General features: G+C 70.1%; 55 protein-coding genes (1 of these 55 cut by a window edge). 25 read left to right on the top strand and 30 right to left on the bottom strand.

Annotated elements, in window-relative coordinates; translation table 11 throughout:
* From Q9S36_RS24685 to Q9S36_RS24675, 3 genes are all read left to right on the top strand, one after another.
* On the top strand, positions 1-1,694 hold the 3' portion of the coding sequence (locus tag Q9S36_RS24685) for a DUF4012 domain-containing protein (RefSeq protein ID WP_311287475.1). Its footprint begins 190 nt before the window's first position; the window shows 1,694 of its 1,884 coding nt (coding positions 191-1,884); the start codon falls outside the window, past its left edge; its stop codon occupies positions 1,692-1,694.
* 25 nt (positions 1,695-1,719) lie between these two features.
* A complete protein-coding gene (gene rfbB / locus Q9S36_RS24680) occupies positions 1,720-2,718 on the top strand; it encodes a dTDP-glucose 4,6-dehydratase (protein ID WP_311287474.1) in 999 nt (332 codons plus the stop codon).
* A gap of 84 nt (positions 2,719-2,802) precedes the next feature.
* The gene (locus Q9S36_RS24675; protein ID WP_311287473.1) at positions 2,803-4,221 is read left to right on the top strand and encodes a bifunctional dTDP-4-dehydrorhamnose 3,5-epimerase family protein/NAD(P)-dependent oxidoreductase; all 1,419 of its coding nucleotides are present in this window, start codon (positions 2,803-2,805) and stop codon (positions 4,219-4,221) included.
* A gap of 18 nt (positions 4,222-4,239) precedes the next feature.
* Here Q9S36_RS24675 and Q9S36_RS24670 read toward each other — a convergent pair whose 3' ends face one another.
* From Q9S36_RS24670 to Q9S36_RS24660, 3 genes are all read right to left on the bottom strand, one after another.
* Positions 4,240-4,533 carry a DUF2516 family protein gene (locus Q9S36_RS24670; RefSeq protein WP_311287472.1) on the bottom strand — a complete coding sequence of 98 codons (294 nt, stop codon included), beginning with the start codon at positions 4,531-4,533 and terminating at the stop codon, positions 4,240-4,242.
* Positions 4,534-4,631: 98 nt separating this feature from the next.
* A complete protein-coding gene (locus Q9S36_RS24665; RefSeq protein WP_311287471.1) occupies positions 4,632-5,387 on the bottom strand; it encodes a hypothetical protein in 756 nt (251 codons plus the stop codon).
* 33 nt (positions 5,388-5,420) lie between these two features.
* Positions 5,421-5,819: a helix-turn-helix transcriptional regulator gene (locus tag Q9S36_RS24660; protein ID WP_311287470.1), complete on the bottom strand. Its 399-nt coding sequence runs from the start codon at positions 5,817-5,819 to the stop codon at positions 5,421-5,423.
* A gap of 128 nt (positions 5,820-5,947) precedes the next feature.
* Here Q9S36_RS24660 and Q9S36_RS24655 point away from each other — a divergent pair, with 128 nt between their 5' ends.
* Positions 5,948-6,400: a VanZ family protein gene (locus Q9S36_RS24655; RefSeq protein WP_311287469.1), complete on the top strand. Its 453-nt coding sequence runs from the start codon at positions 5,948-5,950 to the stop codon at positions 6,398-6,400.
* On the opposite strand, the gene Q9S36_RS24650 is transcribed toward Q9S36_RS24655, so the two are convergent.
* Entirely contained in the window at positions 6,397-7,371 is a 975-nt protein-coding gene (locus Q9S36_RS24650; protein ID WP_311287468.1) for an asparaginase, read from the bottom strand. The genes Q9S36_RS24655 and Q9S36_RS24650 overlap by 4 nt on opposite strands.
* A 40-nt stretch (positions 7,372-7,411) precedes the next feature.
* Here Q9S36_RS24650 and cysC point away from each other — a divergent pair, with 40 nt between their 5' ends.
* The 4 genes from cysC to Q9S36_RS24630 all read left to right on the top strand — a co-directional run bounded on the left by cysC (position 7,412) and on the right by Q9S36_RS24630 (position 11,127).
* A complete protein-coding gene (gene cysC, locus Q9S36_RS24645; protein ID WP_311287467.1) occupies positions 7,412-8,599 on the top strand; it encodes an adenylyl-sulfate kinase in 1,188 nt (395 codons plus the stop codon).
* Positions 8,596-9,141 carry a low molecular weight phosphatase family protein gene (locus Q9S36_RS24640; RefSeq protein WP_311287466.1) on the top strand — a complete coding sequence of 182 codons (546 nt, stop codon included), beginning with the start codon at positions 8,596-8,598 and terminating at the stop codon, positions 9,139-9,141. Before cysC ends, Q9S36_RS24640 begins: the two co-directional genes overlap by 4 nt.
* Entirely contained in the window at positions 9,141-10,148 is a 1,008-nt protein-coding gene (locus Q9S36_RS24635; protein WP_311287465.1) for a sulfite exporter TauE/SafE family protein, read from the top strand. Before Q9S36_RS24640 ends, Q9S36_RS24635 begins: the two co-directional genes overlap by 1 nt.
* 139 nt (positions 10,149-10,287) lie before the next feature.
* Positions 10,288-11,127 (top strand): DUF559 domain-containing protein, encoded by an 840-nt coding sequence (locus Q9S36_RS24630; protein ID WP_311287464.1) that lies wholly within the window; start codon positions 10,288-10,290, stop codon positions 11,125-11,127.
* A gap of 93 nt (positions 11,128-11,220) precedes the next feature.
* Here the strand turns inward: Q9S36_RS24630 and Q9S36_RS24625 are convergent, their stop codons facing one another.
* Entirely contained in the window at positions 11,221-12,045 is an 825-nt protein-coding gene (locus tag Q9S36_RS24625; protein ID WP_311287463.1) for a 3-keto-5-aminohexanoate cleavage protein, read from the bottom strand.
* A gap of 17 nt (positions 12,046-12,062) precedes the next feature.
* Between Q9S36_RS24625 and dtd the strand changes: the two genes are divergently transcribed.
* Positions 12,063-12,491 carry a D-aminoacyl-tRNA deacylase gene (gene dtd, locus Q9S36_RS24620; protein ID WP_311287462.1) on the top strand — a complete coding sequence of 143 codons (429 nt, stop codon included), beginning with the start codon at positions 12,063-12,065 and terminating at the stop codon, positions 12,489-12,491.
* Here dtd and Q9S36_RS24615 read toward each other — a convergent pair.
* Positions 12,488-13,660 carry a glycoside hydrolase family 16 protein gene (locus tag Q9S36_RS24615; RefSeq protein WP_311287461.1) on the bottom strand — a complete coding sequence of 391 codons (1,173 nt, stop codon included), beginning with the start codon at positions 13,658-13,660 and terminating at the stop codon, positions 12,488-12,490. The two genes, dtd and Q9S36_RS24615, sit on opposite strands and share 4 nt — an antisense overlap.
* A gap of 103 nt (positions 13,661-13,763) precedes the next feature.
* Between Q9S36_RS24615 and cysD the strand changes: the two genes are divergently transcribed.
* Positions 13,764-14,678, top strand: coding sequence for a sulfate adenylyltransferase subunit CysD (gene cysD / locus Q9S36_RS24610; protein ID WP_311287460.1), 915 nt, complete (start codon positions 13,764-13,766; stop codon positions 14,676-14,678).
* Complete coding sequence (locus Q9S36_RS24605) at positions 14,678-15,949, top strand: GTP-binding protein (RefSeq protein ID WP_311287459.1); 1,272 nt, start codon at positions 14,678-14,680, stop codon at positions 15,947-15,949. The genes cysD and Q9S36_RS24605 overlap by 1 nt, the downstream gene beginning before the upstream one ends.
* A 92-nt stretch (positions 15,950-16,041) precedes the next feature.
* Here the strand turns inward: Q9S36_RS24605 and Q9S36_RS24600 are convergent, their stop codons facing one another.
* Positions 16,042-17,823, bottom strand: coding sequence for a hypothetical protein (locus tag Q9S36_RS24600; protein ID WP_311287458.1), 1,782 nt, complete (start codon positions 17,821-17,823; stop codon positions 16,042-16,044).
* Between the two features lie 190 nt (positions 17,824-18,013).
* Between Q9S36_RS24600 and rffA the strand changes: the two genes are divergently transcribed.
* Positions 18,014-19,207: a dTDP-4-amino-4,6-dideoxygalactose transaminase gene (gene rffA / locus Q9S36_RS24595; protein ID WP_311287457.1), complete on the top strand. Its 1,194-nt coding sequence runs from the start codon at positions 18,014-18,016 to the stop codon at positions 19,205-19,207.
* 6 nt (positions 19,208-19,213) lie between these two features.
* Here the strand turns inward: rffA and Q9S36_RS24590 are convergent, their stop codons facing one another.
* Positions 19,214-20,407 carry a hypothetical protein gene (locus tag Q9S36_RS24590; RefSeq protein ID WP_311287456.1) on the bottom strand — a complete coding sequence of 398 codons (1,194 nt, stop codon included), beginning with the start codon at positions 20,405-20,407 and terminating at the stop codon, positions 19,214-19,216.
* A 248-nt stretch (positions 20,408-20,655) separates the two neighbouring features.
* On the opposite strand from Q9S36_RS24590, the gene Q9S36_RS24585 reads away from it, so the two are divergent.
* Genes Q9S36_RS24585 through Q9S36_RS24565 form a run of 5 tightly spaced genes read left to right on the top strand, consistent with a single transcriptional unit; the run spans position 20,656 to position 25,574 of the window.
* Positions 20,656-21,645 (top strand): glycosyltransferase family 2 protein, encoded by a 990-nt coding sequence (locus tag Q9S36_RS24585; protein ID WP_311287455.1) that lies wholly within the window; start codon positions 20,656-20,658, stop codon positions 21,643-21,645.
* Complete coding sequence (locus Q9S36_RS24580) at positions 21,642-22,739, top strand: Gfo/Idh/MocA family oxidoreductase (protein WP_311287453.1); 1,098 nt, start codon at positions 21,642-21,644, stop codon at positions 22,737-22,739. Before Q9S36_RS24585 ends, Q9S36_RS24580 begins: the two co-directional genes overlap by 4 nt.
* Entirely contained in the window at positions 22,732-23,190 is a 459-nt protein-coding gene (locus Q9S36_RS24575) for an acyltransferase (RefSeq protein ID WP_311287451.1), read from the top strand. The genes Q9S36_RS24580 and Q9S36_RS24575 overlap by 8 nt, the downstream gene beginning before the upstream one ends.
* Positions 23,187-24,299 carry a DegT/DnrJ/EryC1/StrS family aminotransferase gene (locus tag Q9S36_RS24570; protein WP_311287450.1) on the top strand — a complete coding sequence of 371 codons (1,113 nt, stop codon included), beginning with the start codon at positions 23,187-23,189 and terminating at the stop codon, positions 24,297-24,299. Before Q9S36_RS24575 ends, Q9S36_RS24570 begins: the two co-directional genes overlap by 4 nt.
* A gap of 3 nt (positions 24,300-24,302) precedes the next feature.
* Positions 24,303-25,574 (top strand): oligosaccharide flippase family protein, encoded by a 1,272-nt coding sequence (locus tag Q9S36_RS24565; protein WP_311287449.1) that lies wholly within the window; start codon positions 24,303-24,305, stop codon positions 25,572-25,574.
* An 80-nt stretch (positions 25,575-25,654) separates the two neighbouring features.
* Here Q9S36_RS24565 and Q9S36_RS24560 read toward each other — a convergent pair whose 3' ends face one another.
* From Q9S36_RS24560 to Q9S36_RS24520, 9 genes are all read right to left on the bottom strand, one after another.
* Entirely contained in the window at positions 25,655-27,001 is a 1,347-nt protein-coding gene (locus Q9S36_RS24560) for an O-antigen polymerase (protein ID WP_311287448.1), read from the bottom strand.
* Positions 26,998-28,125 carry a non-hydrolyzing UDP-N-acetylglucosamine 2-epimerase gene (wecB, locus tag Q9S36_RS24555; RefSeq protein WP_311287447.1) on the bottom strand — a complete coding sequence of 376 codons (1,128 nt, stop codon included), beginning with the start codon at positions 28,123-28,125 and terminating at the stop codon, positions 26,998-27,000. The genes Q9S36_RS24560 and wecB overlap by 4 nt, the downstream gene beginning before the upstream one ends.
* A complete protein-coding gene (locus Q9S36_RS24550) occupies positions 28,122-29,234 on the bottom strand; it encodes an NAD-dependent epimerase/dehydratase family protein (RefSeq protein WP_311287446.1) in 1,113 nt (370 codons plus the stop codon). The genes wecB and Q9S36_RS24550 overlap by 4 nt, the downstream gene beginning before the upstream one ends.
* Before the next feature lie 5 nt (positions 29,235-29,239).
* Entirely contained in the window at positions 29,240-30,163 is a 924-nt protein-coding gene (locus tag Q9S36_RS24545) for an NAD-dependent epimerase/dehydratase family protein (RefSeq protein WP_311287445.1), read from the bottom strand.
* On the bottom strand, positions 30,160-31,380 hold the full coding sequence (locus Q9S36_RS24540) for a glycosyltransferase family 4 protein (protein ID WP_311287444.1): 1,221 nt from the start codon (positions 31,378-31,380) through the stop codon (positions 30,160-30,162). Before Q9S36_RS24540 ends, Q9S36_RS24545 begins: the two co-directional genes overlap by 4 nt.
* An 8-nt stretch (positions 31,381-31,388) precedes the next feature.
* Positions 31,389-32,351, bottom strand: coding sequence for a glycosyltransferase family 4 protein (locus Q9S36_RS24535; RefSeq protein ID WP_311287622.1), 963 nt, complete (start codon positions 32,349-32,351; stop codon positions 31,389-31,391).
* Positions 32,351-33,379, bottom strand: coding sequence for a polysaccharide biosynthesis protein (locus Q9S36_RS24530; protein ID WP_311287443.1), 1,029 nt, complete (start codon positions 33,377-33,379; stop codon positions 32,351-32,353). Before Q9S36_RS24530 ends, Q9S36_RS24535 begins: the two co-directional genes overlap by 1 nt.
* A gap of 37 nt (positions 33,380-33,416) precedes the next feature.
* Positions 33,417-35,237, bottom strand: coding sequence for a nucleoside-diphosphate sugar epimerase/dehydratase (locus Q9S36_RS24525; protein WP_311287442.1), 1,821 nt, complete (start codon positions 35,235-35,237; stop codon positions 33,417-33,419).
* Positions 35,238-35,531: 294 nt separating this feature from the next.
* Positions 35,532-37,013: an ATP-binding protein gene (locus Q9S36_RS24520; RefSeq protein ID WP_311287441.1), complete on the bottom strand. Its 1,482-nt coding sequence runs from the start codon at positions 37,011-37,013 to the stop codon at positions 35,532-35,534.
* 172 nt (positions 37,014-37,185) lie between these two features.
* Between Q9S36_RS24520 and Q9S36_RS24515 the strand changes: the two genes are divergently transcribed.
* The gene (locus Q9S36_RS24515; RefSeq protein WP_311287440.1) at positions 37,186-38,442 is read left to right on the top strand and encodes a hypothetical protein; all 1,257 of its coding nucleotides are present in this window, start codon (positions 37,186-37,188) and stop codon (positions 38,440-38,442) included.
* A gap of 66 nt (positions 38,443-38,508) precedes the next feature.
* Here the strand turns inward: Q9S36_RS24515 and Q9S36_RS24510 are convergent, their stop codons facing one another.
* The 5 genes from Q9S36_RS24510 to Q9S36_RS24490 all read right to left on the bottom strand — a co-directional run bounded on the left by Q9S36_RS24510 (position 38,509) and on the right by Q9S36_RS24490 (position 41,284).
* Positions 38,509-38,823, bottom strand: a complete 315-nt coding sequence (locus Q9S36_RS24510; protein ID WP_056905909.1) for a DUF1416 domain-containing protein — start codon at positions 38,821-38,823, stop codon at positions 38,509-38,511.
* A gap of 1 nt (position 38,824) precedes the next feature.
* A complete protein-coding gene (locus Q9S36_RS24505) occupies positions 38,825-39,673 on the bottom strand; it encodes a sulfurtransferase (protein WP_311287439.1) in 849 nt (282 codons plus the stop codon).
* A gap of 37 nt (positions 39,674-39,710) precedes the next feature.
* Positions 39,711-40,202: a DUF4395 domain-containing protein gene (locus Q9S36_RS24500; RefSeq protein WP_311287438.1), complete on the bottom strand. Its 492-nt coding sequence runs from the start codon at positions 40,200-40,202 to the stop codon at positions 39,711-39,713.
* Positions 40,203-40,483: 281 nt separating this feature from the next.
* On the bottom strand, positions 40,484-40,963 hold the full coding sequence (locus Q9S36_RS24495; RefSeq protein ID WP_311287436.1) for a thioredoxin family protein: 480 nt from the start codon (positions 40,961-40,963) through the stop codon (positions 40,484-40,486).
* 39 nt (positions 40,964-41,002) lie between these two features.
* Positions 41,003-41,284, bottom strand: coding sequence for a MerR family transcriptional regulator (locus Q9S36_RS24490; protein ID WP_311287435.1), 282 nt, complete (start codon positions 41,282-41,284; stop codon positions 41,003-41,005).
* 152 nt (positions 41,285-41,436) lie between these two features.
* Here Q9S36_RS24490 and Q9S36_RS24485 point away from each other — a divergent pair, with 152 nt between their 5' ends.
* On the top strand, positions 41,437-41,862 hold the full coding sequence (locus Q9S36_RS24485; RefSeq protein ID WP_311287434.1) for an Hsp20 family protein: 426 nt from the start codon (positions 41,437-41,439) through the stop codon (positions 41,860-41,862).
* Positions 41,863-41,965: 103 nt separating this feature from the next.
* Here Q9S36_RS24485 and Q9S36_RS24480 read toward each other — a convergent pair whose 3' ends face one another.
* A complete protein-coding gene (locus tag Q9S36_RS24480; RefSeq protein ID WP_311287433.1) occupies positions 41,966-44,077 on the bottom strand; it encodes a hypothetical protein in 2,112 nt (703 codons plus the stop codon).
* A gap of 236 nt (positions 44,078-44,313) precedes the next feature.
* Positions 44,314-44,610, bottom strand: coding sequence for a MoaD/ThiS family protein (locus tag Q9S36_RS24475; protein WP_311287432.1), 297 nt, complete (start codon positions 44,608-44,610; stop codon positions 44,314-44,316).
* Positions 44,611-44,652: 42 nt separating this feature from the next.
* Between Q9S36_RS24475 and Q9S36_RS24470 the strand changes: the two genes are divergently transcribed.
* Both Q9S36_RS24470 and mshD read left to right on the top strand, forming a co-directional pair.
* Positions 44,653-45,381, top strand: a complete 729-nt coding sequence (locus Q9S36_RS24470; protein WP_311287431.1) for a response regulator transcription factor — start codon at positions 44,653-44,655, stop codon at positions 45,379-45,381.
* Positions 45,382-45,391: 10 nt separating this feature from the next.
* Positions 45,392-46,210, top strand: coding sequence for a mycothiol synthase (mshD, locus tag Q9S36_RS24465; protein WP_311287430.1), 819 nt, complete (start codon positions 45,392-45,394; stop codon positions 46,208-46,210).
* Positions 46,211-46,302: 92 nt separating this feature from the next.
* Here the strand turns inward: mshD and Q9S36_RS24460 are convergent, their stop codons facing one another.
* From Q9S36_RS24460 to Q9S36_RS24440, 5 genes are all read right to left on the bottom strand, one after another.
* On the bottom strand, positions 46,303-47,238 hold the full coding sequence (locus tag Q9S36_RS24460; RefSeq protein WP_311287429.1) for a folate-binding protein: 936 nt from the start codon (positions 47,236-47,238) through the stop codon (positions 46,303-46,305).
* 10 nt (positions 47,239-47,248) lie between these two features.
* Positions 47,249-48,517, bottom strand: a complete 1,269-nt coding sequence (locus Q9S36_RS24455; protein WP_311287428.1) for an MFS transporter — start codon at positions 48,515-48,517, stop codon at positions 47,249-47,251.
* The gene (locus Q9S36_RS24450) at positions 48,514-49,080 is read right to left on the bottom strand and encodes a helix-turn-helix domain-containing protein (RefSeq protein ID WP_311287427.1); all 567 of its coding nucleotides are present in this window, start codon (positions 49,078-49,080) and stop codon (positions 48,514-48,516) included. Before Q9S36_RS24450 ends, Q9S36_RS24455 begins: the two co-directional genes overlap by 4 nt.
* Positions 49,081-49,156: 76 nt before the next feature.
* The gene (locus Q9S36_RS24445; RefSeq protein ID WP_311287426.1) at positions 49,157-49,570 is read right to left on the bottom strand and encodes a Fur family transcriptional regulator; all 414 of its coding nucleotides are present in this window, start codon (positions 49,568-49,570) and stop codon (positions 49,157-49,159) included.
* A 7-nt stretch (positions 49,571-49,577) separates the two neighbouring features.
* A complete protein-coding gene (locus Q9S36_RS24440; RefSeq protein ID WP_311287425.1) occupies positions 49,578-50,072 on the bottom strand; it encodes an FABP family protein in 495 nt (164 codons plus the stop codon).
* Positions 50,073-50,094: 22 nt separating this feature from the next.
* On the opposite strand from Q9S36_RS24440, the gene Q9S36_RS24435 reads away from it, so the two are divergent.
* The 4 genes from Q9S36_RS24435 to Q9S36_RS24420 all read left to right on the top strand — a co-directional run bounded on the left by Q9S36_RS24435 (position 50,095) and on the right by Q9S36_RS24420 (position 54,460).
* Complete coding sequence (locus Q9S36_RS24435; protein ID WP_311287424.1) at positions 50,095-50,457, top strand: DsrE family protein; 363 nt, start codon at positions 50,095-50,097, stop codon at positions 50,455-50,457.
* A gap of 46 nt (positions 50,458-50,503) precedes the next feature.
* A complete protein-coding gene (locus Q9S36_RS24430; protein WP_311287423.1) occupies positions 50,504-52,681 on the top strand; it encodes an RNA degradosome polyphosphate kinase in 2,178 nt (725 codons plus the stop codon).
* A gap of 161 nt (positions 52,682-52,842) precedes the next feature.
* The gene (locus Q9S36_RS24425) at positions 52,843-53,460 is read left to right on the top strand and encodes a DUF47 family protein (RefSeq protein WP_311287422.1); all 618 of its coding nucleotides are present in this window, start codon (positions 52,843-52,845) and stop codon (positions 53,458-53,460) included.
* Positions 53,461-53,464: 4 nt separating this feature from the next.
* Positions 53,465-54,460 carry an inorganic phosphate transporter gene (locus tag Q9S36_RS24420; RefSeq protein ID WP_311287421.1) on the top strand — a complete coding sequence of 332 codons (996 nt, stop codon included), beginning with the start codon at positions 53,465-53,467 and terminating at the stop codon, positions 54,458-54,460.
* Positions 54,461-54,720: 260 nt separating this feature from the next.
* Here the strand turns inward: Q9S36_RS24420 and Q9S36_RS24415 are convergent, their stop codons facing one another.
* Positions 54,721-55,686 (bottom strand): hypothetical protein, encoded by a 966-nt coding sequence (locus Q9S36_RS24415; protein WP_311287420.1) that lies wholly within the window; start codon positions 55,684-55,686, stop codon positions 54,721-54,723.
* Between the last annotated feature and the right edge of the window lie 106 nt (positions 55,687-55,792).

The raw sequence follows: 55,792 nt of genomic DNA, 5'->3' as shown, positions 1-55,792 counted from the left end.
AGGCCGAGGAGCACGTCGCGAGCGCCCGGCGCCACGCCGACGAGGTGCAGGACGCCGTGCAGGGGATCGGCGGCGACGTGTGGAGCCTGATCCCGTTCGTGGGGCGTCCCGTCGCCGACGTGCGACACATGGGCAACGCGCTCGACGAGCTGACCTCGGTCGCCGAGGTCGGGGTCGAGACGTGGCCGATGGTGGACGGCAAGAAGGCCACCCTGTTCCGCGACGGGGCCGTCGACGTCCCCACCCTGACGAAGGTCGTGAGCGCCGTCTCCGACGCCAGCGCCAGTCTCGACACCGCCCAGCAGGAGCTCAACGAGGTCCACGACTCCGCGCTGTTGGTCGGCACCCAGGTCGCCGACGCGCGCGACGACGCGGCCGCGATCGTCGACCCGCTCGCCTCCAACGCCCGGCGGTTCGAGCCACTGGCCGACGCGATGCCCGACCTGTTCGCCGCGGGCGGCGAGAAGTCCTACCTGCTCGCCCTGCTCAACCCGTCGGAGCAGCGCTTCTCCGGCGGGGCGCCGCTGACGCTGGCCGTCATCGACGTCGCCGACGGCAAGGTGAACGTCGGCGAGGCCCAGGACGCCACCGACCGTGACCTCTACCGCGTCGGCCGGTGGGAGAGGGTGGAGGGCAACCCGTTCCACACCGGCAAGCTGCGCCTCTCCGGCGCGACCTTCGCCCCCGACTGGTCGGTCTCGGGTGAGGAGCTTCTCCGCGGCTGGCAGCGCAAGCGCGACCAGGACCTCGACGGCCTGATCGCCGTCGACGTGGTCGCCCTCGGCAACCTGCTCGACATCACCGGCCCGGTGGAGGTGCCCTACTACGGCACGCTCGACGGCGAGGGCTTCACCGAGAAGCTCATCGGAGACTACGACTCCTTCTCCTCCAACGAGGAGCGCAAGGAGCTCAACCGCGCGATGATCCCGATCTTCACCGACCGCATCCTCGCGCCCGGCAACGGTCTCGAGAAGGTGCAGTCGCTGCGCGACGCGGCTCGCGGGCGCCACTTCGCCATCTGGATGCGCGACCCCGACGTCCAGGCTCCGCTGGCCGACATCGGGCTCGCCGGCGAGCTGTCCGACACCGAGCACGACTACGTCGCGGTCTTCAACCAGAACACCAACGTCAGCAAGTCCGACTACTGGCAGAAGCGCTCGGTCACCAGCGACGTCCGGCTGCGCGAGGACGGCTCGGCCAGGGTCCGCATGACGATCCGGGTGCACAACGACTCCCCGCCCTACCTCCAGCCCTTCGGCGACCCCCGCGGCGGGACGTACTTCACCCGCTGGAACGGCATGACCGTCGGCGTCTTCCTGCCCCAGGGCACCAAGATCCGCAGCGCCACCACCGCGGGCAAGGCGCTCGGCACCGAGACGTTCGACTACTACGGCCGCCCCTACAAGCTGCTGCGCATGGTGCTGCCGCCGGGCGAGACCCGCGAGGGCGTGCTGGAGTACGACGTCCCTGCCGCCGCGGTGGCCGAGGGCGACACGCTCACCTACCACCTCGACGCGACGCCGCAGGGCATGGTCGTCCCGCAGTCGCTTCAGGTGACCGTGCACTGGCCGAAGGGCTACGACGTGGGCGAGCTGCCCGAGGGCTGGACCCGCACGGCCGCCGGCGTCGCGACGTACGACGAGCCGGCCCTGGAGACGCAGCCGAGCTTCAGCGTCACCGGCTCGGCCCGCTGAGCCCTCGGCCCCTAGACTCCCCGCCATGGAACGCCTTCTTGTGACCGGAGGCGCGGGGTTCATCGGGTCGAACTTCGTGCACCACCTCATGCAGCACACCGACCTCAAGGTGACGGTGCTCGACAAGCTGACCTACGCCGCCAGCAAGGAGGCCCTGGCCGGGCTGCCGGAGGACCGGGTCCAGCTGGTGGTCGGCGACATCGCCGACGAGGACGTCGTCGACCCGCTGGTCGCGGCGCACGACGCCGTCGTCCACTACGCGGCCGAGTCGCACAACGACAACTCGCTCAACGACCCGAGCCCCTTCATCAAGACCAACATCCTGGGGACCTACCAGATCCTCGAGGCGGTCCGGAAGCACGACAAGCGCCTGCACCACGTGTCGACGGACGAGGTCTACGGCGACCTCGAGCTCGACGACCCCAAGCGCTTCACCGAGGACACCCCCTACAACCCGTCCTCCCCCTACTCCGCCTCCAAGGCCGGCTCCGACCACCTCGTCCGCGCCTGGGTCCGCAGCTTCGGCGTCCGCGCGACGGTGTCGAACTGTTCCAACAACTACGGCCCGTGGCAGCACATCGAGAAGTTCATCCCGCGGCAGATCACCAACGTCATCGACGGCATCCGTCCCAAGCTCTACGGCTCCGGCGAGAACGTCCGTGACTGGATCCACGCCGACGACCACTCCTCGGCGGTGCTCACCATCCTGGAGAAGGGTCGCATCGGCGAGACCTACCTCATCGGCGCCGACGGCGAGAAGAACAACCTCGAGGTGGTCCGCCTGATCCTCAAGCTGATGGGCCAGCCCGAGGACGCCTTCGACCACGTCACCGACCGCGCCGGCCACGACCTGCGCTACGCCATCGAGTCGGGCAAGCTGCGCCACGAGCTCGGCTGGCAGCCGAAGTTCCAGGACTTCGAGTCCGGCCTGGCCGACACCATCCGGTGGTACCAGGAGCACGAGGACTGGTGGCGCCCCCACAAGGACGCGACCGAGGCGAAGTACGCCGAGAAGGGCCAGTAGCCTCCGCTGGTTGAGCAGCGAAGGCCAGTAGCCTCCGCCGGTTGAGCAGCGAGCGCAGCGAGCGTGTCGAAACCAAGGACCCACATGACTGAATTGACCGTCGAGACCACCCCGATCCCGGGCCTGCTGGTCGTGCGGATGCCCGTGCACGGCGACGCCCGCGGGTGGTTCAAGGAGAACTGGCAGCGGGAGAAGATGGTCGCCCTCGGGCTGCCCGACTTCGGCCCCGTCCAGAACAACATCTCCTTCAACGCCTCCCGCGGCGCGACCCGGGGCATCCACACCGAGCCCTGGGACAAGTACATCTCGCTGGCCACCGGCCGGATCTTCGGCGCCTGGGTCGACATGCGCGAGGGCGAGAGCTTCGGCACGACCTTCCACATCGAGGTGGACCCGTCGATCGCGGTCTTCGTGCCGCGCGGTGTCGGCAACTCCTACCAGGCGCTTGAGGACGGCACGGCCTACACCTACCTCGTCAACGCCCACTGGCGCCCCGGCGTCAGCTACCCGGCGCTGCACCTCGCCGACGAGACGGCCGGCATCCCGTGGCCGATCCCGCTCGACGAGGCCGAGATCTCCGAGAAGGACCACAACAACCCGCGCCTGGGCGACGTCGTGCCGATGCAGCCCAAGAAGACGCTGATCGTCGGCGCCCTCGGCCAGCTCGGCCGGGCGCTGCACGCCGCCCACCCCGAGGCCGACCGCGTCGACCTCTTCGAGGGCGACGGGGTGACCTCGCTCGACCTGACGGACTCCGACGCCGTGGCCGCCTGGCCGTGGCACGAGTACGCCGTCGTGCTCAACGCAGCGGCGTACACCGCCGTCGACGCCGCCGAGACCACCGAGGGCCGGGTCACCGCCTGGGCCGCGAACGCCTCCGGCCCCGCGACGCTGGCCGGCCTGGCGCGCGAGCACGGGTTCACCCTCGTGCACGTCTCCTCCGAGTACGTCTTCGACGGCACCGCCCCGCTCGACCCGGGCCACACCGAGGACGAGCCGCTGTCGCCGCTCGGCGTCTACGCCCAGTCCAAGGCCGCCGGCGACCTGGCGGTCGGGCTCGCGCCGCGCCACTACCTCCTGCGCACCAGCTGGGTGATCGGCGAGGGCAAGAACTTCGTGCGCACGATGCAGTCGCTCGCCGAGAAGGGCGTCTCGCCCAGCGTCGTCGACGACCAGGTCGGGCGCCTCACCTTCACCGACGAGCTGGTCCGCGCGATCCGCCACCTGCTGGAGACCGGCGCCCCCTACGGCACCTACAACCTCTCCAACGGCGGCCCAGCAATGTCGTGGCGCGAGATCGCCCAGGCGGTGTTCGAGCGCTCCGGCCGCAGCGCCGACGACGTCTCCGGCACCACCACGGCGGCGTACGCCGAGGGGGTGCTGGCGCAGGGCAACCCGTTCGCTCCGCGCCCGCTCAACTCCGCGATGTCGCTGGAGAAGATCCGGGCCACCGGCTTCGAGCCCGAGGACGCCCTGACCGCGCTGGACCGCTACCTGTCCTGAGGGGCTCGCTCCGCACCGCTACCTGCGGTAGGAGGTCACTTCCCGGAGTGCGGGCCGCACGTCGGCGAGGTAGACGAGCGCAGCGATCGTGAAGACGAGGCTGATCAGGTTGAGCGGCGAGCCGCTGAGGATCAGCTGGGCGGCGAAGCCGAGGCCGGTGATCGCGCACCACGCGGTCTTGGTCAGCTTGCCGGCCGCCTCGTAGGCCTCGCTGGAGTACATGAGCGAGTTGACGAACGCGAATCCCTTGATCGCGAGCATGGCCACGAGCACGACGAGGTAGAACGTGCCCTGGAGCTCGTAGATGTTCACGAGGAAAGAGTAGGCGAAAGCCGGAAGGGCCCCCGTCGGATCGACGGGGGCCCTTCGTGATCAGCACTTGCTCAGAACAGCGCGAGCTGCTCGTCTCTTCAGTCGCCGACCTTCTCGGCAGCGTCGACGACGGCCTCGACGGCGCTGGACGCGGTCTTCTTGGCCGCGGTCGCGGTGGCCTTGGCGCTGCTCTGGGCGGCCGTGGTCTTCTTGGCCGCCGTCTTGCGGGCGGTCGTGGCGGAGGCCTTCTTCGCGGCCGCCTTCCGGGTGGCCTTCTTCGCGGTCGGCTTCGGCGTGGGCGCGACCTTGGTGGCCGCGGTCTTGTCGGCAGCCTCGACCTGGGCCTCGGCAGCCTTCCTGGCCTGCGTGGCGGTGGTCTTCGCCTTGGCGACCGTGGTGCTGGCGGAGGTCACGGTGGCCTTGGTCGACTCCTGGCGGCGGATGCGGCCGACGAGGGACTCGCCCCGCTTGACCAGGTCGGCGTAGGCGGCGTTCGCCGCGGCGACGTTCTCGTCCACGAGGGTCGTGACGCGGGCGGGGTACGCCTTGGCCTCGGCCTGGAGCTCGGCCACGCGGGACTCGATCGCGGCACGGCGGGCCTGGGCGTCCTTGGCGAGGGCGTCGACCCGCGCCGAGACGACCGTGACGGCCTGCTCGCGCAGCGCCTTCGGGTCGCCGGCGGTCTTCTGCACATCGGACACGCGGGCGGTCGCGGTCTTCTGCACGGCGGCGACGCGCTTCTGCACGTCGGCGACGGCCTCGCGGACGACCTCGACGGCGAGGTCGGTGACACCCACGCTGGCCAGCACGGGCTTGAGGGCTTCGGTCTTGATGTCGAACTTGGCGGTCGCCATGTCGATCTCCTTCTCTCGGGGCTTCTCGGGGGATTACTCGGGTTGGCCCGGGTGCTGTTCCGGGTGGTTGTTGAGCGCCAGGAACGAGGCGTAGACGTCGAGCAGCGACTGCTTCTGCCGCTCGGTCAGCCCCGCGTCAGCGAGGACGGCCAGCTCGACCGAGCCCGCCTGGTCGGAGTCCGGGTGGACCATGCCGGCCCGGACGTAGAGCTGCTCGGCCGAGACCCGCAACGCGCGGGCGAGCTGTTGGAGCACTTCGGCGGAGGGCTTGCGCAGACCACGCTCGATCTGGCTGAGGTAGGGGTTGCTCACGCCGACCTGGTCGGCGAGCTGGCGCAGCGAGAGCCGCGCCGCGAGGCGCTGCTCCTTGAGGTAGTCCCCCAGCGAGTTGACGACGGACTTGCCGCCTTTGTCACTCTTGTCCTTGCCCATGTCTCCAGTGTGCTAACTGTGTTAGCAAATTGCAAACAAGTCAGCGGTGAGTGACCTCACACGTCAATGCACAAGCGCACATTCGCGCTAACAAGGTCATTCACGACCGTGACCTCTACGATCGTGCGATGCCGAGACGAAGGCTCCATCCCTCCGCGCGCGCCCTGGTGGCCGGGCTGCTGACCGCCTGGCTCGGAGTGCTCGCCGTCGCCCTCCTGGCGCCCTCTCCGGCAGGCCCGGCCTGGCTGGTGGAGACCGTGTCCCGCATCGGCACGGAGCAGGGCCTGCCGGCCTCGCTCACGGCACTCTCGCGCGTCGAGTTCGTGCTCAACGTGGTGGCGTTCGCCCCGGTCCCCTTCCTGGGGGCCATGCTCTGGGACCGGCTCACGTGGCGCGACTGGACGGCAGGCGGCTTCGTCGCGTCGTTCCTGGTCGAGGTGGTCCAGGCAGTGGCGTTCCCCGAGCGCTCGGCCACGCACGCCGACATCGTGGCCAACACCCTCGGCGCCCTGCTCGGCGCCTTCGCCGGCGCGGTCGTCGTACGACTGCTGGGCGGCAGCGAGCGTCCGCGGACCTCCTAGAAGGCCGCGCGGATCTCCCCGACCGGCTTCCCGCCGCCGAGCAGCTCGTGCCGACCGGTCTCCTCGACCGCCGCGGCGTCCACGCCCTCCTCGGCGAGCACCCCGGAGCGGCGCAGCGCCTCGGCCATCAGCACCGGGCGCACCCGGGCGGCGCCGTCGTCGGTCTTCAGCGCCCACGCCCGGCCGTCGGGCAGCGCGATCGCGTAGCAGGACTCCGCGCCGGCCTTGCCGATCAGCCCGGGGACGGCACGGTGCAGGCGGAGCTCGTCGCGCGTGGTGCCGCTGACGTGCTCGGGGTGCCGGCGGATCGCCTCGGCGACCCGCCGCTCGGGTCCGTCCGTCGCGGTGGCCAGCGCCGCGAACGCCCGCGCCAGACCGGTGAGCGACGTGGACAGGAGGGGTGCGCCGCACCCGTCGACGGCGACGGCGGCCACCGGCTCGCCGGTCAGGCGCGCGAAGGTTGTGGCGATGGCCTGCTGGAGCGGGTGGTCGGGCTCGAGGTAGGTCGCGGTGTCCCACCCCTTCAGGACGCAGGTCGCGAGCATCGCGGCGTGCTTGCCCGAGCAGTTCATCAGGATCGGCGACCGCGCCCCGCCGCCGCGGACGACCGCCTCGCGCGCGGCGTCGTCGAGGGGGTAGTCGGGCGGGGTCTGCAGCGCGGACTCGTCGAGGCCCGCGGAGGCCAGGATGCGGCGTACGCCGTCGAGGTGGAACGGCTCGCCCGAGTGCGACGCACACGCCAGCGCCACCAGGTCCGGCGGGAGGTCCAGCCCGAGCTCCAGCATGGCCAGCGCCTGGACCGGCTTGTTGCTCGATCGCGGCAGCACCGGGACGTCGACCTCGCCGACCGACCAGTCCACGGACCCGTCGGCGGCCAGCGCGACGATCGATCCGTAGTGGTGGCCCTCCACGAATCCGGAGCGGACGATCTCGGCGACGACGGGCAGACCAGCAGACAGACCAGCAGACATGCGCGCAGGCTACCGACCACAGGTCTGAGAGGATGCGCGGGTGATCCAGCACTGCCCGACGCCGACCGAGCTCGACGACCTGGAGCTCCTCGTCTCCGGCGCCTACGCGCCCGTCACCCGCTTCAACGAGCCCGGCTCGCCGGTGACGCTCACCCTCCCCGACGGCGTCACCGAGGCCGAGCTGGTCGACCCCGAGGGCCTCCCGCTCGCGCGGGTCTCGGCTGACGGCTCGCTGGAACCGCTCACGCACGCCCAGTACGGCCCCTTCCGCCGGCTGCACCTCACCCCGGACCAGGCTCGCGAGCAGCACGCCCGCGCGACGTTCGTCCCGGTCGTCGACGCCCTCACCGAGGCCGACCTCGACGACCTGCGCGGCCTCGGCCGCGTCGTGCTGGTGGCCCTGATGGGCACGGGCACCCCGTCCCTCTCCCCCGTCGCCCTGGTCCGCGCGACCCTGGCCGCCGCCGACCTGCTCGACGACGCCTCGGTGGTCGCCGTACCCCTGCCCTCGCACGGCGACGCCGCGACCGACCACGACCTCGGTGCGCAGGTGGTCGCGACCTACGCCGGGCCCGACCCGGTCCACGCGCTCACCGACCGCGACGCCCCCTACCCCGAGACGATCGCCGCCATCGTCGAGGAGGACCGGCCGGAGCCCGAGGAGCAGGGCCTCGTCCTGTTCTTCACCGGCCTCTCCGGCAGCGGCAAGTCCACGCTGGCCCGCGCGCTGATGGACCTCCTCCTGGAGCAGGGCGGTCGCACGGTCACCAGCCTCGACGGCGACGTCGTACGCCGCCACCTGTCCGCGGGCCTGACCTTCTCCAAGGCCGACCGCGAGACCAACATCCGCCGCATCGGCTGGGTAGCGGCGGAAATCGCCCGTCACGGTGGGGTCGCGGTGTGCTCGCCGATCGCGCCGTTCGCCGAGACCCGCGAGCAGGTGCAGCAGATGGTCGAGGCCGCCGGCGGTGCCTTCTTCCTCGTCCACGTCGCCACCCCGCTGGAGGAGTGCGAGCGGCGCGACCGCAAGGGCCTCTACGCCAAGGCGCGCGCCGGCGAGATCCCCGAGTTCACCGGCATCTCGTCGCCCTACGAGGAGCCCGAGGACCCGGCCGTGCGGGTCGACACGACCGGGCGCACCATCGAGGACGCCCTCCACGACGTGCTGGTCGCGCTCGACGAGGCCGGCTACCTCCACCTCACCGGCGCCGCGGAGGGCCGCGCATGAGCGAGCCCCTCTCGGTGCTCTTCGTCTGCACGGCCAACATCTGCCGCTCGCCCGTGATGGAGCTGCTCGCCCGCGAGATGGCCGGGGAGGGCGCGACCGTGACGTTCGCCAGCGCGGGCACCCACGGCTACGACGACCACCCGATCAACGACGACATGGCCGTCACGCTCACCCCGGGCCTCGGGGGCGAGTTCCGGAGTCGCCGGCTCACGTCGGAGATCCTCGACGGCGCGGACCTGGTCCTGACGGCGGAGAACGCGCACCGCACCCACATCCTCGAGGACCACCCGCAGCTGCACCGCAAGGTGTTCACCCTCGGCCAGTTCGCGGCGACCATCGCACAGATTCCGGACCTCACGGGACGCGAGCTCGTCGCCGAGGCCGGATCCCGGCGCACCCCGCCCCGCCCGGCCGACGACGTGGCCGACCCCTACCGGCGCGGGGCAGCGGCGTCCGAGCGGGCGACCGGCACAATCACTGCCATGCTGGGCGAGATCGTGCCCCGGCTGGCCGACCGGGCCGCACCTGAGCAGGAGAGCTGATGGACTGGATCACCGCCACCTTCTTCTCGATCCTCGTCGCCGGCTTCGTCGTCGGCATCGTGGTCGGGCTGACGGGCATGGGCGGCGGCGCGCTGATGACGCCTGCCCTGATCTTCCTCGGCGTCGGCGAGGCCGCCACCGTCGTCACCGCCGACCTCACCGCCGCCGCGGTCTACAAGACCGGCGGCGCGATCGTGCACAAGCGCGAGGGCTCGCCCAACATGCAGCTCGCGAAGTGGCTGATGATCGGGTCCATCCCGATGGCGCTCCTCGGGCCCCACCTCGTCTCGTGGGTGGTGTCACCGGAGGACATCGACGACACGCTCAAGCTCTGCATCGGTTTCGCGCTGCTCCTCGCGGCGGCGACGTACGCCCTGCGCCTCTACCTCAACCTGCTGCGGGTCCGCGGGGGCGAGCACCCCGACGACAACCCCACGATCCGTCCGGTGCCCACGCTCCTCGTCGGCGCCCTCGGCGGCCTGCTAGTCGGCATCACCAGCGTCGGATCGGGCTCGGTCATCATGATCGCGCTGCTGATGCTCTACCCCGGCCTGTCGGCGGTGAAGCTCGTCGGCACGGACCTGGTCCAGGCGGTGCCGCTGGTGCTGGCCGCGGCGATCTCCAACATCGTGCTGCACGGCCTCGACTGGGGCATCCTGATCCCCCTCGTCCTGGGCTCGGTCCCCGGCACGCTCATCGGCTCCGCGATCGCCCCGCGCGTGCCGCAGTCGTTCATCCGCCGCGGCATCGTGGTCGTGCTGACGATGAGCGGCGTGGCGCTGCTCGACAAGGCCGGCTGGGCGCCGCTCGGCGCCGGCGAGGACGAGACGCACCCGATGCTCATCGCCGGGGTGGGCCTCTTCGTCCTCATCGTGCTGCCGATCGTGTGGGGCTTCCTCCGCAAGCAGCAGGGCCTGCCGATGTTCGGCTCACCGACGATCGCCCAGCTCGAGGACCCCAGCTATCGACCCGGGTTGGTCGGCATGAAGAAGGTCGACGACTCCTAGGGCCCTTCACCGCGGGTGGGCCGTCCGACTCGCGGCGTGTCGGGGACGACGTACGGCGTGTCGGCGGGGTCGCCGGTGATCAGCGGCCCCTGTGGAGATCCGTTCGCGCCATGCGCGGGCCCGCACCACACTGGCGGCCATGGACGCCGTCGCCGCCCTGACCCGGCTCGGCGGGATCGGGTCGACGGCCGACCTCCTCCGCCTGACGACCCGCAAGCGCCTGCGACGTGCCGTCGAGTCGCGGTTGGTCGTACGAGTCTCGCGCGGGCGCTACGCACTGCCGACGGCCGACCAGGCTCGCGATGTCGCGGTGCAGGTGGGTGGTCACCTGCGCCTGCTCTCGGCCGCCGCGCACTGGGGCTGGGAGACGCAGTGGCCCGCGCGCTACCCACAGGTCGTGGCACCGGCCCGGCCCGCCCACCCGGTCGACGGCGAGCTGGTCTGCGAGACCCTGCCGCGGTCCGACCTCGACGGATGGGCGACCTCCCGCCTGCGCACCGTCCTCGACTGCGCTGCCGAGCTCCCCTTCGGCGAGGCGCTGGCGGTCGCCGACTCCGCGTTGCGCCATGGCGACCTCAGCCACGACAACCTGATGGCGGCCCTGGGCTCGCGCACTCCGCCACGCGTCCGTCGTGTCCTCGAGCACGCCACCCACCTGGCCGCCAACCCGTTCGAGTCGGTGCTGCGCGCCATCCTCGTCGAGGCGGGCATCGACGTCGTTCCGCAATGGGCGACGACGGTCGGTGGCGTGACCTACCACCCCGATCTGGCCGAGCCGTTCCGGGCGCTCGCCATCGAGGCGAACTCCTGGGGCTTCCACGCCGGAAAGACCGAGCACGACGCCGACTGCGTGCGCTACAACGCCCTGGTCGTCGCCGGCTGGACGGTCCTGCGCTTCACGTGGGAGCAGGTGATGTTCTCGCCCGAGGTGGTCGTGCGGACGGTGCGTGCCGCCATGGCGCTGCCGGTGGCGGCCTGACAGGGCCCATCCCGGTCCGTTCTCCCGGCAAGCGGCGGCGTGGCGCACTCGGCGTACGGCGTGTCGGCGGGCAGGTGCGGCGGCGAACGGCCCTCAGGCCAGGCCGAGCAGGTCCCGGCAGCCAGCCGGAGTCATCGTCGTACGCTGCGCGACCCGGCCGAGCTCGGCGGCGCGGGCGACGAGCTGCGCGTTGGACTCGACCGGCACGCCGCGGCTGATGGTGAGCACGTCCTCCATGCCGACGCGGAGGTGCCCGCCCATGGAGAGCGAGGCCATCGCCACGGACAGGGTCGAGCGCCCGATGCCGGTCGCCGACCACGAGGTGACCTCCGGCGGCAGCGCGGCGACGCCGGCGACGAGGGCCGGCGCGGTGCCGGGCATCCCGCCGGGCACGCCCATGACGAAGTCGACGTGGACCTTGCCGCCGGCGGGGGTGCCGTACTCCCGGATCAGCCGGCCGAGGGCGTGCACCTGACCGAGGTCGAAGAGCTCGAACTCCGGGGCGACGCCGCGCTCGAGCGCGAGCTGGTAGAGGTCCTTGACGAAGGGCCAGGGGTTGAGGAAGACGTCGTCGCCGAAGTTCGTGGTGCCCATGGTGAGCGAGCAGGAGTCCGGCTCGGCGTCGAGCACCTCCAGGCGCTTGTCGAGCGGGTCGTGGACCGAGCCGCCGGTCGAGAGCTGCACCACCAGCGACGACGACTCGCGCACGGCCGCGACCCACTCGCGCAGCAGCGGCTGCTCGAGGGTGGGGGCGTGCTCGCCGTCGCGGACGTGGATGTGGATCATCGCCGCGCCGGCCGCCTCGCACTCCGCGGCGGTGCGCGCGATCTCCTCCGGGGTGGTGGGGAGCTGTGGGCAGTCGGCCTTGGCGGTCTCGGCCCCGGTGGGGGCGACCGTGATCAGCAACGCATCAGACATGGCGGCATCCTTGCACCATGCGTGCGGTCATCCAGCGGGTCCTCTCCGCGAGCGTCCGGGTCGACGGCGAGGTGGTCGGCGAGCTCGACCGCCCGGGCCTCCTGGTCTACCTCGGCGTCACCCACGACGACGGGCCGGCCGAGGTCGCCTGGACCGCGCGCAAGGTCTGGGACCTGCGGCTCCTGCGCGAGGAGCAGAGCGCCAGCGACATCGGCGCCCCGGTGCTGGTGGTCAGCCAGTTCACGTTGTACGGCGACGCGCGCAAGGGCCGCCGGCCCACGTGGCAGGCCGCCGCGCCGGGGCCGGTCAGCGAGCCGGTCTACGACGCGGTGTGCGCCGAGCTGGAGCGACTGGGCGCTCACGTCGAGCGTGGGCGCTTCGGCGCCGACATGCGGGTGGAGAGCGTGAACGACGGCCCGATCACCCTCGTGCTCGACTCGCCCTAGGACTTCGGGCCGGTCTCCCAGACCCGCGCCCAGTCGACCTGCATGTGCTCGGGCAGCTCGCCGTTGAAGCGCGGCAGCTCGTAGTCGGAGGAGAGCAGGCTGAGGATGAGGAACTCCTCGCGCCCGGACGTCTCCCCCTCGATGCGGTGGGTGACCTGCCCGTCGATGCGGAAGACGTACTCCTTCGGCGTCCACTCGACCGAGAAGACGTGGTACTGGTCGGCCCAGCCCTCGCCGTACTGGTCGAGGTCGGACACCCAACCGCCCTTGGTCTGCTTCTTGCCCTTGGCGTCGAGGTAGTAGGTGAAGCTGGTGAGGCCGCCCTCGGGGTGGTCGTCGCCGAAGTACTCCATGATGTCGATCTCGGCGCCGCCCTTCTTCGGGCCACCGGCGGTCTGGCCGCCGGCCGCCTGCATCCAGAAGGCGGCGTGCTGACCGCGGGCCGACTGGGCCTTGATCCGCGCGGCCGCGAAGCCGTAGGTGAAGCCGTACAGGTTCTCGGTGCCGACGTGGCCGTTGAGGCGGTAGGGGAACTTCTTGCGCTTGCCGTTGGGCTGGCAGAGGTCCTTGTCGGGGTCCTCGAGCACGCTCAGCACCAGCACGCCGTCCTCGACCTCGGCGCCCTCCTCGGAGGCCTGCGAGCAGGTGCGTACGCCGACGTGCCCCTGGCTGCGGGTGATCCAGTTGCCGTCGGTGCCCTCGTCGACCGTGTCCTTGTCGAAGTCGTCGGTGAAGGACGGCTGCGGCGCCTCGTCGGTGGAGACCTCGGCGCCGATGGCGTCGTCACCGTCACCGACCACCACCTGCAGGTCGCCGGAGGTGCGGGAGGTCAGCGCGACCCGGCCCTCGTCGTCCGTCTCCTCCTCCGAGACCGACTCCCACCCGCCGTCCTCGGTCGTGGCCCACAGCGCGACGGCGGTGCCCTCCTCAGCGTCCGCGACCGTGGCGTCGACGACCCAGGCGGCGTCGTCCGCGGACTCCGTGTCCTCCCCCGTCGCGGCGAGCTGCGGCAGGACGCGCACCTCCAGGCGATCGCTCTCGGAGTACGACGGCGGGGCGTCGTCGCCGGACGAGGAGCAACTCGCGGTGACGAAGGCCACGGCCAGCAGGCCGCACAGCAGGCGGCGGGGCCGCGCGGAGCGGAGCGCGGGACGGGGGGTACGCCTCATTCGGCCGAGTCTGGCCGACCACGCCCAGCGACGCGAATTCACCGGGGCGACCGGCGTGGCTACGATGATGGCTGCTGTCCCCAAGAGAGGTCCTTGCTACGCCATGACCAACACCCATGTCGACTACCAGCTGAGTCAGCTCGACCAGCTCGAGGCGGAGTCGATCCACATCTTCCGCGAGGTCGCTGCCGAGTTCGAGAAGCCGGTCCTGATGTTCTCCGGCGGCAAGGACTCCATCGTGATGCTCCGCCTGGCGGAGAAGGCCTTCTACCCGGCGAAGATCCCGTTCCCGATCATGCAGGTCGACACGGGCCTGGACTTCCCCGAAGTGATGGAGACCCGCGACCGCTGGGTCAGCCGGCTGGGCGTGCGCCTGGTCGTCGCCTCGATCGACGACGCCATCGCCAACGGCGTGCTCGTCGACGACGGCAAGACCAGCCGCAACCGCATGCAGACCGCCACGCTGCTCAACGCCATCGAGGAGAACGGCTTCACCGCCGCCTTCGGTGGCGGTCGCCGCGACGAGGAGAAGGCCCGCGCCAAGGAGCGCGTCTACTCCCACCGCGACGAGTTCGGCCAGTGGGACCCGAAGAACCAGCGCCCCGAGCTGTGGAGCCTCTACAACGGCCGCCTGCACGCCGGCGAGCACATGCGGATCTTCCCGATCTCGAACTGGACCGAGCTCGACATCTGGGACTACATCGGCCGCGAGGGCATCGAGATCCCCTCGATCTACTTCAGCCACCAGCGGCGCGTCTTCGAGCGCGACGGCATGCTGATGACCGAGACCCCGCTCAACCCGATGCGCGACGGCGAGGTCGCCGAGGAGCGCACGGTGCGCTTCCGCACCTGCGGCGACATCACCCTCACCGGGTGCGTGGAGTCCACGGCCAGCACCATTGACGAGATCATCGACGAGGTCGCGGCTGCCCGGGTCACCGAGCGCGGCGCGACCCGCGGTGACGACCGATTCTCCGAGGCGGCCATGGAAGACCGCAAGAAGGAAGGCTACTTCTGATGGGCGCCACCGATGGCCAGATGGACCTGCTCCGATTCGCGACCGCGGGCTCGGTGGACGACGGCAAGTCGACCCTGATCGGCCGCCTCCTCTTCGACTCCAAGTCGATCTTCGCCGACCAGCTCGAGGCCGTGGAGAAGACCTCCACCGACAAGGGCCACGGCTACGTCGACCTCTCGCTGCTCACCGACGGCCTGCGCTCCGAGCGCGAGCAGGGCATCACGATCGACGTCGCCTACCGCTACTTCGCCACGCCCAACCGCAAGTTCATCATCGCGGACACCCCGGGCCACGTGCAGTACACCCGCAACATGGTCACCGGCGCCTCGACCGCCGACCTCGGCCTGGTGCTCGTCGACGCCCGTCAGGGCCTCACCGAGCAGTCGCGCCGCCACGCCGTGCTGCTCTCGCTGCTCCGCGTCCCGCACCTCGTGCTCTGCATCAACAAGATGGATCTCGTCGACTGGTCCGAGGAGACCTACGAGAAGATCCACGCCGAGTTCACCCAGTTCGCGACGAAGCTCAACATCCCCGACCTCGAGGTCATCCCGATCTCGGCGCTCAAGGGCGACAACGTCGTGGACCGCTCGGAGAACACGCCCTGGTACCACGGCCCGACGCTCATGCACCACCTCGAGCACGTGCACGTCGCCTCCGACCGCGACCTCGTCGACACGCGCTTCCCGGTGCAGTACGTCGTACGTCCCAAATCCGACGAGCACCACGACTACCGTGGCTACGCCGGCCAGATCGCGGGCGGCGTGCTCAAGAAGGGCGACGAGGTCATCGTGCTGCCGAGCGGCATGACCTCGAAGATCGAGGCCATCGACCTCTTCGACCGCGAGGTCGACGAGGCGTTCCCGCCGATGTCGGTCACCGTGCGGCTCGAGGACGACGTCGACGTGTCGCGCGGCGACATGATCGCCCGCGTCAAGAACGCGCCGAAGCCCAGCCAGGACATCGACGCGATGATCTGCTGGATGACCAACGAGCCGCTGCGCCCGCGGCAGAAGCTCGCCATCAAGCACACGACCCGCACGGGCCGCGCGATGGTCAAGGACATCCAGTACCGCCTCGACGTGAACTCGCTCCACCGCGACCAGGAGGCCGGCGAGCTCGGCCTCAACGAGATCGGCCGCGTCCAGCTGCGCACCACGGTGCCGCTGCTGTGCGACCCGTACTCGAAGAACCGCACCACGGGCTCGTTCATCCTGATCGACGAGGCGACCGGCGTGACCGTCGGCGCCGGCATGATCAACAGCGGCAGCTGACCCGCACCCGCCGCACGCGAGAGGCCCCGACCGGACACGGTCGGGGCCTCTTCGGCGTCGCGGGGCATGTGCCCAGCGCTGCGGCTCGTTGCTTAGCCCCTGGCGGCTTCGCACTCCGCCAACCGGTCCTCGGGGGAGCTGGTCGGCCGGAGCAGGGTGACCGACCGCTCCGTGCCGGGAATGGTGGTGAACGTCTGGGACGTCACGGGGGTCCAGTCGTCGAGGGACGCACCGAGCTCCGAGAGCACCGCCGGGTCGATCTGCCGCGTACCGGCCGGCTCCTGGATCAGCCACGCCTCGGCGAGGGTGGAGCACGACGTGCGTGACACCGTACGTCGCGCCACGTCGTCGCTGCCCGGGTAGCCGCCAATGATCCACGGCGCCCCCGCCGCACGTCCCTCGATGGCGAAGACGAGACCCGGCATCTGCCCGGTCAGGTCGAGGACCGGTGTGCCCGCGGTGAAGCCGGCGCCGTAGGCGGCCTCGCGGAAGCCGTCGATCGCCCGGGCGAAGTCGGGTGCCAGCCTGAGGGTGGCGGACGGACCGACACGGGTGGCGGTCTCCTGGTCGAACGTCGGAACCACCTGGCGGTAGGGGTTCGTCACCACGGAGGCGATCACGGCCGCGGTGAGCAGGAGCATCGGAACGGTCGTACCGATCGCCGGTGCGGCCGGGTCCGCTCCGCGCTGGCCCCGCAGGAGCACGACGCCGGCGGCGAACCACAGGACGTACAGCAGGGACCCGCCGTGCCAGTAGTCGTTGTTGCTCCCGAAGGCCCAGGCATGGGGCAGCAGGCAGAGCGTCACAGCGAGGACCGAGCTCGGCAGATCGGGGCGGCGCCCCGTGGTCAGCCCAGCAAGGATCACGCCGACCGAAGCGCTCAGGATGACGAGAGCCCGCGTCGGCGTGGCATAGCTCAGCGCCTCCACCTGCCCGATGAACGAGTACGCGACGTACGCCGTCGCAGCCGCGCTGACGAGCAGCCACGCGGCCTTGCGCCGTCCGGAGGAGAGCCATCCCCGGCTCCACGTGAAGGTGGCCGTCGCGAGCACCAGTGACACCAGGAGCGCCCAGGAGGACGTCGCCGGCATGCCGAACTGCGACAGCGCCGATCCCAGGTCGTGCCCGGCCTCCATCCCGCGTGCGTCGGCGACCGCCCGCTGCAGCCGTTCCACCAGCCCGATGGGCGAGCCCGTCAACACCCACGAGGTGAGGACCAGCCCGATCCCAGCGACGGCTGCGGCCATGACTGCCACGCGTCGCCCCACCGGGCCGACGACCAGGAGACCAAGACCGGCAACCACGGCCACGGCCATGGCTGCGCTCGGCTTGCCGAGCAACGTCGCGAGGCCTCCCAGACCGACGAGCAGGGCGGCGGCACGGGTGCGGCCACGCGTCGACTCGCGATCGGCCGACAGCACGAGCCCGCTACCGACCACCAGCACGCCGATCGCAGCGAGCGAGTTGTAGCTGGGAGACAACAGACCGGTGCCGAAGAAGCCGAGGGTCGAGGCCGCGACGGCGAGCACGGCAGCCGACCGGCCCCTCGCAGCCTCCCCGCCGCGCGACATAAGCGCCCATCCGAGCACCGACCCGGCGAGGAGCACGACCAGGATGTTGAACCACCTCACAGCCACCACGTCAGCGCCCAGCGCGGCGTTCACTGGCCGGAAGACCTGGCCGAAGGAGGACACGTGCGTCGAGCCCTCGGAGTCCCGGCCGATGGAGTTGAGGTAGAAGCCCTCGTCGGTGAAGTCGAACCCGTGTCTGGCAGCGAGGAGGAGGACTCCCGCCTCACCGACGGCGATCAGCGAGCACAGGACTGCCCAGACCGTGGTCTCGCGAGCGAGCCAGCCTCGGGGGCTGAAGCGCATGGTGGTCCTCTCGGGTGCGTCCTGGTGCGGCGAGGCGTGGACGCCCCACGGGATTACATCAGTTGTTCGCAGCAGCCCGGTCATCCCCGACCGTCCCGTTTGCGCGCCGGACAGGGACAGACCGTAGGGTCGAGTGCTCGTGCCGGCCGTCGCTTGCTGGTGGCGACCGGACGACAGAAGGGCACTGCCGATGGACGCGAACGCGCGCACGCGTGAGGACGAGCTCGACGACCAGCTCCCGGACATCCCGTTCAACGTCGTCGCGGTCGAAGGACGCGAGCTGGACTACGTCCAGCAGGCCATCCAGAGCGGACACCCCGCGTCGGGCGGGGAGTTCACCCGCCGTGCGGCAGACCTCCTCGCTGCCCACACCGCGTCGCACGAGGCGCTGATGACGACGTCGTGCACCTCGGCCCTCGAGCTGTCCGCGATGCTGCTCGACCTGCAGCCCGGGGACACCGTGATCGTGCCGTCCTTCACCTTCACCAGCACCGCCCTCGCCTTCGCCCGGCAGGGCGCCGGACTGGTGTTCTGCGACATCGAGCCGCGCACATTGGGCATCGACCCGGAGCACCTCGCGAGCCTGCTCGACGACAGCGTGCGGGCCGTCGTCGTGGTGCACTACGCAGGTGTGGCCTGCGACATCGAGGGGATCCGGAACGTGCTCGCGGCGTGGCCCGACGTCCGGCTCATCGAGGACAACGCGCACGGCCTGTTCGGCTCGTGGCGCGGCGAGCCGCTTGGCAGCATCGGGCGTTACGCCGCACTCAGCTTCCACGAGACCAAGAACTTCGTCTGCGGTGAGGGCGGCGCGCTCCTGCTCAACGACGCCGAGGACGTCGACCGGGCGCGTGTGCTGTACGACAAGGGCACGAACCGCCGTGCCTTCATGCTCGGCCAGGTCGACAAGTACACCTGGAAGGACACCGGTTCGTCGTTCGGCCTCTCGGACGTGCTGGCCGCCTACCTCCTCGCCCAGCTCGAGCAGCGAGACGTCATCCAGGGCAAGCGTCGGCTGCTGCACAAGCACTACGACGCGGCCCTGTCACCACGTGCTGAAGAGCTCGGCTTCGAGCTGATGCAGGTGCCGGATGACCGTGACTCGTCCTTCCACATGTTCTACGTGCTCCTGCCCGATCGGGCTCGCCGCAACGACGTGCTCCAGTCGATGCGCGGGGCAGGCGTGAACGCGACGTTCCACTACCTGCCGTTGCACGCCTCCGACGCCGGGCGCGCCTTCGCCGTCCGCGACACGGAGTGCCCGGTTGCGGAGGACATCAGCGGCCGACTGCTCCGGCTGCCGTTCTACAACGACCTCGCCGGCCGCGACCTCGAGCGCGTGACGGAGACGTTCCTGGCCGCGGTGGCGACGCACGCCCGGTGAGTCGGTCTAACGCCCCGACGCGACCATGATGGGGCGGGACGTCACGCGGACCGTCGTACGGCCGCCGCGGTCGTCCACCGCACCGTTCTGGTTCTCGACCCTGACCGTCGACCGGGGGGTCGTGACCGTGGCGCTGCCGGAGCGCTTCCAGTAGATGGTGCGCACCTCGTCGCCCTTCTTCGCCGTGCACACCCACATGCCGCGCTTCGTCGTGCAGCCCTTGAAGTTGGTCGCGTCGAGCCACGACCTCACGACGGCGTACGACTTGCCCGGGCCCAGCGCACGTCCGGTGCTGTCGGCCATGTTGATCGCCATGATCGGGCTGGTGAACCAGCCCAACCAGTAGGTGCGCTGCATCCTGGCGGCGGCACTCAGGACGTACGTCCGGATCACGTAGGAGCGCTGCTTGGCGACGGAGTACCTGGTCGTGGTGGTCGCACCGCCACCCGGGACCCCGTAGTTGATCTCGTTGTTCCAGATGGGCTTGCGGACGCCGATCCCGGCCAGCGATCGCCGAATGCCCTTCATGATCACGTAGGAGTCCTCGGGCGAACCCTTCTGCTCGGGGAACGGGTCGATGGCGATCGCGTCGATGTAGCGGTGGACCCGCACGCCACCGACGCTCTGCTTGAAGTACTCCAGCGTCCACTTCCGCTGGCTGGCGAGGCGCAGCGCCACCGCAGGGGAGACCACCTTCGCCTTCTTGCCTGCGGCCTTGCGGATCGCCTTGCTGGCGATCGCGGTGAGCTGCGCCATCTGACGCGGGGTGCCCTTCCAGTTCTGGACGATGTTGGGCTCGGGCCAGATCTGGTAGTCGATCCGTGCGCCGTACCGCGTGGCCACCTTGGTGACGTAGCGCTTCCACGCGGAGACCTTGGGCATGAAGTCGTCGTACTCCTTCGACCCCGGTCGGGCGGAGTGGAAGCGCGGCGTCTGCCCCAGCAGGACCATCGGCTGTGCGCCGATGCTCTCGGCTGCCGCGACCTGTGCGTCGAGCCGGTCCCAGTCGAATCGACCCTTGCGTGTCTCGACGCTCCGCCAGTACGTCCCGGAGGTCGTGAGGTTGGCAGCTCCGACTGCGACGGACGGCGCCGTGGTCCAGTCGCCGTCGTGCATCCCCCAGAAGTCCGGCTTGATCCGCTGCGCCTGAGCCGGTGCCGGGACCACCGTGGTGGTCAGTGCCACGAGCAGTGCGGCCAACAGGAGGGACCGGAAGCTTCGGGCTGGAAGAACTGGAGGCACCGTCATCAGACACTCGCAATCGTCGGGACGACTGGGCGTTCGTCCGCCCATCGGGCGGCCGACGGTAGCAGCGGCGTGGACGTGGATTCTCCCTTGGGTTCCAGCATCGTTACGATGGCCACTGCTGCCCCAACGGGAGGCTTCGCCCGTGCCACGCCCATGCCCAGCCCTGCAACCAGCTGCGGGCGCATGCACGACGAGTTGCCATGGGCTTGCGCCGGCACGATCGGCGCGGGCGGGGGCCATCCACTTCTGTAGAGAGCAGGCTGATCATTCTGCAACACCCCAGCAATGGCGGTAAGCCTGTCGTATCGATCCTCTCGTCCGTCTTCAACGAGTCGGTCCACCTGAAAGAGATGATCGACAGTGTCATCGCTCAGGACCTGACGGAGTGGGAGCTTCTGCTCGTCGACGACGCGTCGACGGACGACACCGTGGACATCATTCGTCGCGCAAGCGACGCAGACCCCCGCGTGCGGTTGGTGTCCACCGGAGTCAAGCTCGGCAAGGTGGCAGCGTTCAACCTGGCCTTCAGCCAGTCGCGAGGTGACCTCATCGTGCTGATGGGTGGTGACGACACCATGCCGCCTGACTCACTGAGCGGACGCGCCGCAGCCATCCCGGAGAGCAAGCGGTCGATCAAGGTGGCCGGGTATTTCAAGCTGCTCTCCATGTCTGACAGCCCGAGGTTCGACAAGATGCTGCTTCCGCGGGGCACCGCCGGATCGCGTTCAGGCCCGAGCATCACGATGACGCGACCTCTCGCGGAGATGTGCTTCCCCGTGCCTGAAGAGCTGCCGTCCGAGGACACGTGGCTGGGCGAGCTGACCCATCTGCTGGCCGACGAGGTGGTCAACTCTCCTCACGTCGTGGTCAACTACAGGATCCACGCCGCCAACTCGAATCCGCGTCACAAGGACTTCGGGACGATGAGTGAGTCGATGCACAGGCGCGCGAAGGCCATCGACCTGATCCTGGAGAACCCCGCGTTCGACTTGTCCCCCGCGTCACGGGCGCACCTGCGGTCCCACGTCGCAGTGGAGGAGCTCAGGTATCGCGGCAAGACCTTCAAGCTGCTGTCACAGCGCGGCATGCCACTCGTTGACCGGCTCGCGAACGCTTCGATGTCGTCGCCAGCCCTCTTTTCTGTTCGCACACGCTTCTACAGGTACTTCTCTGGTTGGAGGGGACGATGACCACGACAAACACAGCCCAGACCGAGCATCCGTTGCGCTTCGCGCTTGTGGGATGCGGCCGGATCGCCGTGCGCCACTCGGAGCTGCTGTCCTCGGGCGCCATCCCCGGGGCCACGCTCGTGGGCGTCTGCGACATCGTGGAGAGCAAGGCAGAGGCGCTGGGCGAGAAGGTCTCCGTCCCGTGGTTCACCGACATGCACGAGATGGCCGACGCCGTACAGCCTGACGTGTTCGTCGTGTTGACCGAGAGCGGCAACCACGCCACCCACGTCATCGAGCTGGCGCGCCACCGGAAGCACATCGTGGTCGAGAAGCCCATGGCGCTGCGCCTCAGCGACGCCGACGCCATGATCAGGGCCTGTGACGAGGTCGGGGTCCGACTCTTCGTCGTCAAGCAGAACCGCTTCAACGTGCCGGTCGCCAAGGCGCGAGAGGCCTTGGAGGCTGGTCGGTTCGGGAAGCTCGTGATGGGCACCGTTCGCGTTCGCTGGTGTCGCCCTCAGGCCTACTACGACCAGGACTCGTGGCGAGGCACCTGGGAGCTGGACGGCGGAGTCCTCACGAATCAGGCGAGCCACCACGTCGACCTGCTCGAGTGGATGATGGGCGACGTCGAGAAGGTCTACGCCATGAGCCGGACCGCCCTGGTGGACATCGAGGCTGAGGACACGGCCGTGGTGAGCCTGCAGTTCTCCAACGGAGCGCTGGGCGTCATCGAGGCGACGACAGCGACGAGGCCCCGCGACCTCGAAGGATCGCTCTCGATCCTCGGCGAAGGAGGATCGGTGGAGATCGGCGGCTTCGCAGTGAACGAGATGAAGACCTGGAACTTCGTCGACGCCCAGGAGGGCGACGACACCGTGCTCGACGAGTACTCGGTCAACCCGCCGGACGTGTACGGGTTCGGGCACCGCGCGTACTACGAGCACATCGTGGACGCCATCACGAATGACACCCCCCACCTCGTGGATGGACTCGAGGGCCGTCGAAGCCTCGAGCTGATCTCTGCGATCTACGAGTCCATCGAGACGGGCCGAGAAGTCTCCCTGAGGTTCAGTCCGAGCAAGTGCAGGCTCGGGGTGCCTCGTGGGTGAACCGAGGATCATCGAGTGCACCGTCCGGGACGTCGTGTTCGGTTCAGACGTGACGGTGCTGCAGCCCGCGAACCTGTACGAGTGCGAGGTGGGCGACGGCAGCTTCATCGGCCCCTTCACCGAGATCCAGAAGGGTGTCACCATCGGTGCGCGGGCCAAGATCCAGTCCCACTCGTTCGTGTGTGAACTGGTCACGATCGGTGACGACGTGTTCGTGGGTCACGGAGTGATGTTCATCAACGACACCTTCTCGACCGGGGGTCCGGCCCGTGGCGACCGCGAGCTCTGGAAGTCCACCCGGATCGGAGACCGTGTCTCGATCGGGTCGAACGCCACCATCCTGCCCGTCGAGGTCTGTGACGACGTGGTCATCGGCGCGGGCGCGGTGGTGACTCGCAGCATCCACGAGCCCGGTACCTACGTCGGGAACCCTGCAAGGAGAGTCAAGTGATCAAGTTCCTGGACCTGCAAGCGCAGTATGCGTCGATCAAGCCCGAGATCGACGAGGCGATCCAGTCCGTTCTCAATGAGTCCAGCTTCATCGGCGGCCCGCACGTGGCCACGTTCGAGGCGGCGTTCGCCGAGTTCCAAGGAGCAGAGCACTGCGTCGGCGTCGGTAACGGGACGGATGCGATCGAGATCGCGCTCGAGGCACTTGGCCTCCCGGCTGGTAGCGAGGTCATCGTCCAGGCAAACTCGTTCATCGCCAGCAGCGAAGCGATCACTCGTGCAGGACACCGAGTCGTGTTCGCGGACGTGGATCCCGACACGTACCTCCTCGATCTGGAGGATGTCGCAGCACGCATCACGAGCAAGACCGCGGCGATCGTCGTGGTTCACCTCTACGGCCGGCCCGCGAACATGGCCGAGGTGAAGGCGCTCGCCTCGGCGCACAACCTCAGGATCATCGAGGACAGCGCTCAGGCTCACGGCGCCGAGCACCAGGGCCAACGTGTCGGCGCGATCGGCGACATCGGCACCTTCAGCTTCTACCCGGGAAAGAACCTGGGCGCCTACGGCGACGGTGGCGCGATCGTCACCAATGACGCCGACCTCGCTCGCCGCTGCCGGATGATCGCGAATCACGGTCGGACCGACAAGTACCTGCACGAGTTCGAAGGTCGCAACAGCCGGTTGGACGGCCTGCAGGCTGCCATCCTCACCGTCAAGCTGCCCCACCTCGACCGATGGATCGACCGGCGGAACGACATCGCATCGACCTACCGCACGGAACTGGCGGACATCGACGGGCTCACGCTCCCGAACGATGTGCCTGAAGGTGATCGCCACGCTTACCACCTCTTCGTCCTCCGGACGAGTCGCCGCGATGAGCTGGTCGAGCACCTCTCGAACCTCGGGATCCCCACAGGCAAGCACTATCCCGTGGCACTGACGGCGCAGCCTGCGTACTCCCAGAACGAGTCTGCGCGCAGCGACTTCGTCGCGAATGCCCACGGCGCTCAGCTCGTGAGCCTCCCCATCGGCGAGCACCTCACCGTCGACCAGGCGCACGAGGTAGCGGCACACGTTCGAGCGTTCTTCACTGACGCCACTGCGTGACACGTGAAGGGCCCGAGTGGCGCTGGACGCGCCGTCCTTGCGATCATTTCCTGGACCGCGCTCGGCCATCTGATAGCGCTCGGAGTCACCCCGTTCCTGACCCGTCTGTACGAGCCCGCAGAGTACGGGACATTCGCGTTCCTCGTAGCGGTGGCTGCGGTGCTCGGCACCATCCCTGCACTGCGTTACGAGTTCGCCGTGCCGCTGCCTCCCGAGGACGACGATGCACGAGCACTCGTCTACGGCGGGTTCGTACTGACTGCCGTGTTTCTCCTGGTCGCGATTCCGATCGCCGGCTTCGTGGCTGCCAACGGATGGATCGGCGGTCACGTGGGAGCCGGCGATCTGCTCCCGTTCGTGCCAGTTCTGGCCGCCGTGTACGCGTTGTTTCGGCTGCTGAACCAGTGGGCGATACGGCAACGGCAGTACAGCCGATCAGGGCGTCGCAACTTCCTTCAGTCAGGCGCCACCGCTGTTGCCCAGCTCGGTAGCGGTATCGGCGGAGCCAGCACGCCCGGTCTGTGGTGGGGAACGGTGGCCGGACAGTCACTGGGAGTTCTGTCCCTCATGCACAAGTCAGGGTTGGGGGGCCCTCCCCGCCCTGCCGACGTGCTTCGCAACCTGCGGCGCTACTTGCGTTTCTCGCTCGTCCTGGCGCCGTCGGGCCTGATCAACGCCCTGGGAATCTATGTTCCCGTGATCATGCTGACGACGCTCTTCAGCGTTTCGGACGCAGGCACGTTCGGGCTTGCGCAGCAGCTTCTCGCGGTACCGCTCGCGCTCGTGGGACAGGCAATCGCGCAGGTCTACCTCGGAGAGCTGTCGCGGCGGACTCGTGCGAATGCGTCCGACCTCTTGCCGCTGTTTCGATCGGTCAGCCGCCGGCTGACGCTGATCGCCACCCTTCTGCTGCTCGTTCTCCTGACACTGACCCCGACCGCGTTCTCACTCGTCCTGGGTGATGAGTGGAGGACCTCCGGATACATGGCGCAGGCGCTGGGCATCAGTGTCAGTGCACAGTTCGTCGCTTCTCCCCTGTCACAGACGCTGATCGTCACCGAACAGTCGGTCGTGCAGCTCGCGTGGGATGTCGCTCGCCTTGTCGTCACCGTCACGGCCTTCCTCGTCGGCCACGAGCTCGAGTGGTCGGCACTGGAGTGTGTGTGGGCCTACTCCACGGTCTCAGCCGGCATGTACGCCGTGTCCTGGCTCCTCAGTCGGCGATCTCTCCTGCACCTGCGCAGAGGTGAGCCGGGGGTCGAGTCCAGCCAGTAGGCGGCCACGGCCTGGAGCCACGCAAGGCGGCTCGGCGTAGCCATCGAACGGGACAGCCCGCGCCGGCCATGTACCGGCAGTTAGGACCTGCGCCAGCCGCGCCTGATGGTCGAGAGCACGGCGAGAGGCGATTCGCCCACCCGGAGCCGCGCACCCACCCACCACAGCACAGCAAAGGCAACGAGGCCGTTGTTCACCATCTGGTCGGGCGCTCCCGCGACCCACGTGCCCAGGACGATGGTCACGCCAGCCATCCCGACAGACTCCAGCGCGGAGGTCGAGGGCGTTCGCTCAATCCGTCGCACCAACCAAGCCGTCGCAAGTGCGAGGAGGATGGGCACGAGGACGACTCCCCACCACCAGAAGTTGTAGTACACGGAGCCCCACAGCGTGATGGGTGAGGTGCCCCTGTCGGAACCGTAGAGGTGCTCGAACACCTGCTTAGCCAGCGGCGAGCCCGAGCTCCACGGGGTCAGCCCGGCGATTCCCTGCAGCCACTCCTGTCCCCACACCGTCGAACGGTCCTGGATGAAGATGACGGCGTCGTAGCCGGATCGCTGGTTCACGATGAAGAAACGCTCGAGCAGCTCCTGCCCGATGGTTGCCACCGCGCCGAACCGAGATCCACCCTCCTCGATGTCCGCCTGACTCCGTCCCAACAGGAGAGTTGCGAAGAAGAGAGCCGGTACCGCGACCAGCGCGCCGATCAGCAGCGGGCGTCCGAAGCGCAACGCGATTGCCCACCGAAGGAAGACGATCGTGACCAGCAGGAAGAGGACGAACGCTCCTCGTTGCCCTGTGCCCATCAAGGACACGAGGCTCGCCGCGCCGAAGAAGGCAGCCAGTACGTGCCGAAGGCGATGGCGATCCCGATAGGCGTTCCAGGCCAGAGCCAGGGCGGTGGCCGGCAGCAGCACGTTCCGGAACTGGTTCACGTAGCCCGGAAAGAGGTACCGACTCGGCGCGTACGACTCCAGGCGCAGGGTCGTGTAGTCGAAGGTCTCACCTGTGAACAGGCCGCGGATCCCAAGCAGGAACACGTTGTAGCCCACGGCTACGAAGTAGGCGATCGTGATCACCGCGCTCACGAGGAAGATGCCCCAGGCCCAGCGCATCTCCACCCCCGTCATGGGCAGGACCCGGCCGCCTCGCGGGTGCGTCTCCCGTTCGCCGTCCGTCCTCGTTGATCTCCAGAAGAGGACGAAAGAGGTCAAGCAGTAGATGGCAAGCGGCAGGATCGACAAGACGAGGAACCGTGCGGCGAGCGGCTCATCCAGGTCGACCACCAGCACGGCGCCGACGGCCATGGTCCACTGGAACCACACGAAGATGGCGTCGACGTTGAACAGGCCACGATGCCTCTGGACGAACCAGGCGTGCGCGACAGGCGGAAGTGTCGCGAGGATCATGAGCAGAGCTGTCGTCATTTGCTGAGGTTCCTGATTCCAGCCCAGGCGTGGTGCCGCGAGGCGGTCGATGCGATGAACCGGACGACGCGGTTGCTCGTGTCCGCGATCTCGTAGCCAGCCGGCATCGACGACGTGATGGCGCCGTCCTCCATGGCGATCCGGACCGCACGCTCGACGTCGTCCGCCTCCAGACCGGTCATGATGATCGAGCCGGTGTCGAGCGCCTCGGGTCGCTCGATGGAGTCCCGGAGGGTGATGGCCGGGAAGCCGAGGATCGAGGCCTCCTCGGAGATCGTGCCGGAGTCCGAGAGGACGCAGGCGGCCTCGAGCTGCAGCTTGTTGTAGTCGTGGAAGCCGAAGGGCTCCAGCCAGCGGATGTCCCCGTCGACCTCGCGGCCCAGGGCCTCCATCCGCTTGCGCGTGCGTGGGTGGGTGCTGACGACCACCGGGAGGTTCCACTCACCCGCGACGCGCTCGAGGCAGTCGATGAGCATCTCGAGCCGGTCGGGCGAGTCCACGTTCTCCTCGCGGTGCGCGCTGACCAGGAAGTAGCGACCCGACTCGAGCCCGAGCTCCGACAGGACGTCGGACGCCTCGATCTGGTCGCGGAAGTGCTCCAGCACCTCGCGCATGGGCGAGCCCGTGACCAGGACGCGGCGCGGGTGCAGGCCCTCGGCGAGGAGGTTGCGACGGGCGTGCTCGGTGTAGGCCAGGTTGAAGTCGGCGACGTGGTCGACCAGGCGCCGGTTGGTCTCCTCGGGCACGTTCTCGTCGAAGCAGCGGTTGCCTGCCTCCATGTGGTAAGTCGGGATCCGCATCCGCTTGGCCATCACGGTGGCGATGCACGAGTTCGTGTCACCCAGCACCAGCAGCGCGTCGGGTCGCTCCTCGAGCAGGACCTTCTCGGTCCCGACGAGCACGCCGCCGAGCACCGCGCCCAGGCTGCTGGTGTCGACGCCCAGGTAGTGGTCGGGGGCACGAAGGCCGAGGTCGTCGAAGAAGACCTGGTTGAGCGAGTGGTCGTAGTTCTGCCCCGTGTGCACCAGCACGTGCTCGATGCCCTTGGTGGCGTCGAGACGGTCGATCACCCGCGCGAGCCGGATGATCTCCGGGCGGGTGCCCACAACGGTCATGACCTTCATGCGCGTGCCTCCTGCGCGATCGTCTCGGGGAACTGGTCCGGATTCTGCGGGTCGAGCAGCTGGTCGGCCCAGAAGACCGTCAGCAGGTCGTCGTCGCCGACGTTGCGGATGTTGTGGACCCACAGCGTCGGCATGTCGACGAACACCGGGCGGTCGCCGCTGACCTCCAGGGTCACGACGTCGTCGTGGAGGAGGCGGCGCAGCTGGATCTCGGCTCGGCCCTTGACCACGACAAAACGCTCGATCTTGTGCAGGTGGTAGTGCTCGCCGCGCTTCTGGCCGGGCCTCGTCGTCGAGGCGTACGCCATGCCGGTGCCTCCGTGGGAGCGCACCGTCTCGAAGAGGTCACCGCGGTTGTCGGAGTGCACCTGCGGAGCGGCTGCGGGTGCACCGGCGAAGGCCGCAGCCCGGTAGGTGTTGAAGAGGTTCAGCCGCATGCGGGTCGACACGTCGGGGATCTCACCGCGCTCGGCGTAGAGCTCGTGGAACTCCTGGAACAGGCCGAGCACGGAACCGATCGTGATGGCCTCGCCGCTCACCACGGTCCGCACGTCCTGCCCGGCCGCGTCGATGAGCGCGGCGGCGGCGTCCTGGGCGTGCAGGAGGTCGATCTCCCGGTCGCCCGTCACCGTGGGGGTGCGCCCGCCGGCGACCTCGTGGGCGAAGGTCGCCACGAACGAGTTGTAGCCGGGTCGCCCGTGCTCGCCGAAGAGGTTGGGGAGCAGCAGGTCGGCGAAGTGGCCGCCCGTCCCGGTGCAGGCGTCTGCCAGGACGCTGGCCGCCTGCGCCTTGCCCCGGCCATAGGGGTTGTCGAGCTCGGCCTGCACGGAGTTCGCGTAGACGACGTCGATCGCCCGGCCCGAGGCGCGGATCGCGTCGGCCAGCGCCCGAGCAGCCTGCACGTTGCCCGCCTCGACCTCGGTGTCGGTGTCTGCGCGGTTGACGCCGGCGACGTGCAGGACCGTGTCGACGCCCTCCAGCGAGGACGCGAGTCGCTGCGGGTCGACCAGGTCCTCACGTCCCAGACGCACCGGCTCGACGCCGTGGAGGGCACGGAGCCGACACGCCGTGTGCCAGCCCAGGAAGCCGTAGCCCCCGGTGATCGCCACCTCCTTCACATCATGTCCTTCCACTGCTGCCGGCCCACGGGAGCCGACCAGTCCGTTCCGGTCAGCCAGCCGGCGACCTGCGATTGCCCGAACCACAGCATCTCGAGCCGTCTCGCCACGCCTGCCGCCGCAGGGACGGCGACTCCGATCATGCCGAGCAACCGGACGAGCAGGCGCGCCACCCACGGCCACACGTGCCTGGGCTCCCGCCCGCCGAGGTCACGCACGAGGCCCGCGACGGTGAGACCCTCGGACGGCTGCAGCACGACGGGCGGAGGCTGCTGCGCCGCCAGCGCGACGTACGCGATGGCGTCCGCGACGTTCTCGACCAGCACCTGAGGCGTGGGCCCGTCCCCGCGGCCGGCCACCGACGCCAGGGGTGAGGAGACGACGCGGTGCAGGCTGCGGGTCACCCCGCGGTTGGGTCCGTGGACCGAGGTGGGGCGGAAGCAGACGGCTCCGGCGCGCGCGCCGACCATCTCCTCGCCGAGTGCCTTCGACGCCGAGTACGGGCTGAACGGGGCGCGCAGGGAGGTCTCGTCGAGCGGGGACATGCGTCCCTGGACGGCAGCGGAGCTCACGTGCACCAGCCGGGCACCGTCCGGTGCGGCGTCCGTCACCACGGCGGGCAGCAGCGCGTTGGCACCGAAGAGCTCGTCGCCCGTGCCCGTGGCGTCCGCCACGCCGGCGGCGTTCACCACGGCCACCACGTCGGACAGCTCCGCACGCAGTCGCTCCGCCTCCGCCCGTACGTCGGGACGCACGCGGTCCACCTCGAGCTCCGCCGCGGTCCTGGCCGAGGTGGTCAGGCGGGGGGCGCGTACGGACCTGACGTCGGCGCCGCGCGCGACCAGCGCGGCCACCACGTGCGAGCCGACGAACCCGCTCGCACCGATGACCGCGACGACTCCTGGACGGCCGCCGCTCATCGGCGTCTCCCGGCCGCGCTCAGCAGCAGCTGCTCGAGGCGTTCGGTGCCGGCGGCGGCCGAGTAGGTCTCGACGTAGGCCCGGCGACCGGCGTCACCCATCCGGCGGCGGTCGTCCGACCCCATGTCGGCCATCGCGACGAACCCCTCGGCCAGCGAGACCTCGTCCTCGGGCGCGACGACGATGCCACAGCCCGCCCTCGTCACCACGTCGGCGGCTTCGCCCGCGACGGCGCACACGATGGGACTCCCGCACGCCATGGCCGCCTGGACCTTGCTGGGGATCGTCCCCCGGAACAAGGGCAGGTCCTTGAGCGAGACCAGCTGGGCCGCTGCCTCGGCCATCAGCCCGGGCATGTCCGTCATGGGCCGCGACCCGAGGAAGAGGACCCTGTCGGTGACACCGAGCTCGGCCGACAACCTCTCGAGTCGCTCGCGCGCCACCCCGTCGCCGACGAACGCCAGCCCGATGTCCGGACGCGCGGAGAGGCGAGCCAGGGCACGGACCCCGTGGTCGAGCGCCTGCACGTCGCCCATGCCACCGGCGTACATCATCCAGGTACGGCCCTCCGGCAGCGCGCGGGCTGCGGGAGGAGCGGCGGGGGCGAAGATCTCCTCGTCCACCCAGTTCGGGATGGACACCGGCTCGACGACAGTGCCCCTCTCCCCGATCGTCCTGGCCATCGTCGGGCTCAGTGCGGCCGTGCCTGCTGCACGACGGTAGAGCCGCTTCAGGCCCCGATGGATGACGGTCTCCGCGGCGTCGTTGAGCCGATCGCCCGGCAGGAACCCGCTCGCGGTGATCGTCTCCGGCCAGAGGTCCTGGACGTAGAGCACGTAGGGCACGCCACGCAGTCGCTCGAGGGTCATCGCAGCGAGGCCGACAGTGGCCGGCGACAGGTAGGTGAGGACGACGTCGGCGTCGCGGAGCCAGCCGACCTGCGCCGTGGCCGACACAGCGAACGACGTCAGGGTGAGCGCGCGGCGGAGGGCGTTCTGGTCGTGGCTCGGCACGTCCGGCACCCGCAGGAGCTCGATGCCGTCCCTCGTCTCGTGGGCGCGGAGCCGCATCCGGTAGCCGTCGTACGTCCTGCCCTGGGGATAGCTCGGGAAGCCTGTCAGCACGCGGACCTGGTGCCCGCGCGCCTGAAGCCCGCGTGCGATCGCCGTCGGATGGGCGGCGGAGCCGGTCTCGGGCTCGTACCACTGGCTGATCATGCCGATCCTCATGCGACCACCCCGGATCGCAGGGCGCGCGGTGAGGCGAGGTAGGCGAGGCACACCACGGCCATCACGGGCACGGACACCGCGAGGGGAGCCGTCGCGGCGACGAGGCAGACCAGGACGCTCGTGCCGGCGCACAGCAGGGCGGACGCCGTGTGCGACCAGCCCTGGTCGACGAGCTGCTGGTAGACGTGCTCGCGATGGGCCTGCATGAGCGGGCGTCCGCCGACCGCGCGCTTGACCAGCACCCAGCCGGTGTCGGCGAGGTAGACGACCAGGGGGGCCACGCAGAGGACGGCCGGGACACCGTTGGCCCACGCCCATGCCGCTCCGACGACGACGAGGAACCCGATGCCGTAGCTGCCCACGTCGCCGAGGAAGATCCGGGCGCGGGGGGCGTTCCAGGGCAGGAAGCCCAGCATGGCTCCCGCGAGGCTCGCGCCGATGACCGTCAGGCCCTCGACGTCGTGCTCGGCGCCCACCCAGCACCACCAGGCACCGGCGACGGCAGCGGTCAGGGCTGAGATCCCGTTGATGCCGTCCATGAAGTTGAAGGCGTTGACGTAGCCCGCGACCACGACGACCACGACGAGCGCGAAGAGGGCGACGGCGACCGACGGCGAGGCCGCCGCCCATGCCCACGCTGCGACCACGGCGCCCGCCACCAGCTGGAGCACCAGCCGGACGGGGCCGGGCAGCGACCTCCGGTCGTCCACGAGTCCCACGGCTGCGAGGCCGATGGACACGACGAGGGGGACCCAGAGCACCTCGGCCCCCGCGAGCGCGGCAACGAGCGTCGCGAGCGCAACGGCAGCCATCACCGCCAGCCCGCCACCGCGCGGGACGGGCGCGCTGTGCGACGAGCGCTCGTTGGGTACGTCGAGCAGCTGGGCGCGTCGCAGGACCGGCACGATCAGCCCGGTCAGCGCGAGACCAGCGGCCAGTGCCACCCAGAAGGCGACCATCACGCTCCGGATTCGATCCGCCGGCGGAACGCCGGCAGCCCGTCGAGGAGGTCGACCACGCCGTCGACGTCGAGCCGCTCGGTGTTGTGGGAGTGGTAGTCGTCGATCTCCGACTCGTGGCGGTCGCCCTCGTCGAAGTACTCGCCGTAGTTGAGGTCTCGGGCATCCACCGCGACCCGGAAGTAGTCACCCTGGTCCGTGGCCCGGGCCAGCTCCTCCCGCGTGGCGAGGGTCTCGTAGAGCTTCTCCCCGTGCCGGGTGCCGATCACCTTGATGTCGGGCTCGGTGCCCATCGCCTTGCCGACGGCGAGGGCGAGGTCCTCGATCGTGGAGGCGGGGGCCTTGCGGATGAAGAGGTCGCCGGGCTGCGCGTGGGCGAAGGCGTGCTCGACCAGCAGCACGGCCTCGTCGAGCGACATCAGGAAGCGCGTCATCTGCGGGTCGGTGACCGTCACGGGCTCCCCTGCCCGGATCTGGTCCATGAACAGCGGGATCACCGAGCCGCGCGACATCATCACGTTGCCGTAGCGCACCGTGGACACGACGGTGTGGGCCGTGGGGTTGTTGCGCGCGAAGGCCTGGGCGACCTTCTCCATCATCGCCTTGGACATGCCCATGGCGTTGACGGGGTAGGCCGCCTTGTCGGTGCCCAGGCACACGACGGACCGCACGCCGTTGGCGTTGCTGGCCTCGATGACGTTGGCGCTGCCGAGGACGTTGGTGCGCACCGCCTCGAGCGGGAAGAACTCGCAGCTGGGCACCTGCTTGAGCGCGGCCGCGTGGAAGACGTAGTCGACCCCGCGTGTCGCGCGGTCGACGCTGTCGTAGTCGCGGACGTCGCCGATGTAGAACCGCACCCGGTCGTCGTTCAGCGCGAGGCGCATGTCGTGCTGCTTGAGCTCGTCGCGGCTGAGCACGCGGACCTCGCCCACGCCCGAGTCGAGGAGTCGACGGACCATGGTGTGGCCGAACGAGCCGGTGCCACCGGTCACGAGCACGGTGGACTGGGGATCGACGGGGGTCGACACGGGGATCTCGCTTTCGAGCTGGAGAAGGGTGGAGCGCTCAGCGATGGGTGGCGGCCGGGTCGGGCAGGTGCACCCAGTCCTCGAAGGCCTCGAGGACGTCCGAGTCCGACGCCCCCAGGTCGAAGGCGTGCACGACGTTAGTCGAGAGCGGGCTCACGGCCGAATGCGAGACCAGCGGGTGCTTCGAGGGCTCGTCGCTCTCCGCGCCGCCGAAGAGCCGCTCGTGGAGCTTCTCGCCCTCCCTCAGGCCGGTGTAGACGATGTCCACGTTCTTGCCGGACATCGCGATCAGCTGGCGCGCGACGTCGACGATCTTCACCGGCTCGCCCATGTCGAGGATCATCACCTCGCCGTCCTCGCCGATGGCACCGGCCTGGATGACCAGCTGCACGGCCTCCTCGACGGTCATGAAGTAGCGGGTCACCTCGGGGTGCACGACCGTGACCGGGCCGCCGGAGGCGATCTGCGCCGTGAAGGTGTGCAGCACGGAGCCGCGGGAGCCCAGCACGTTGCCGAACCGGACGCTGATGTAGGCGCCGTCGGCCTCCTTCGCCGTCGCCGCCGTGAGACGCTCGGCCACGCGCTTGGAGTAGCCCAGCACGCTCGTCGGGTCGGCGGCCTTGTCGGTGGAGATGTTGACGAAGGTGGTGACGCCGACGTCCGCCGCGGCACGCAGCACGTTGGCGGTGCCGAGCACGTTGGTCTTCATCGCCTCGTGGGGGTACTGCTCGAGCATGGGGAGGTGCTTGAGGGCGGCGGCGTGGAAGACGACCTCGGGACGACGGTCCTCGAAGATCCTTCGCAGGGCAGCCTCGTCGCGGATGTCGTTGAGCACGACATCGCGGCTGTCGAGCAGGGCGCGGCCGTGGATGGAGAGCTGGACGGAGTGCAGGGCCGACTCGTCGCGGTCCAGCATGATCAGCTCGGCGGGACCGTAGCGGTGCAGCTGCCGGCAGAGCTCGGAGCCGATGGAGCCGCCGGCTCCGGTGACGAGGACGCGCTTGCCGGTGACGTAGCCAGCGATGGCCTCGAGGTCGGTCTCGACCGCAGCACGCCCGAGGATGTCGGTCATGTTGACGTCGCGGACGTCGCGGACGTCGGCGTGCGCGGCGAACGACTCGGCGAAGGGCGGCAGCACCTTGATCGTGATGCCCAGCTGCGCCGCGCGGTCGACGAGGGGCTTGATCATCTCCTTGCTGGCGCTCGGGATGGCGACGACGACGACCGTGGCGCCGGTCGAGGCGACCACGCGCTCGAGGTCGGCGACGGTGCCGAGGACGGCGATGCCGAAGTGCCGCCGCTTGCGCATCCACGGGTCGTCGTCGAGGAACCCGAGCGGGACGTAGCCGGACTCCGGGCGCGAACGCATCGAGTGCACCAGTCGCGCGCCGCTCGCCCCAGCGCCGACGATGATGGCCCGCTGTCCGGACACCGAGGACACCGGCGCGAGGCGCATGGTGAGGCGACGCCACAACGCACGGGTGATCAGCATCATGAAGAAGCCCAGGCAGGTGCCTGTCACCGGGACGCTGCGGGCGACCCAGTGGGGGTCCACCACGGCGTTGGCCGTGAAGACCACGAGGCCGGCGACCGCGGTGGCGGCGCCGAGGAGGATGGTCTCCTCGTTGGTGGCCACGCCGACCCGGCCGAGGTAGACGCGCCCGAGCAGACCGACACCCCACTGGAGGAGGACGGCGCCCGCGGCCACCATCGCCCCGTCACGGAGCGTGGCGCTGCCGAGGACGTCGTACCGCACGACGATGGCGAAGAGGTACGCCGCGAGCAGCGCGAGGGCGTCAAAGGCCATCAGCACCGCGGTGCGACGCCCACGGACGGCCGCCTGGATGAGCAGGGTCACTGCGCCGACCCCCCGACCCCGGGGAGCCGTGTGGCTCCGCTGTTGTCGGACTGCGGCATATGGATCCCCCTGCTGAGCATGGCTCCGCCGAATCCCCACGATCCGGCGACTGTCGGCTGTCCAACGAGACCAGCCAGTCAAGGCTATGTTGACATTGTCCGGACCAGTGGCGAAATCGACGTGGTGTGAGTTTCAACATGTGGATGTCGCGTGGAGATCTCCAACTTCACTCCACCAGGGGTCCACGCGTCAACCACCCGAAGGGCGGGTTCGCGTCACCTCGCATCAGGGGCGTCAGCGAGGCAGCAGCACCCGCACCGTCGTGCCCTCGCCGAGGGCGCTGTCGACGGACACCTCGCCGCCGTGGGCCTCCACGATGGTCCGCACGATCGTGAGGCCGAGGCCCGTGCCCGGCACCTGTCGCCGGCGGGCGTTCTCGCCGCGGTGGAAGCGCACGAACACGTCACGCAGGTCTTCTGCATCCATGCCCTCGCCGGTGTCGGCGACCGTGATCTCGACGTAGCGTTCGGAGGCGCCGAGCGTCACCGACACCCGGCCCCCGCGCGGGGTGTAGGTGATGGCGTTGGCCACGAGGTTGTCGACCACCTGCCGCAGCCGCATGCCGTCGGCGACCGCGACGAGGGAGTCGGGCAGGTCCGCCTCGAGCGTCACCCCCGCGCCCGCCGCGTCGACCGCGGCCGAGTCGAGCGCCTCGGACAGCACGGTGACCACGTCGACGCGGTAGGGGTCGATGATCGTGGACCCGGACGTGGCGCGCGTGGAGAAGAGCAGGTCGGCCACCAGGTGCGACAGGCGCAGGATGTTGCGCCTGGCCGCGGCGATCTGGTGCTGCACCTCCGGCCCGATGGCGGCGGAGTCCTCGACCAGCTCGAGGTAGGCCATGGCCGAGGTCAGCGGGGTGCGCAGCTCGTGGGAGACCGACGCGACGAAGTCGTCCTTGACCTTGATGGCGCGCATCAGCTCGGTGACGTCCTGGTAGGACAGCGCGGCGCCGGTGAGGGCACCGAACCGGTCACGGATGGAACGGGCGGAGACCGACAGCGCGCGACGGCGCTCCGGGTCCGCGCCGACCCACAGCCGGAAGTCGTCGAACTCCTCCCCCGCCACCGCCCGGGTCGTGGGCATCTCCTCGGCGGTGAGCGGGCGGCCGTGCTCGGCGTCGAAGAGGAACCCGGTCTGCCCCACCCGCCCGAGGTGGCCGTCGGGGAAGGCGAGGTCCATGAAGTCCTGATGGCGCGAGTTGTAGCCCTGGTAGACGCCGTCGGCGTCGAGGAGCAGCAGTCCGACCGCGACCGTGTCGAAGACGGCCTCGGCCTTGCGCTGCTCGGACTCCACGGCGGCCTCGGCCGCGTCGAGGCGCTCGACGAAGGCGTGCCGCTCGGTGAGGTCGGCGATCTGGGAGATGAAGTGGATCGGCGCACCGTCGGGCCCGCGGAGCAGGGCCACCGACAGGTCGCCGATGAGGACCGACCCGTCGGCGCGGAGGTAGCGCTTGGTGATCCGGTAGGACGCGATCTTGCCGGCCAGGGCCTGGTTGAGCAGGCGCAGGTCGCTGGCGAGGTCGTCGGGGTGGGTGATGTCCTGGATCGTCAGCGTCGCCATCGTGTCGGCGTCGTAGCCGAGCATGTCGCACAGGGCGACGTTGGCGGTGAGGAAGTCACCACCCGGGGACACGAGCGCCATCCCGACCGGTGAGTGCTCCACGGTGAGGCGCCACAGGTCGTCGGTCTCGGGCAGGCGCGTCTGCTGCGTCACCTGTCCCCCCTTCACCAGACAGAGCGGTGAGACCACCGTACGGACTCCCACGCCGTCCGGACACGACTTCGCCATAACTGCGGGGAACCTGAACGAACGGACCGACCGGAGATCACGGGTGAGGGGACGACGAATCCGGGACGCGAGCCACCGGCTGTTACGTTCCATCACGATGAGCACTCCACCTCTCCGCACCCTGGTCCGCACCCTCGTCCACGCCGTCGTCGGCGCCCTCGTCGCCGCGCTGGTCGTCGGATCACCTGTCCCTCCGGCCCAGGCGGAACGGGTGACGCCGGAGCTCTTCGGCATGGACCTCATCCAGCTGCCGGAGCCGGCCGTGCCGCTCGGGCCGACGCCGACAGCACGCCTGATCGTCAAGTGGGCCGGCATCGAGACGACGCGTGGCGACTACGACTGGTCGGCCCTCGACGCCCGCGTCCGGATGGCCGAGGAGAACCACGCGAAGCCGCTGCTCACCATCTACGCCACCCCGGCGTTCCACGCCGTGGGCGAGTACGTCTCGCCGCAGTGGAGCTATCTGCGGCCCCCGTCCATCCGCGCCTATCGCGCCTTCGTGCGAGCCCTGGCCAAGCGCTACGGCACCCGGGTCGACTACCAGCTCTGGGCCGAGATGAACGTCCCCGGCAACTACCTCGGCACGCGGGAGCACATGGCGAAGATGGTCTGGGGCGGGTCCAAGGAGGTGCGCGCGGCGGCGCCCGGGGCACTCGTGGTCGCCCCCCAGGGCCCGGTCCGGCTCAAGGGCAACCGCAACTGGTTCCGGAAGTTCTGGGGCCTGCGTGTCCACGGCAAGCCGGTGGGCAAGTGGGTCGACGTGGCCACCTTCAGCGGCTTCCCCCTCGCCAAGCACGGCCCCGAGAAGCAGATCCGGCTCACCAAGTGGGTGCGCCGCATCACGAGCGACAACGGCTTCACCGGCCCGATCTGGATCGTCGAGGTCAACTACGGCATCCGCCTCCCCCGACCGACCGTCCCGGTCAGCATGGACCGCCAGGTCGCCAACGTGGTCAAGACCTACGTCCTGAACGCCTCGATCGGCACCCAGCGGGTCTACTGGCACTACTGGTCGAAGCCCACGTCGGTCATGGACACGGCGATGCTCACCGAGGACGACCAGGTCGCCCCTCCCGGCAAGGCGTTCGGGGTCATCCAGCCCTGGCTGATCGGCACCCGCGCCGAGGGCTGCACTGTCAAGCGCGACGACCTCTACTCCTGCCTGTTCACCACCAAGCGCGTCGAGCGCCGAGTCGTGTGGACCGTGTCGGGGAAGCGGCGGGGCGTCCTCGCCCCGGCCGGCGCGACGACCGTGTCCTCGCCCGATGGAACCGTGCGCCCGATGGGGTCGGCCAAGCGGGTGCAAGTCGGCCTGGTCCCGGTGATGATCGAGTCGCCGCGCGCGACCGACTGACGTACGAACCGAAGGGGCTCCGACCAGCGTGTGGTCGGAGCCCCTTGGCGTCTCTGGTCGGCGAGCTCAGGCGGTGACGAGCACCTGCACCTCGGCCACCGACCCGGTGGCGGCCACCACGCGGGTGTCCACGGGCTCGGCCTTCGGCGCGAGCGTGCGCAGGGTCCACTCACCGTCGCCGGCGAAGAACCGGAAGTGCCCGGTCGCCGAGGTGGGGACCTCCGCGGTGAACTCCCCGCTGCGGTCGAGCAGGCGGACGTAGGCGTTGGGGACGGGCTCTCCCCCTGATGCGCCGCCACGCAGGACCTGACCCTGGATCACGGCCTCCTTGGCGACGTTCACGCCGTCGAGCGAGAGGCCACCCTCGGTTGCTCCGCACATGTCAGGCCTCCCCCGGCTCGTCGCCGAGGGCCACGGGAACGCCGACGAGGGAGCCGTACTCGGTCCACGAGCCGTCGTAGTTCTTCACGTTCTTGCGGCCGAGCAGCTCGGTCAGCACGAACCAGGTCAGCGAGGAGCGCTCGCCGATGCGGCAGAGGGCGATGGTGTCCTTGTCGGTGTCGAACCCGACCTCGTCGTAGAGGGCGGTCAGCTCCTCGTCGGACTTGAAGGTTCCGTCGTCGTTGGCGTTCTTGCTCCACGGGACGTTGACCGACGTCGGGATGTGACCGGCGCGCTGGGCCTGCTCCTGCGGGAGGTGGGCCGGGGCGAGCAGCCGGCCGGCGTACTCGTCGGGGCTGCGCACGTCGACGAGGTTCTGGGTGCCGATGGCGGCGACGACCTCGTCGCGGAAGGCGCGGATCGAGGTGTCCTGGTCCTGCGCGGTGTACGACGTCTTCTCGCGCGTGGGCAGCTCGTCGGTCAGCTCGCGGGAGTCGAGCTCCCACTTCTTGCGGCCACCGTCGAGGAGCTTGACGTCCTGGTGGCCGTAGAGCTTGAAGTACCAGTAGGCGTAGGCCGCGAACCAGTTGTTGTTGCCGCCGTAGAGGACCACGGTGTCGTCGTTGGAGACGCCGCGCTCGGAGAGCAGTGCCTCGAACTGCTCCTTGTTGACGAAGTCACGACGGACCTGGTCCTGGAGGTCGGTGGTCCAGTCGAGCTTGATGGCTCCCCGGATGTGGCCCTTGTCGTAGGCGGTGGTGTCCTCGTCGACCTCGATGAGGACGACGCCGTCGGTGTCGAGGTTGTCCTCGACCCACTGGGCGGTGACGAGCGAGTTCTCGCGGCTCATGGTGGTTGTGCTCCTTGGTGGTGGTGGATCTTCGGTGTCAGGCGGTGAGGCGGCGGGCGAGCAGGTAGAGCTCGCAGCCGAGGCAGAAGGCGAAGAGGGCGTTGAGCAGGGCGGCGACCAGCGCCAGGCCGACCGCGACCTGGCCGAGGAGCGTCGCGCCCGCCAGCAGGGCGACGAGCCCGACGACGGCGAACACGAGGCCAACGGCCTGGGCGAACCGCGGCGGCTCGGGCGCCTCCCACTCGGTCGGCGCCGCCAGGCGGGGCCGGACGAGCGTGCGGAACAGCCAGGCGTGCGGCGTGGCGTGCACGCCCCGCACGGCGCCGACGGCGAAGAGGACCGTCTGCACGGCGAGCAGGGCGACGCTCCAGGGCTCCGGCAGCAGCAGCACGGCGACGAGCACGACGGCCGTCAGGCCCGCGGCGAGCTGCGGACCCCGCGGGTCGATGGCGCCGTCGGGCGGTCGGGGCGCCGACGTCGTACGTGCCGTGGCACCGCTGCCGGGAAGGCTGGTGTGCGTGGTGGACATGTCGCTCCTGGAGATGGTCGTGGCCCGGCTCGCTCCGGGCGCGCTGGAAAGGCGTGCGCAGCGCACGGATCCACCAGGGACGGTCCTGCAGCAGGAGGACCTAGGGGGTCAGGACTGGCGGACCCGTCAGGACATTCGACACAGCGCCGAGCGCACGCGGCAGTGGTCCACTGCGCGGCGCCGGGTGAGCATGGTCGAGGACATGCGGACGACAGTAGGCCGTACCAGGCCCCGCCGTAGGTGGTGTCTCATGATGTGGTCCATGCATCCATATCGTGAGATCAGATCGAGCCGAGCGCGCTCAACACCTGGGCCCGGTTCGGGGCGCCCGTCGCCCGGGTGACCTCACGGCCGGTGGCGTCGAGGACCACGGTGGTCGGCGTGCGGAGGATGCCGAACGCGCGCGTGGCGTCGAGGTGCTGCTCGGCGTCGACCTCGACGTGGGTCACGCCGTCGACCAGGTCGGCGACCTCGCCGAGAACGCGTCGCGTGGCGCGGCACGGTGCGCAGAAGGCACTGGAGAACTGGAGCAGCGTGGCCCGCTCCCCCAGCGCGCCGCCGACGCTGCCGACGAGGTCGGCACCGGGGGGTGTCGTGGCGGGCGCCGCGACGGCCTCCTCGACCGGATCCGGGACGGCCTCCTCCTCCGGGCGGCGTACGACGTGGGTGCCGCGGAAGCGCCCGTCGGTGCCGAGGCGCCACAGGCCGACGCCGAGGGCGAGCACGACGGCGACGACGGCGATCCAGGCTCCGGGGGTCACGTCGCGCTCAACGCGCGGACGCTGCCTCGATGTTCCCGTTCAGCGCGCCTCGAGCCGCGCGACCTCGCCCCGCAGGCGGGCCACCTCGTCCTCGAGCTCGAGCACCGCCGCGATCCCGGCCAGGTTGAGCCCGGCCGCGAGGAGCTCGCGGATGCGGTGCAGCCGGTCGATGTCGTCCTCGCTGTAGAGACGGGTGCCGCCGGCGGTCCGGTCCGGGTCGACGAGGCCGCGGCGCTCGTAGACGCGGAGGTTCTGGATCTGGAGGGAGGTCATCTCTGCCGCGACCGAGATCGCGAACACCCCTGCCTCGCGCCGTGCCATGCCACCTCCTCGATCGAGTGCTCACCGTCCCTGCGTCCGGGACTTGATTCTGCCTGACTCATGGAATATAAGAAACCTATAACCGTTGTTACACATCGCAGAGGCACTCACGCAGGGCCTCACCCCGATCCGAGAACCAGGAGGAAGACACGATGCTCATCCGCAGCGCAGACCCGTTCCGTGAGTTCGACCGGCTCACCCAGCAGCTCATGGGCACCACCAACCGTCCCGTCGCCATGCCGATGGACGCGTGGCGCGAGGGTGACCGCTTCGTCCTCGAGTTCGACCTCCCCGGCGTCAACCCCGAGTCGGTCGACCTCGACGTCGAGCGCAACGTGCTGACCATCCGCGCCGAGCGCGTGGCCAGCAACGGCGACTGGCAGATGCTGGCCTCCGAGCGTCCGCGGGGCGCGTTCAGCCGCCAGCTGGTGCTGGGCGACAACCTCGACCTCGACCGCATCGAGGCGGCGTACCGCGACGGCGTGCTCCGGCTGGTCGTCCCCGTGGCCGAGAAGGCCAAGCCGCGCAAGATCGAGGTGCGCACCAGCTCCGAGGACCACGCCGCGATCGAGGCCTGACCTTCACCCAGCACCGTCACGCACGGTCGAACGACACAGGAACGGGCCCCGCGGAGCAGCTGCTCCGCGGGGCCCGTCGCGTGTGGTGCGAGGTGCTGGAAGGTCAGCGCTTGATCTTGACCTTCGTCCGGATGTCGCCGGAGCCGACCTTGCCCTTGCCCTTCACGGTGAACACGAGCTTGTGCTTGCCCTTGCCCAGGGCCTTCTTGAACCGGACGACGCCCTTGCCGCCCGTGATCTTGGCCTTGCCCAGCTTCTTGAGCTTGTCGTCACCGTTCTTCTTGGTGCCGACGAGCTCGAAGACGGTGATCGTGGCCTTGACCTTCTTGGCCTTGAGGGGCTTGACCTTCAGCGTGATGGCCGCGGCCCTCTTCGAGACCTTGGCCTTGAGCTTGGGCTTGTAGCCGATCTTCGGGGTCGTCTTGGTGACTGCCTGGGCCTGCGCGAATCCCGCGTCGTTCGTGACGCGTCCGGTGACCTTCTTGCCGAGCATCGACTTGGTGATCTTCAGCGAGGGGCCGGTGCCGACGACCGTGCTGCCGGCGAGCCACTCGTAGGTGAACACGGACTGGGCCTCGGTGTTCCAGCGGCCCTTGTCGATCCGGATGGTCTTGCCGACCCAGGCGTCGCCCGCGACCTCGGGGCGCTCGATCGCCTTCACGTCCTTGGTGAGGGCGGCGGAGATGCCGGTGGTGAGCTGACCGGGCTTCACGGTGATGGTGGTGGCGTCCTCGGGGAGGGCGTCCTTCCACCACTCGGTGACGTGGTCGTCGGCCCCGAACTGGACGGTGTAGGTGCCCGCCCACAGGGTGCGGACGTCGTACGTGCCGTCGAGCTTGAACTCGTAGGCCTGACCGCCGAAGTTGTTCTCGGCGTCGCGGAAGGAGGCCCAGGGGTCCTCCGGCACGCCGCCGGCCTCGCTGGTGATCGCACCGCTCACGCCGCCGGAGACCGGCAGGGTGAAGTCGAGGGTGCGCGGGGCCGAGGTGATCGGGAGGGCCGTGTCGTAGCCGAGCTTGTTGCCCGACCACGTCGTGCGACGGAGGAAGTCGCCCTCCTCGCGCGGCTCCTGGTCGCTGCGGACCACGAGCTTGAACTCCGTCTCGCCGGCGATCCGGTCGAGCTGGGCGAAGTGGTACTGGCCGGCGCGGTTGCTGTAGGTGGAGGCGACCACCTTGGCGTCCTTGGGGTCGGCCGGGGTGTCCAGGACGTCGATCTCGTAGCCGATGCCGAGGTTGCCGAGCTCGTCGCGGACGGTGCCGCTGACGTCGACGCCGTTCGGGGTCGCGGCGGGCTTGAGCGTCAGGACCGCGTCGATCCCGGTGACGGCCTGGCCGGGGGCCACCGTGACGATGTTGGGGTCGGCCGGGGAGTCGAAGGCGACGTTGTTCCAGTACTCGCCGTGGTACTCACCAATCTCGTCGTAGAACGCGACCTCGTGCGTGCCGGTGGCGACGCCCTCGATGGTGTAGACGCCGTTGGCGTCGGTGTAGTCGCAGCCGTCGTTGCTGCACGCCTGGACGCGCGCGAGCGGCTGGGCGTACTCGTTGGTGACGCGACCGGAGATGGAGCCGCCCGGCGCCAGGGTGACGACGCCGACGTCGGCGCCGGCAGCCGTGGGACCGACCGGGTCGGCCGCGTCCTGGGAGGCCTTGTCGTTGTACCACTCGGTGGCGAGCTCGTCGCCGCTGTCGGGGTCGTAGCCGCTGAAGACCAGCTTCACCGACGGCGCCGTCGTACCGACGCGGAAGGCGCCGTTGCGGTCGGCGGAGTCGCTGCCGACCGGGTTGCCGGTCGTGGTGTCGTACGCCCGGACGGACGCGCCGCGCACGGCACGGCCGTCGGCGGTGCGGACGATGCCGGTCACGCTGGGCGCGCGCTCGATCGTCCAGGGCGAGAGGGTCTGTGCGGCACCGGCGACGGTGACGACGTCGGCGGTCGCCTCGTCGGGCTTGTCGCGGTACCACTCGGGCGTGTAGTCCGGCGTCGGGAAGAACCGCAGCTTGTAGCTGCCGTTCTCGAGCGGGATGTCGAAGGTGCCGCTGTCGACGACGTAGTTGCCGACGTAGGCGCCGGTGGTGCTGTAGACCGACATCGAGCCCTCGACGTAGTTGCCGGCGGCGTCGATCGTGCTGCCGCTGACCATGACGGCGGCGTTGGCCGGCGCGGCGGACACCGCTCCCAGCGCTGCCGCGGCGAGCGCTCCCGCTGCCACGACCGAAGTGAGGCGCGCACGCGCCCCCACAGACCCAGCTTGCATCTGGTTCCCCCTAGATATTCGTCATCACTGCACGGAGCCGCGCAGCCAGCCGACGACACAGCGTCGCCGCACCGGCACGTCCCCCGTCGCGGAGCCATGGGACTCCGAACGCGGTCATCCTGACCCACTCCGACAGGTTTCAAACACCCGGGTCCGGAACCCATTGCCTCGGGTTGCCCCAGCGGCCGGGGTCAGCCGCCGGCGAAGGGGGGCAGCAGCTCGACGACGCTGCCGGGGGGAACGAGCACCGAGGCCGGGTCCTGGGAGCGCACGGGCTGGTCGCCGAGGAGCACCGAGCACACCGCGACGGTGCGCGCCATCCGGTCGTCGGGGTGGCGCTCGAGGACGAGGGCGACGACGTCGGAGAGCGTCACGGTGCCCCCCACCTCGAAGGTGTCCTCGCCCGTGCCGGCGGCTGCGCGGGCGCCGGCCCAGTAGCGCACGGTGACCGTCTCAGCAGCGAGATCACGCCCGGATGACGTACTCATGCGGGATATCCTTCCTCATCCCCGGCTGAGAGGAGGGCCCGCATGAGCGCCCTGCTGCTGCTCACGGGTGCGCTGCAGCCCTCCGCCGAGGTGCTTCCCGGGCTCGCGCTCCTCTCGCACACGGTGAAGATCCTGCCCGCGCAGGGCAGCGCGCTGCTCGACGCCCCGGAGAGCGACCTCGTGCTGGTCGACGGCCGCCAGGACCTCGCCGCCGCCCGCGACCTGTGCCGCCTCATCCGCACGACCGGGGCCGACGCGCCGGTCCTGCTCGTGGTCACCGAGGGCGGCCTGGCCGTCGTCGCGCACGACTGGGGCATGGACGACGTCGTGCTCCACACCTGCGGGCCCGCCGAGCTCGACGCCCGGATCCGGCTGGCGATCGGCCGCGCCAGCGCCGCCTCGCCCGACGACCCGGCGGCCCACGTGATCCACCGCGGCGAGGTCGTCGTCGACGACGCGACCTACACCGCGCGCATCGGCGGACGTCCGCTCGACCTGACCTACAAGGAGTTCGAGCTCCTGAAGTACCTCGCCCAGCACCCCGGCCGCGTCTTCAGCCGCGAGCAGCTGCTGCAGGAGGTCTGGGGCTACGACTACTTCGGCGGCACCCGCACCGTCGACGTGCACGTCCGGCGCCTGCGCGCCAAGCTCGGCACCGAGCACGAGCACCACATCGGCACCGTCCGCAACGTTGGCTACCGCTTCGTGCTGCCGACGCGCGACAAGGACGACTCCCGCGACGAGCCCAGCCGCGACAGCGTCTCTGGCTAGTCTCGCCGGCATGGACCCCCGCCAGCAGGTCGAGGAGATCGCCCGCGCCGCCGAGGCGGCCGACGGTGCCGCACCTCTCGACGAGGCCGCCCGCATCGCGCTCGCCGACGGCACCGCGTCCGTGCTCACCGAGCCGGGCGGCTTCGCCCTCGTCCACGACGGCGACCTGTCGCTGGCCGTCGATCCGAAGTCCCGCGGCCGCGGGATCGGCTCGGCGCTGCTGACCCGCGCCGAGGCGTCGTACGCCGACGCGGTGACGGCGTGGTCGCACGGCAACCACCCCGCCGCCGCGCGCCTCGCTGCGAGCCACGGGTGGGACCGGGTCCGTGACCTGTGGGTGATGCGGCGTCCGACGTCGCTCGCGCTCCCCGCTCTCTCCGTGCCCTCCGGGGTGACGATCCGCGGCTACCGCGACGGCGATGCCTCGTCGGTCGTCGCGGTGAACGCCGCCGCCTTCGCGCACCACCCCGAGCAGGGGGCGATGGACCTCGACAACCTGGCGCGACGCATGGCCGAGCCGTGGTTCGACCCCGCCGGGCTGCTCGTCGCGGAGGACCCGTCAGGGATCCTCGGGTTCCACTGGACCAAGCAGCACGACGCCCGCCACGGCGAGGTGTACGTCGTCGGCGTCGCGCCCGCCGCCCAGGGCCGCGGGCTCGGCAAGGTGCTCACCCTCGCCGGGCTGCACCACCTCGCCGGGCTCGGCGTGGACGAGGTCCTGCTCTACGTCGAGTCCGACAACGCGCCCGCCGTCGCGCTCTACTCCGGTCTCGGGTTCGCGCACGCGGACGCCGACACCCACGTCCAGTACCGCCGGGCGCCGGGGTGACTCGAGCGGCCATATGGCCGCCCGGCATGCCGCATTCGCCTACCCGAGCGACCATGTGGCCGCCCGAGTGGGGGTTTGAGCACCCGGAACCCTCAGCGGAGGGGGCGGACGTGCAGGCCGACCTCGGGGTCGACGACGACCTCCTGGGCGGCCGGCATCTCGTCGACCGTGAGGGTCGCGTCGACGGGGACGTTGCGCTTGACCACCGCGAGGGCGACGGGGCCGAGCTCGTGGTGGCGGGCGCTCGAGCCGACGAAGCCGACGTCGCGGCCGTCGTACGACACCGGCGAGCCGGCCGCGGGCAGGCGGTTCTCCGAGCCGTCGAGGTGCAGCAGCACCAGGCGGCGGGGCGGGCGACCGAGCGTGTGGACGCGGGCGACCGTCTCCTGGCCGCGGTAGCAGCCCTTGTCGAGGTGGACCGCCGGACCGATCCAGCCGACCTCGTTGGGGATGGTGCGGTGGTCGGTGTCGAGCCCGAAGCGCGGCTCGCCGCGCTCGATGCGCAGCGCCTCGAAGGCCCACAGGCCGGCGGCGGGGCCGGCAGCGTCGGCGTACGCCTCGAGGCGGTCGCGGGGCACCAGGTCGTAGCGACCCGCCCCCTCCCCCGGGCGCCACATGACGGCGAGGTCCTCGACGAGCGAGACCTCGACGCGGGTCATGAACTTCATCCGCTCGAGCCACTCGACGAGGGCGGCGCCGGCGCCGGGCTCGGTGTGGGCGGTGAACGCCTCGCCGTCGTCGACCCCGGCGAAGGCGTGCTCGACGTGGCCCTGCGGGCTCAGGACCAGCGCCTGGGTCCAGGTGCCGGGCTCGAGGCCGGTGAAGTACTGGGTGGTGAGGTTGTGCAGCCAGCCCAGCCGCTCGGGGCCGGAGATGCGGAGGACGTCGCGGTGCGAGAGGTCGACGAAGCCGTCCCCGCCGGCGAGGGTGCGCTGCTCGGTGTTGAACGAGCCGTAGTGCGCGGCCACCGGGGCGTCGATGCCGTCGCCGGCGACGGCTCCGGGCAGGGCGAGAAGGGGGCTGGCCATGCTCCCGAGTCTAGGCGGCACCCACGCCGGGCCCCAGCGGCGAGGACGGGTCGAGCGGGGCGGGCGGCTCGTCCACCACGTCCGGCTCCGCGGTGCGGCCGCGCAGCTCGTCGCGCAGCCAGAAGGCGACGTGCCCGGCGCCCGCCAGGGTCGCGAGGCCGATCACGAGGAAGATCCACCGCCAGTCGAGCAACGTCACCAGCACTGCCCCGAAGGCGAGCGAGATCGCGCTCGGCACCGTCATCACGACCTCGGCGGCGGTCGAGACGCGCCCCATGAGCCGCTGGGGAGTACGACGCTGGAGGATCGTCATGTAGGCCACGACGAGCAGCGGCAGCGAGGCGCCGAAGAGCACGATGCTCACCAGCACGCCCGCGATGGACGGCGGGGCCGCCATGCCGAGCGCGCTGACCCCGAGGAGGACCAGCCCGAGGGTGCTGGTCGCGACCTCGCCGAGGCGTCGTACGCACCGGGCGGACAGCACGCCCCCGACGACCGCACCGATCCCCTGGACCGACACGAGCACGCTGACGTAGGTCGCGGCCTTCCCGAAGTGGTCGGTGAGCGCGAAGATCGCCGACTCGGTGAAGCCGAGGACGAGCATCGACAGGCCGAAGCCGATCAGCAGGTTGCCGAGCACCCGGTCGTGGACGAGGTGCCGGAGACCCTCGGTCAGCTGGCTCCAGTACGCCGACTCCTCGTGCTCCGGGGCGTCCTCCTCGACCCGGATGGTCGAGATCACCGCGGCGGCGAGGAGGAACGAGGCGGCGTCGACGAGCGCGACGGCCCACCCACCGAGCCAGGCGAACAGCGCGGCACCGAGCAGCGGGCCGAAGAGGCGGTAGGACTCCTTGACGGTCTGGATGCTGGAGTTCGCGTCGACCAGCAGCTCCTCGGGCATCAGCTCCTTGAGCAGGCCGTTGAGCCCGGCGGGCAGCACCACGAAGCTCACGCCGTAGAGGCCGGCGACGGTCCAGATGATCCAGACGTCGCCCGCGTCGCGGACCAGGAGGAGCGGCAGGACCGCGACGGCGGACAGCAGGTTGCCCCACACCAGCATCGGCTTGCGGCGGATGCGGTCGATCCACACGCCGACCAGCGGCGCGAAGATCGCCGGGATGCACATGAAGAAGAACGTGAAGCCGGCCATCGCGCTCGACCCGGTGAGGGTCTTCACCCAGATGCTGAGGACCAGCAGCATGATCGAGTCGCCGAGCATCGAGGTGGACAGGCCGGCGAACAGCCTGCGGAAGCCCGGCTGGGCGAACGCCGCCTTCATCGCTCGATCTCCACGGCCGCACCCCAGGCGACCATCTCGACGAGGCGCGATCCCTCGGGCCGCGCGCTGGCGTCGTACACCCGGGGCTCGTAGGCGCGGATCAGCTCGACGACGCGGTCGTTGACCTCCCGCAGCTCCTCGGCGGTGAGCCACCCCATGGTCTGGGTGAGCCGCGACGCCTCGCGCCACTCCGGCACGTCCTCGGCCAGGTCGGCGCGGAGGTAGCGGTCGACCCAGCGCTCCATCATCGCGCGGGCGAGCGCCTCGCCGGCGCGCTGCTCCTCAGGGGTGGCGTCGTCGTCCTCGCCCCAGTTGAGCCCTTGGTAGCTCATCTGCCAGGGCCGCTGGCGGCCGGTGCCGCCCTCGGCCTCCTCGATGAAGTCGTGCTCGGCGAGCTTGCGCAGGTGCCACGAGCAGTTGGCCGGCGACTCGTCGAGCCGATCGGCGAGCTGGCTGGCGGTCATCGGACCTTCGAGCGAGAGCAGCTCGATGATCGCGATCCGCACGGGGTGGGCGAGGGCGGTCAGCGCGCGGGGGTCGCGGAGGCGACGAGGCTCGGGCATGGATCGAAAGTACTCTTTCGAAAGAGTCCTTGCAATCGATTTGTCAGGACGTCTCGGCCCTGAGTCGCTGGGAGACTCAGCTCCGAGCGCAGTCGGCGCAGGTGCCGAAGATGGCCAGGTGGCCGACGTCCATCACGAAGCCGTCCTCGCCCAGCGCGGCAGCGAGCGGCGCCACGAGCGCGGGGTCGTACGACGACACCTTGCGGCAGCGCCGGCACACCACGTGGACGTGCTCGTGCTCGAGCGTGGAGTGGTACGTCGGAGCCCGGTCGCTGAGGTGCGTGTGGCGCACCAGCCCGAGCTCCTCGAGCACCTCGAGGGTGCGGTAGACGGTGGAGGCGTTCACGGAGCTGACCTGGCTGCGGACGTGGGCGAGCACCTCGTCGGGGGTGGCGTGGCGCAGCTCCTCGACCGCGCGCAGGATCAGCTGGCGCTGCGGGGTGAGCCGCAGCCCCTGCTCGCGCAGCCGGGCGGCGAGGTCGTCGCTCACGGGGTGCTCATGCTCGTTGCAGGCGCGCCCACGTGTGGGGCTGCAGCTCCTGACCGACCGCGGCCATGTCGTAGGCGTAGAGCAGGTCGCCGTCGACGTTGCCGTACATCCGCGAGCCCGCGTCGACGTGCTTGGCGGTCTCGGTGTAGGAGACCCCGGCGGTGTGCATCTCGAGCTTGCCGCCCTCGGCCGCGCCGTACCAGATCTCGGAGAACCCGATGTTGTGCGCGAGCAGGAACTCGACCTTGCCGGGCTCCGGGCAGCGCAGGAACCCGGTCTCCATCGCGGCGTCGCGGACGAACTCGCCCTGCTCGTCGACGATCCACGCGCGGGACATGTAGTGGAAGAACGGCCGGCCGTCGTGGGTGAAGATGAGCTCCTGGCCGAACTGGAACGACTCGATCGTCGGGTAGGCGCCGTGGCCGTTGCCGCGCCACGTGCCGAGGAGCCAGGCGACGGGGCCGCAGTTGGGGTGCAGGTTGTCCGGCAGCTCGAAGGGCATGGCCTCACCTTAGTGTTTGGTCATGGCTCGATCACTGGTCGTCAAGGTCACCTGCGGGGCCGAGGACGCCGAGCGCCTCAACCAAGGCTTCACCGTCGCCGCCGCCGCGGCCGCGGCCGGTGCCGACGTCTCGCTGTGGCTCACCGGCGAGGCAGCGTGGTTCGGCGTGCCGGGCCGTGCCGAGGAGTTCGAGCTCGAGCTCGCCACCCCCCTTGACCAGCTCATGGCGGCCGTCCTGACCTCCGGCACGATCACCGTGTGCTCGCAGTGCGCGGCCCGGCGCGGGCTGGTCGAGGGCGACCTGCGCGATGGCGTCTCGATCGCCGGCGCCGCCGTCTTCGCCGAGCAGGTCCTCGGCGAGGGCGTCCAGGCGTTGGTCTACTGAGACGAAGGTCATCTGACGTTCACCTTCCGGTGCCACACTGAGTGGCATGTCGGACCCGGCCACCCTCACCAGTGCTGTCTCCCCGTCGGTGGACGAGGGGCCGGTCGCCGAGCCGTTCGGCCACCCGACCGAGGTCTTCGACGTCGAGCCGCCCTACACCCCCGACGCGGCCGCCATCGAGGCCGTGGAGAAGTTCGACGACCGCTTCATCGACCGCGAGATCTCGTGGGTGCGGTTCAACCAGCGCGTGCTGGAGCTGGCCGAGGACCCGACACTCCCACTGCTGGAGCGGGCTCGCTTCCTCGCGATCTTCGCCAGCAACCTCGACGAGTTCTTCATGGTCCGCGTCGCCGGCCTCAAGCGGCGCATCGACGCCGGCGTCGCCGTCCGCGCCGCCAGCGGGCTGATGCCGCGCGAGCAGATCGAGCAGCTCTGGTCGAGCTGCCGCGACCTGATGGAGCGGCACGCCCAGGCCCTCGTCGACCTCCTCCCCGAGCTGGGCCAGCAGGGCATCGAGATCGTCCGCTGGGCCGAGCTCGACCGCGAGGAGCAGAAGATCTGCAAGAAGCTCTTCAAGGAGCGCATCTTCCCGGTCCTCACCCCGCTGGCCGTCGACCCGGCCCACCCCTTCCCCTACATCTCCGGCCTCTCGCTCAACCTCGCCGTGGTGGTGCGCCACCCCAAGACCGGCACCGAGCACTTCGCCCGCGTGAAGGTGCCCCCGACGTTCGGCCGCTTCGTGGGCCTGGGCAACCAGCGCTTCGTCCCCATCGAGGACGTCATCGGCGAGCACCTGAAGAAGCTCTTCCCGGGCATGGAGGTGCTCGGCGCGCACACCTTCCGCGTCACCCGCAACGAGGACCTCGAGGTCGAGGAGGACGACGCCGAGAACCTCCTCAAGGCCCTCGAGAAGGAGCTGCTCCGACGGCGCTTCGGCGCGCCGGTCCGCCTCGAGGTGGAGCAGTCGATCGACCCCAAGGTGCTCGAGCTGCTGGTCTCCGAGCTGGGCGTCGGCCGCGACGAGGTCGTCTCGCTGCCCGGCCCGCTCGACCTCACCGGGCTCAACTCCATCGCCGACCTGCCCCGCGACGACCTCAAGTACGCCGCCTTCCTCCCCTCGACGCACCCCAGCCTGGCCGAGGTCGAGTCCGCGTCCCCCGTCGACGTCTTCGACTCGGTCACCCGCCACGACGTGCTGCTGCACCACCCCTACGACTCGTTCGCCACCTCGGTGCAGCGCTTCCTCGAGCAGGCCGCCGCCGACCCGCACGTGCTGGCGATCAAGCAGACGCTCTACCGCACCTCCGGCGACAGCCCGATCATCGAGGCCCTCATCGACGCCGCCCAGGCCGGCAAGCAGGTGCTGGTGATCGTCGAGATCAAGGCGCGCTTCGACGAGCAGGCCAACATCCGCTGGGCCCGCAAGCTCGAGCACGCCGGCTGCCACGTCGTCTACGGACTGGTCGGGCTGAAGACCCACTGCAAGCTGTCGATGGTGGTCCGCGACGAGCCCGACGGCATCAAGCGCTACGTCCACATCGGCACCGGCAACTACAACCCCAAGACCGCACGGCTCTACGAGGACCTCGGCCTGCTCACGGCCGACCCGGAGACCGGCGAGGACGTCGCCCTGCTCTTCAACAACTTGTCCGGCATCAGCCGCAACACCACCTACGAGCACCTGCTCGTGGCGCCGGACAGCGTCCGCGACGGGCTGGTCGCCCAGATCCACCAGGAGGTCGCCCACCACCAGGCGGGCCGCCGCGCCGGCATCCGCATCAAGGCGAACTCGGTGGTCGACGAGGCGGTGATCGACGCGCTCTACCTCGCGTCGCAGGCCGGCGTACCCGTCGAGCTGGTGATCCGCGGCATCTGTGCGCTCCGCCCCGGCGTCCCCGGGCTGTCGGAGACCGTGCGGGTCCGCTCGATCCTGGGTCGCTTCCTCGAGCACAGCCGGGTGTTCTGGTTCGAGAACGACGGCGAGCCCGCGGCGTGGATCGGCTCGGCCGACATGATGCACCGCAACCTCGACCGCCGGGTCGAGGTGCTGGTGCGGCTGCGCGACCAGCACGTCGTCGAGGAGGTCCGGGCGCTGCTCGACCTCGCCCTCGACGAGGACACCTCCGCCTGGGAGCTCGGCGCGGACGGCGAGTGGCGCCAGCACAGTGGCGTACGACACCTGCACGACGCGCTCATCGCACGGCAGCGCGCCCGCCGTCGCTGAGCGCGGATCGCGCCGTTTTTCGAGCGACACGCCGGGCGACACGCCGAGCGGCGTACCCCAACGGACGGGCCCGGATCGGGCCTGAGGGCTCGGTTTGCACCTGCGGGCAATCCACCCCCTAGCATTACCCCGGTTCATCCGCCCCCCGTTCGGAGTTCACCGTGCGTTTGAAGTTCCGCCCCGTCGACAGCTCGTTCTACGACCTGTTCAGCGAAGCCGCCAACCACCTCGTGGGGGGCGCGCAGCTCCTCAGCGAGATGCTGGCCGAGGGCACCTCCCGTGCCGAGGTCGCGCAGCGCATGCGCGAGGCCGAGCACGCCGCTGACGAGACCACCCACTCGATCATCCGCCGGGTGAACAGCACGTTCGTCACGCCGTTCGACCGCGAGGACATCTACTCCCTCGCCTCGGCGCTCGACGACGTCATGGACATGATGGACGAGGCCGTCGACCTCATCCTGCTCTACGAGGTCACCTCGCTCCCCGCGGAGACCACCCAGCAGGTGGAGGTGCTGCAGCGCTGCGCCGAGCTCACCGCGGCCGCGATGCCGTCGCTGGAGTCGATGGGCTCGCTCGACGAGTACTGGATCGAGATCAACCGGCTCGAGAACACCGGCGACAAGTCGTACCGCCGGATCCTGGCCAACCTCTTCAGCGGTGAGTACGAGGCACTCGAGGTGCTCAAGCTCAAGGACATCGTGGAGTCCCTCGAGGGCGCGATCGACGCCTTCGAGAAGGTCGCGAACATCGTGGAGCAGATCGCGGTCAAGGAGTCCTGACCCGATGGAACTCGCGATCATCATCGCGGTGGTCGTCGTCGCCCTGGTGTTCGACTACACCAACGGCTTCCACGACGCCGCCAACGCGATCGCCACGTCCGTCTCGACGGGCGCGCTGACGCCCCGCGTGGCGCTGGCGATGGCGGCCGTCATGAACTTCGTCGGAGCGTTCCTGGGCCAGAAGGTCGCCCACACCGTCTCCGACACCATCGATCCCGGGCCTGGCAGCCACGGCCTGGTGATCGTGATGTGCGGCCTGCTCGGCGCCATCACCTGGAACATGATCACCTGGTACTACGGCCTGCCGTCGTCGTCCTCGCACGCCCTCATCGGCGGCCTCGTCGGTGCCGCGGTCGCGGCCGGCGCGAGCGCCAACTGGGCCGTCGTCCTGGAGAAGGTCGTCATCCCGATGTTCCTCTCCCCCGTGGTCGCCTTCACGCTCGGCTTCCTGCTGATGGTCGCCATCATGTGGGCCTTCCGCAACGCCAACCCCGGGCGCGCCAACCGCGGGTTCAAGGTCGCCCAGACGATCTCGGCCGCGGCGATGGCCCTGGGCCATGGCCTGCAGGACGCCCAGAAGACGATGGGCGTCATCTTCCTGGCGCTGCTCACCGGCGGCTACGTCGCCGAGTCCGAGGGCCTGCCGATGTGGGTGATCATCGCGGCCGCGACCGCGATCTCCCTCGGCACCTGGTCGGGCGGCTGGCGCATCATGCGCACGCTCGGTCGCCGCATCATCCACCTCGACCCCCCGCGCGGCTTCGCCGCCGAGTCGGTCGCGGCGTCGGTCCTCTACTCGACGGCGTACGTCTTCGAGGCGCCGATCTCGACCACCCACACCATCACCTCCGCGGTCATGGGCGTCGGCGCCACCAAGCGCCTCTCCGCCGTCCGCTGGGGCGTGGCGAAGTCGATCCTGACCGCCTGGGTGCTGACCTTCCCGGCCGCCGCCCTCGCCGCCGCCATCTGCTACTGGGTCGCCCACCTCTTCCTCCCCTGACCTTCGTCCGGGCCGGCTGCCGCCGGATCCGTCATACGAAGACGACCGCATCCGTTCGGGTTCGAATGACGGATCCCGCGAGTGTCCGGCTGCCGCCGGATCCGTCATACGAAGACGACCGCATCCGTTCGAGTTCGGATGACGGATCCCGCGAGTATCCGGCTGCCGCCGGATCCGTCATACGAAGACGACCGCATCCGTTCGGGTTCGAATGACGGATCCCGCGAGCGCCGTACGCCGGTGTGCTGACGCCGCAGCGCTCAGGCCGCGGGGCCGAGACGCGTCCAGCCGCCGTCGACGAGCGCCTGCTCGATCTGGGCGAAGAACTCGTCGGCCGCCACCCTGAAGCCGAGGACGGGGAGGCGGAGCACCCTCAGGTGCAGCAGCGTCACGTCGTTGTGCCGCAACGCATCGGCCACCACTTCCTGGGCCAGGACGTGCTGGATCCCGTCGATCTCCACCACGACCCCGAACTCCTCCCAGAGGACGTCGAGGTAGTAGCGACCGTCCGGTCCTCGGCGCACCACCTGGCGCGTCGGCTCGGGCAGCCCGCGGGCCCGGCACGCCGCGGCGAAGTCGAGCTCCGCCAGGCTGCGGACCCCACCGACGAGATCCGTCACGACGTCGACGACGAACCGCAGGCGCGGCGCCTTCTTGACCTGCAGCAGAGCGCGGGCGATGCGGTCCACCGGCGCGACGCCCTGCTGGACCGTCATCGTCAGCAGCAACGCCGCCTGGCGGTCGCTCCGTGCCCACAGGGCCCCACGCACGGCGGCAATCTCTGGCCGGGTTCGCGGCGGGCCCGCGCCGGGGAACACGTCGTCAGCCCGCCATCGCCGCGTCTGGCGCACGTCGACACGTGCGTCCCGGAAGACGCGGGCACCGCGGGGCACCGAGACGCGGTGCACCTCGAGATGGAAGCCCGTCAGCCCGGCCGCGATGAGCGAGGACGCACCGTCCAGTCGCGCTCGCGGTCCCCCCGACAGCTGGGCCGCCCACAGCAGGGTCGCCTGCGCCAGCGGGCCCGTGTGCACGACGACGACGTGCCGGCCGACCCGCTGCCATCGCCGGGCCTGGACGTTGGCGCGGACCTCGCCCCTCGTCAGCCCTGCGGCGTACAGCTGAGCACGGGAGACAGCCCCGGCCTGGTCGCGCGCGATCGCCGCGGCCCTCGACCGCTTGAGGTGGCGGAGGGACGCGGTGCGCCCTTCGATGCGTGGCTCCATCGGGCCAACGTCGCGCTGCCCACCGACACGTCGTACGGGCTGCCGGGCGTCCCTGTGGATGGCCGGTGTCGCGGCCCGCCTGTGGACGCTACGAGGACCGGTCGAC

Source organism: Microbacterium sp. ARD31, assembly GCF_031844425.1.
The sequence above is the reverse complement of the archived record's forward strand: the minus strand, read 5'-3'. Positions and strand labels throughout refer to the sequence as shown.

Excerpts from the sequence above, each read along its gene's own strand:
- Q9S36_RS24625 (WP_311287463.1), bottom strand. The coding sequence starts at position 12,045 with ATGTCTGATGCGTTGCTGATCACGGTCGCCCCCACCGGGGCCGAGACC.
- Q9S36_RS24585 (WP_311287455.1), top strand. The coding sequence starts at position 20,656 with ATGGGCTTGCGCCGGCACGATCGGCGCGGGCGGGGGCCATCCACTTCT.
- Q9S36_RS24440 (WP_311287425.1), bottom strand. The coding sequence starts at position 50,072 with ATGCCCTTCGAGCTGCCGGACAACCTGCACCCCAACTGCGGCCCCGTC.
- Q9S36_RS24660 (WP_311287470.1), bottom strand. The coding sequence starts at position 5,819 with ATGGGCAAGGACAAGAGTGACAAAGGCGGCAAGTCCGTCGTCAACTCG.
- dtd (WP_311287462.1), top strand. The coding sequence starts at position 12,063 with ATGCGTGCGGTCATCCAGCGGGTCCTCTCCGCGAGCGTCCGGGTCGAC.
- Q9S36_RS24540 (WP_311287444.1), bottom strand. The coding sequence starts at position 31,380 with ATGATCAGCCAGTGGTACGAGCCCGAGACCGGCTCCGCCGCCCATCCG.
- Q9S36_RS24560 (WP_311287448.1), bottom strand. The coding sequence starts at position 27,001 with ATGACGACAGCTCTGCTCATGATCCTCGCGACACTTCCGCCTGTCGCG.
- Q9S36_RS24655 (WP_311287469.1), top strand. The coding sequence starts at position 5,948 with ATGCCGAGACGAAGGCTCCATCCCTCCGCGCGCGCCCTGGTGGCCGGG.
- Q9S36_RS24605 (WP_311287459.1), top strand. The coding sequence starts at position 14,678 with ATGGGCGCCACCGATGGCCAGATGGACCTGCTCCGATTCGCGACCGCG.
- Q9S36_RS24430 (WP_311287423.1), top strand. The coding sequence starts at position 50,504 with ATGTCGGACCCGGCCACCCTCACCAGTGCTGTCTCCCCGTCGGTGGAC.
- Q9S36_RS24420 (WP_311287421.1), top strand. The coding sequence starts at position 53,465 with ATGGAACTCGCGATCATCATCGCGGTGGTCGTCGTCGCCCTGGTGTTC.
- Q9S36_RS24635 (WP_311287465.1), top strand. The coding sequence starts at position 9,141 with ATGGACTGGATCACCGCCACCTTCTTCTCGATCCTCGTCGCCGGCTTC.
- rffA (WP_311287457.1), top strand. The coding sequence starts at position 18,014 with ATGGACGCGAACGCGCGCACGCGTGAGGACGAGCTCGACGACCAGCTC.
- Q9S36_RS24650 (WP_311287468.1), bottom strand. The coding sequence starts at position 7,371 with ATGTCTGCTGGTCTGTCTGCTGGTCTGCCCGTCGTCGCCGAGATCGTC.
- Q9S36_RS24450 (WP_311287427.1), bottom strand. The coding sequence starts at position 49,080 with ATGCCCGAGCCTCGTCGCCTCCGCGACCCCCGCGCGCTGACCGCCCTC.
- Q9S36_RS24435 (WP_311287424.1), top strand. The coding sequence starts at position 50,095 with ATGGCTCGATCACTGGTCGTCAAGGTCACCTGCGGGGCCGAGGACGCC.
- mshD (WP_311287430.1), top strand. The coding sequence starts at position 45,392 with ATGGACCCCCGCCAGCAGGTCGAGGAGATCGCCCGCGCCGCCGAGGCG.
- Q9S36_RS24515 (WP_311287440.1), top strand. The coding sequence starts at position 37,186 with ATGAGCACTCCACCTCTCCGCACCCTGGTCCGCACCCTCGTCCACGCC.
- Q9S36_RS24415 (WP_311287420.1), bottom strand. The coding sequence starts at position 55,686 with ATGGAGCCACGCATCGAAGGGCGCACCGCGTCCCTCCGCCACCTCAAG.
- Q9S36_RS24640 (WP_311287466.1), top strand. The coding sequence starts at position 8,596 with ATGAGCGAGCCCCTCTCGGTGCTCTTCGTCTGCACGGCCAACATCTGC.
- Q9S36_RS24500 (WP_311287438.1), bottom strand. The coding sequence starts at position 40,202 with ATGTCCACCACGCACACCAGCCTTCCCGGCAGCGGTGCCACGGCACGT.
- Q9S36_RS24455 (WP_311287428.1), bottom strand. The coding sequence starts at position 48,517 with ATGAAGGCGGCGTTCGCCCAGCCGGGCTTCCGCAGGCTGTTCGCCGGC.
- cysD (WP_311287460.1), top strand. The coding sequence starts at position 13,764 with ATGACCAACACCCATGTCGACTACCAGCTGAGTCAGCTCGACCAGCTC.
- Q9S36_RS24630 (WP_311287464.1), top strand. The coding sequence starts at position 10,288 with ATGGACGCCGTCGCCGCCCTGACCCGGCTCGGCGGGATCGGGTCGACG.
- rfbB (WP_311287474.1), top strand. The coding sequence starts at position 1,720 with ATGGAACGCCTTCTTGTGACCGGAGGCGCGGGGTTCATCGGGTCGAAC.
- Q9S36_RS24505 (WP_311287439.1), bottom strand. The coding sequence starts at position 39,673 with ATGAGCCGCGAGAACTCGCTCGTCACCGCCCAGTGGGTCGAGGACAAC.
- Q9S36_RS24545 (WP_311287445.1), bottom strand. The coding sequence starts at position 30,163 with ATGAGCGGCGGCCGTCCAGGAGTCGTCGCGGTCATCGGTGCGAGCGGG.
- Q9S36_RS24580 (WP_311287453.1), top strand. The coding sequence starts at position 21,642 with ATGACCACGACAAACACAGCCCAGACCGAGCATCCGTTGCGCTTCGCG.
- Q9S36_RS24470 (WP_311287431.1), top strand. The coding sequence starts at position 44,653 with ATGAGCGCCCTGCTGCTGCTCACGGGTGCGCTGCAGCCCTCCGCCGAG.
- Q9S36_RS24615 (WP_311287461.1), bottom strand. The coding sequence starts at position 13,660 with ATGAGGCGTACCCCCCGTCCCGCGCTCCGCTCCGCGCGGCCCCGCCGC.
- Q9S36_RS24535 (WP_311287622.1), bottom strand. The coding sequence starts at position 32,351 with ATGGTCGCCTTCTGGGTGGCACTGGCCGCTGGTCTCGCGCTGACCGGG.
- Q9S36_RS24665 (WP_311287471.1), bottom strand. The coding sequence starts at position 5,387 with ATGGCGACCGCCAAGTTCGACATCAAGACCGAAGCCCTCAAGCCCGTG.
- Q9S36_RS24485 (WP_311287434.1), top strand. The coding sequence starts at position 41,437 with ATGCTCATCCGCAGCGCAGACCCGTTCCGTGAGTTCGACCGGCTCACC.
- Q9S36_RS24490 (WP_311287435.1), bottom strand. The coding sequence starts at position 41,284 with ATGGCACGGCGCGAGGCAGGGGTGTTCGCGATCTCGGTCGCGGCAGAG.
- Q9S36_RS24475 (WP_311287432.1), bottom strand. The coding sequence starts at position 44,610 with ATGAGTACGTCATCCGGGCGTGATCTCGCTGCTGAGACGGTCACCGTG.
- Q9S36_RS24460 (WP_311287429.1), bottom strand. The coding sequence starts at position 47,238 with ATGGCCAGCCCCCTTCTCGCCCTGCCCGGAGCCGTCGCCGGCGACGGC.
- Q9S36_RS24675 (WP_311287473.1), top strand. The coding sequence starts at position 2,803 with ATGACTGAATTGACCGTCGAGACCACCCCGATCCCGGGCCTGCTGGTC.
- Q9S36_RS24510 (WP_056905909.1), bottom strand. The coding sequence starts at position 38,823 with ATGTGCGGAGCAACCGAGGGTGGCCTCTCGCTCGACGGCGTGAACGTC.
- wecB (WP_311287447.1), bottom strand. The coding sequence starts at position 28,125 with ATGAAGGTCATGACCGTTGTGGGCACCCGCCCGGAGATCATCCGGCTC.
- Q9S36_RS24600 (WP_311287458.1), bottom strand. The coding sequence starts at position 17,823 with ATGCGCTTCAGCCCCCGAGGCTGGCTCGCTCGCGAGACCACGGTCTGG.